This is a genomic window from Asticcacaulis sp. (genome assembly GCF_027484505.1).
Lineage (GTDB): Bacteria > Pseudomonadota > Alphaproteobacteria > Caulobacterales > Caulobacteraceae > Asticcacaulis.
Map to the genome: position 1 here is coordinate 1 of NZ_JAIXSV010000132.1, position 57011 is coordinate 57011.

The window sequence follows — 57011 nt, forward strand, 5'->3', positions numbered from 1 at the left end:
AACGCAGTTGTGTCAAAAAGCCTAAGAAGGGTTAACGATTTTTGACAGCGCTGACACAGATTGCCGTTGCGTAAATTTACTTACGCATTCACTATGGATTTCAGGTGCTTAATGGCTTCTGTGCGGGGCAATGTTAGCTGACCCGGACGCGCCTCACGCCATTCTTTGTTATCCGTGATTTGCGTGGCCAGAAGCCGCCCCTGATCCAGATCCTTGATCGTAACGGTATTATTTACCAGCTCGTCGCCACCCAGCATGACAACAGCCGGGGATAAACGGCGATCCGCGTACTTCATTTGCGCCTTCATGCCCGACCGGCCGAGGTAAACTTCGACCGCCAGACCCGCCGCGCGGATGTCCGCCGCCAGCCGGAAGTATTCGCCCATGTCCGATTCGGAGAAGGCGATGATGACGATGGGCCCGCGCACGGGCTGAATCGCGCCCTCTTCGGCCAGGGCCAGCGCCGCCGCTAGACGCGACACGCCGAACGAGAAGCCGGTCGCCGGCACGCGCTCACCCGTAAAGCGCGCCACAAGGTCATCATAGCGCCCGCCGCCACCGACGGAGCCAAAGCGCACGAGGTTGCCCTTCTCATCACGCGTTTCCATCAGCAGTTCGGCCTCGAACACCGGGCCGGTATAGTATTCCAGCCCGCGCACGATGGACGGGTCGAAAATGGCCTCAGCCTCCGACACACCCAGCCCAGCCAGCGCCGTCGAAATGCGCGACAGGTCCTCAAGACCGGCCTGCCCTTCCGGGGACTCACTTAACACCGCCGCCAGCTTTTCCAGCACCGCCCCGCGCTCGGCCTGACCGCCCGCGCTGTCGCGGCCTGCGGCCACAAAGCCCAGCACCGCCGCGATGGCCTTGTCGTTCAGCCCTGCGCCCTTGGTAAAGTCGCCCGATTCGTCCTTGCGCCCGCCGCCCAGCAGCAGCTCGACGCCTTCGAGACCCAACCGGTCCAGCTTGTCGATGGCGCGAAGCACGCCCATCTGCTGCACCGGCGAATCGGCACCAAGCGCGCTCAGCAGGCCATTGAGCAGCTTGCGGTTATTGATCTTGAGCACGGTCGGCAGGTTGTTGGCGCGGAAGCCGGCCACGGCCAGCGCGATGATTTCCGCATCTGCCTCCGGACGGTCGGTGCCCACCGTATCGGCGTCACACTGCATGAACTCACGCAGGCGGCCCGGCCCCGGCTTTTCATTGCGCCACACCGGCCCGAAGGCATAGCGGCGGAAGGGCTTGGGCAGGGTGTCCCAGTTCTGGGCCGCAAAACGGGCCAACGGGGCGGTGTGGTCGTAGCGCAGCGCCATCCACTGATCATCGTCGTCCTGCAACGAGAAAACGCCGACATTGGGACGGTCGGCGTCGGGCAGGAACTTGCCCAGCGCATCGGCATATTCAAAGGCCGAGGTTTGCAGGGCTTCGAAGCCAAACGACTCATAGACTTCCGAGACCCTGGCGATCAGGCGACGTTCCACCGCGATCTGCGAGGCGCGCTTGTCAGCAAAGCCGCGCGGCGCGCGCGCTTCAGGGCGAAATTCGGTAAATTCAGCGGGATTGGGGGCGTTTTCGGTCATGCTGCGCGATTAAAGCAAACAGGCGGCAGAGACAAGGGAGGAGTGCGTTACGAAAAAGCGCCCCGGAAGGTCCGGAGCGCTTTTTATCTTAAGGTTGGCGGGGTGTTTAAGCCTCGGCCTCTTCCGACTTCTTGCGGCGGGTGCGGCGCTTGGGCGCTTCGCCCTCTTCCGCTACCGCTTCCGATGTCTCGGCGGCGGCCACCGGCACCGGGGCGCGCAGGAAAGCCGGCAGGTGGCTGGTGTCATCAGCGGCTTCGCTTTCGACCGCACGACGACGGCCACGACCACGGGATTCCGGCTGAGCCTCAGCCGCTGGCGCTTCGGGCGCGGGGGTGATCGGCGCGGCTTGCGGGGTGACCACATCAAAACCCGCCACTTCGGCTGGCGCAGACCCGCCGTTGAGCGGCTCGGTCGAAGCGATCGGGCCGGAGGTGACGGAAACCTCCTGCTCGCTCAGACGCTGCTGACGGCGGCGCTCATAGCGTTCACGGCGGCTTTCGCGGCGTGGGCGGTCGTCGCCATTGTCGCTGCGCTCGGCGTAAGCCCGGTCCCGGTCGCCGCCATTGCGGTCACGATCACCGCGGTCATTGCGCTCGCCGCGATCTCTGTCGCGGTCGCGGTCTCTGTCACGATCCCGGTCGCGATTGCGGTCACGGTCCCTGTCGCGATCACGTCGATTGTCGTAGCGCGGCTGATCGCCTTCGCCACCTTCGGACTCAGCGGTTTCGCCCTCCGTTTCGGTCGTCTCGATTTCGGTATCGAGGTCCTCATCGAAGTCGAAGCCCGTGGAGAACGGATCGCGTTGCAGGAATTCCGAAACCGGACGCTGCGGCTGCATCTGACGGATCAGGCGGAAATAGTGCTCAGCGTGCTGAAGGTAGTTTTCGGCCAGCACGCGGTCGCCCGACGAATTGGCGTCGCGGGCCAGTTGCTGATACTTTTCGTAGATGGTCTGCGCGTTGCCGCGCACCTTCGCCCCGTCCGGCCCGTTCGACTCGTAGGCGCGATTAGGGTTGTTCTGATTACCAGAGGGCTTGCGATTACGGCTGCGTTGCCGTTTCATACCCCGAAAATCTTTCATGCGATGTAACCGTTTAGGGCAAGGCCCCGCTTGCATTGGGCGCGGGGCGAATCTGTTTATGTGCCGCAGGCCCTGTTTGCCATATGCCGCAGGGCCTTAGATGAAGTGCCGGGTTTGCGTGTTGGTGTGTGCCGTTTTCAGGGGTTCACGCTGTGGCCTGCACCGGGCTTTGCCCCCCTACGCAGGCGCTCAGGTTTCCGCCTATGGGCACAGCGTTTTCGACTGTGCATGATCTCGGAAGCGGCAAAAGCCGTCCGGTAATCTGTCCACAATGGCAGGAGACTTTGCAGTGTTAGCGCCAAAACCGCCCGTTTCCAAGAGAAATTTTCAGAAACGGACGGTTTTCAACGGTCTGTCTATTGCAGGGAGAGCTTTTGGCCGATCACGATACGCGGCAGGTCAGACAGGTCTTTAAAGGTCACCACGTTGAAAAAGCCCGCTTTTTTCATCAGGTCTTCGACGGCGGCCGACTGATCATAGCCGATTTCCATCCACGCCGTGCCGCCGGCCTTGAGGATACGGAAGGCTTCCGGGATCATCTCGATATAGGCATCGAGGCCCGATTCGCCGCCATCCAGCGCCAGATGCGGGTCGTGGTCACGCACTTCCGGATCGAGCGTCGGGATCACCTCGCTGCGTATATAGGGCGGATTGGAGGCGACGAAATCGAAGCTGGCATCGGCCAGCCCCGCTCCCCACGAGGTGCGCAGGAAGGCCGCGCGCCCGTCGAGGCCGAGATTGGCGGCATTGTCGCGCGCCACGGCCAAAGCCTCTTCGGAGACATCGGTGCCGAGGCCCTTGGCCGCCGGACGCTCGGACAGGACCGACAGGAGGATGGCCCCCGACCCGACACCGAGGTCAGCCAGCGTAAAAGCCTGCCCCTCCTCGGTCGTCTTGAGGATCATATCGACGATGCACTCGGTCTCCGGACGCGGCACCAGCACGGCGGGCGTCAGGTCGAGCAGCAGCTTCCAGAAGCCCTTGCGCCCCAGAATACGCGCCACCGGAACGCGCTTTTCACGGCGGGTCAGATAGTCGTCGAGCGTCGCCTTCTGCTCCGCCGTTAGCAGCTTGTACGGATCGGTCAGGATGTCGGTGCGCGTATAGCCGGTCGCCGCCTCCAGCAGCAGCCGGGCGTCGATGGCCGGCGAGTCGATATGGGCGGCCTTCAGACGGGTCTGAGCGCCCTTCCAGGCGGAAACAAGAGTCAGGTCAGTGTCGGTCATCTGTTTATTCCCCCTCTCCCCGTATACAGGGGAGAGGGCCGGGGAGAGGGGAAGGGAAAACCGGCGGCACTACAGCAAATCCCGCCGGGCGACGATCATATAGTTGACGGCCGTATCCTTTGAAAGGGCCCAGGTCGCCGTGAAGGGATTATAGCTCACCCCCACCGCCGGGTCTGGCGTCAGGCCGGTCCCCTCAAGAAAGCCTTCGATCTCTTCCGGCTTGAGGAACTTGTTCCAGTCGTGCGTGCCCTTCGGCACCCATTGCAACACGTATTCCGCCGCCACAATGCCCAGCGCGTGCGCCTTCAGCGTGCGGTTCAGCGTGGCGATGAACAACAGCCCGCCCGGCTTGACCAGCGATGCGCAGGTTTTGAGAAAACTTTCCGGGTCGTTGACGTGCTCGATGACCTCCATGGTCAGCACCACGTCAAAACCGGGCTCTTTGGAAGCCACCACCTGCTCGACCGTCTGGGCCAGATAGCGGATATCGAGCCCGACCTCAGCGGCATGGGCCCTCGCCGTGCCGATATTCTTTTCCGAGGCATCGATGCCGGTGACGTCGAAACCCATGCGCGTCATCGGCTCGGACAAAAGCCCGCCACCGCAGCCAATGTCGATGAGCCGCAGGTCGCCAAAAGGCGCCACCGCGCGCGGATCGCGCAGGAAGTGATCGACGCAGGTGTCGCGGATAAAGCGCACGCGGTTGGGGTTAAACTTGTGCAGCGGTGCGAACTCACCCTTGGGGTCCCACCATTTGGCCGCCAGAGCCGAAAAGCGCGCCACATCTTCGGCGTCAATGCTCGGCCCGGCGGGGGCAGCGGAGGTCAATTCCGTCTCATTTGCAACTGATTTTGCTTGATTTTTTGCCGCTCTGGCCATGTCACGCTCCGAAAACAGCCACTCTTGGCAGCGGAATAGCGCAAAAAGCCGCGTCCGTATGCGCTTTTTTCGCAAAAAAGCTTCACAGGGGCGCGCACGGGCAGTAAAGCGGGCGCGCATTTTTGCGTACATCCTTGTACTGCTTATACCAAGGGTCATTGAAAATGACTCTTGGTATTCGTTTCGCGAATGTCTTATGCCTTTGATACATATAAGACATTCGCGAGTTTTTTAACGCCCGGATGCGTCAGCATGTTCGGGCGTTGGTATTAAAGAGAAAGACGGATTAATGACTCGTCTCGTGATGAAGTTCGGCGGCACGTCGATGGCCGACCTCGAACGCATCCGCAGGGCGGCCCGGCTGGTGGCCGCTGAATACGATGCCGGTCACCGCGTCGCGGTCGTTGTGTCGGCCATGTCGGGCAAGACCAATGAGCTGGTCGCCTGGACCGACGGTGCGGGTAAGGCCACAGGTCGCGCCATCGAAGGCGACGACGAATATGATGTGGTCGTGGCCTCCGGTGAACAGGTGACCGCCGGTCTTCTGGCCATGACGCTGCGCAATATGGGCTATGATGCTATTTCGATGATGGGCTGGCAGGTGCCGATCCTCACCTCGGACGTGCATGGCAAGGCGCGTATCCTCGACATCCCGCCGGCTAAGCTGGAAACCGCGCTCGATGCCGGGCAGATCGTCGTCGTGCCGGGTTTTCAGGGCGTCACCGAGTCGGGCCGCATCACCACGCTGGGCCGTGGCGGTTCGGATACCTCAGCGGTCGCCGTGGCGGCGGCGGTCAAGGCCATCCGCTGCGACATCTATACGGACGTCGATGGCGTCTACACCACCGACCCGCGCGTCGAATCCAAGGCCCGTCGCCTGAAAAAGATTTCCTTTGAGGAAATGCTGGAAATGGCGTCGCTGGGGGCCAAGGTGCTGCAAACCCGCTCGGTCGAACTGGCCATGGGGCAGCGCGTGCCGGTGCGCGTCCTGTCTTCCTTCGTGGAGCCGGGCGAAAACATTGATCAGGGCACCATCGTGTGCGACGAGGACGAAATCGTGGAAAAGCATATTGTTTCCGGCGTGGCATTCAGCCGTGATGAAGCCAAGATCACCCTGCTGGGCCTGCCGAACAAGGTCGGCGTCTCCGCTGCGGTGTTCTCGAAACTGGCGGCGGCCAATATCAATGTCGATATGATCGTGCAGTCGGAAAAGCGCTCCGGCGAATACGCCAACCAGCTGTTCACCGTCGGCCGCCGCGACGCTCAGGCCGCAGCCGAAATCATGGAAGCCGCCAAGGCCGAAATCGGCTTCGACGCCATCAAGGTCGATGAAAACGTCGCCAAGGTGTCGATCGTCGGCGTTGGTATGCGCTCGCACACGGGTGTCGCCGAAACCATGTTCCGCGCCCTGTCGGAAAAAGGCATCAATATTCAGGTCATCTCGACCTCGGAAATCAAGATCTCGGTCCTGATTGACGAAGCCTATACCGAACTGGCCGTGCGCGCCCTTCATGCGGCCTATGAGCTGGACAAGATCGGACAGTAAGCGCTGTTCATTATAGGGTAAAAGGCCGCGTGCTTTGAGTGCGCGGCCTTTTTCTTTGTTCTCTATGGGTTTGTGCCGATTTGTTTCGGCGATGTGACCGCATAAAGTCTTCGTGACTTGTCTCAGGGGACAAGCCTCTGTAGACAGCCGCGAAAACGTTTCCCATTATGGAGAAAACGGCAAACGGTTGTATGGGGAGCCGAAGGTTGAGTCCAAGTCTGGTTCAGGGTGCACGCGGTCAGCGCGGTCTGCTGCGGCAGATTCGCGAAGTCATGGCCGATGGCTCTTCGGCTCAGGCGCGTCTCGACCGCGTGGTGGAAATCATCGCCCGGTCGATGATCGCCGAAGTCTGCTCCATCTATCTGCGCCGAACCTCCGAAGAACTGGAACTGTTCGCCACCGAAGGCCTCAACCGCGAAGCCGTGCACAATACGCGGCTGCGCCTCAGCGAAGGTCTGGTCGGTGAGGTCGCCCGGTCGGGGCAACCGCTGAACCTCAACGACGCGCCGTCGCACCCCAGCTTCGCCTACCGCCCGGAAACGGGCGAAGACCCCTATAATTCGTTCCTGGGCGTGCCGCTGCTGCGTGGCGGGCGTACCATCGGCGTGCTGGTCGTGCAGAACATGGCCATGCGGACCTATGGTGAGGATGAGGTCGAGGACCTTCAGATTATCGCCATGGTGCTGGCCGAAATGGTGGCCGGCGACCTAGTCAGCGACGATGAGCTGAAAGACATCGAAATCGCGCCGCAGCGGCCGGAGCGCCTGAAAGGGTCGAGCTTCGCTGACGGTATCGCCATCGGCACGGTGATCCTGCACGAGGTGCCGGTGACGCCGGATCACCTGCTGTCGGACGACGCCATCGCCGAAGAGGCGCGGCTTCTGACCGCTATCGGTGATCTGCGCGACCAGATTGATCAGATGTTCGAAGGTCAGCACGGGCTGGCCGGCCCAACCTTTGATGTGCTCGAAACCTATCGCATGTTTGCCCACGACCGAGGCTGGACTCGCAACTTGGTCGAGGCGGTGCGCTCCGGCCTGACCGCCGAGGCAGCGGTGGAGCGTGTGCGCAACGAACAGCGCGCCAAGCTCAACAACGCCCGCGACGCCTATATGCGTGAGCGTCTGCACGACCTCGAAGACCTTGGCAACCGGCTGTTGCGCGTGCTGGCCGGCCGTAACACCGTCGCCCGCGAAATCCCCGACAATGCCATTCTCGTGGCGCGTGATCTGGGGCCCGCGGACCTGCTGGAATACGACCGCAAGAAGCTGAAAGGCATTTTGCTCGAAGAAGGCTCGGCCGCCAACCACGCCGCCATCGTCGCGCGTGCCCTGCAAATCCCCTGCGTCGGGCGGCTGGAGCGTCTGCGTGACAAGGTCAATCAGGGCGATCAGGTGGTCGTCGATGGCGAAACCGGCGAAGCCTATCTACGTCCGCGCCCCGATATTCTGGGGGCCGCCGTGGCGCGCATGGATATGCGGGCCGCCCGCCGGGCCGAGTTTGAAAAGCTGAAAGACGTCGATGCGGTGACGCGCGACGGCCACCGCGTGGCGCTGCTGATGAATGCTGGTCTGGAGTTCGATCTCGAAATCATGCACGAGACGGGCGCCGAGGGCATCGGCCTGTTCCGCACCGAGTTTCAGTTCATGGTCTCCGAAGACCTGCCGCGCCTGAAGCGTCAGACCGAGCTTTATGAGCGCGTGATGGATGCGGCGGGCGACAAGCCGGTCATCTTCCGCACGCTCGACCTCGGCGGTGACAAGATCCTGCCCTATATGGAGACCGAGCGCGAGGAAAACCCGGCGCTGGGCTGGCGCGCCATCCGCATGGGGCTGGACCGTCCGGCCCTGCTGCGCATGCAGGTACGCGCGCTTCTCACCGCCGCCAAGGGGCGTGAGCTGCGCATCATGTTCCCCATGGTCGCTTCGGTCGATGAATTCCGTCAGGCGCGTGAGCTGGTGGATATCGAATGTCAGTGGGCCCGCCGCCGGGGTCGTCCGCTGCCGCAGGTGCTGCGCGTCGGCGTGATGATCGAATGTCCGTCGCTGCTGTTCCACCTCGACGCCCTGCTGCCGATGGTCGATTTCGCCAGCGTCGGGACCAATGACCTGACGCAGTACCTGTTTGCCGCCGACCGCACCAATCCACGCATGTCGGACCGCTATGACGTGCTGTCGCCGCCCATGCTGCGCGCCCTTTCGACCATCCAGAAGGCGGCCGAGGATTCGGGTACGCCGGTTTCCGTCTGCGGCGAAATCGCGGGTAAGCCGCTGGAGGCCTTTGTGCTGATCGCGCTGGGCTTCAACCGCCTGTCTATGCCGCCCGCCGGCATCGGTCAGGTCAAACGCATGATCCTGTCGCTGGACCGCGAACAGGCCTCAAAAGCCATCCGCAAGCTGATGGGCTCCTCCTACGGTTCGCTGCGTTCCGAAGTGCTGGCCCTGGCGCGCAAGCTGAATGTGAATCTGTAATTTCACCTCCGCATAAGCGCCGAAAAGGGATGAAATTTTCAAACAGGAAGTCATTTTCGGTCGTATAAAGGCGTGCTTCAACTGTTCGGGTGGCCGCGTGTTTCGATTTCTCGCCTTCGTTTTCGCTTTTATCGCGCTGGGTTCTGCCGTTCAGGCCGCACCGGTCAAGACGGCGCACCTGACCACAGAACTGATCGCCGAAACCACGGTGACGCCCAGCGGGCAGGTGTGGCTGGCCATCCGACATACACCGCTCAAGGGCTGGCATACCTATTGGCAAAACCCCGCCGATACAGGCCTTGCGCCCAAGGTCACATGGACGCTGCCCACCGGCGTTACCGTGTCGGAGCTTGTGTTCCCGACCCCGGAAGTGCAGCCCTATATGGGGCTGACCAATTTCGGCTATAGCGGCGAAACGGCGCTTCTGGCCAAGCTCACCAATGGTTCGGTGCTTAAGGATGGCGTGCTGCCGATCCGCGCGCAGGTGGATTTTCTGGTCTGTGAAAAGGTCTGCGTGCCGGAAACAGTCAATCTGACGCTCGACCTTCAGGTAACGCCGAAGCCTGAACCGCTCAGCGATTTCAGCGCCGCCCGCGCGGCCCTGCCTCAAAAAGTGCAGGCACAGGCGACCTATGCGGTGTCCGGCGATACCCTGACGCTCGGCCTGCTCTCACCGACGGATACCACCGCCGCCAACGATTTTACGCATCCCGGCGGGGCCTATCTGTTTCCGCTGAGCGGCGGCGTGATCGACCCGTCGGCCAAACAGGCCATCGAACTGGGGCCGCAGGGCTTTACGGTTTCGCTGAAAACCAAGGCCACCCCCGAAGCCCCGTTTGAAGCGGTGATCCGCTTCGCGTCGGGACGGTCCTATCAAATCAGCGCCACAGAAGGCACGCCGCCAGCCGCCGCCAGGGGCCTCGGTGCACCGCCGCAGGCGCGACCCGCGATCAACCTGATGGGGGTTGTCGCGGCGATGAGTCTGGCCTTTGTCGGCGGGCTGATCCTCAACCTGATGCCGTGTGTCTTCCCGGTGTTGTCGATGAAACTGCTGGCTCTGGCCAGAGCCGGGCACGAAGGTGCCACCGGTCGCCGTGAGTCGCTATTCTACGGCGTCGGCGTTCTGCTCACGTTTGCGGCTCTCGGCGGGCTGCTGAGCTGGCTTGGTTCGGCGCTGGGCTGGGGCTTCCAGTTGCAATCGCCGTGGGTGACGGCGGGCCTGTCGCTGTTGTTGCTGGCCGTGGCGCTCAATATGTCCGGCCTGTTTGAGGTCGGCTCCGGCCTGCAATCGCTGGCGGGCGGGCGGTTATTTGTAAATAACCCCGATGTGACGGCGCTGCTGACCGGCGTTCTGGCCGTTGTGGTCGCCGCCCCGTGCACGGCTCCGTTTATGGCCACCGCCATCGGTGTGGCTCTCGCGCAGGGGGGCGTGGTCAGCTTTGCCATCTTCCTCGCGCTTGGTCTGGGCTTTGCCCTGCCGGTCGTCGCCCTCACCTTCCTGATCACCTATGTCCCGGCGGTTGCCGCCCGTATGCCCCGCCCCGGCCCGTGGATGGACCGGCTTCGGCACATTCTCGCCATTCCCATGTACGCCGCTGCCCTGTGGATGGGCTGGGTCTTTGCGCAGCAGGTCTCTGGCCTTGGCCTGTTCGCGCTGGGGCTGGCCTGCGCACTGCTGACGGTCGGCCTGTGGTGGCCTAAGGGCCCGCGTATTTTACGGCCTGTTTTCATTGTCATGGCGCTGGCGGTCGCGGCCACCGCCGCCGTACAGAAACCCGATGCGCCGGTGCGGGTGGCCGTCGATCACGAAGCCTTCTCCACCGCCCGCATCGCCGAACTGCGCGCGCAGAACACCCCGGTTCTAGTCAATCTGACCGCCGCTTGGTGCGTGACGTGCAAGGTGAATGAGCGGCTGGTTTTCGAAACGCAGGCCTTCCGCGATGCCGTCAAAGCCAGCGGAACGGTCTATATGGTCGGCGACTGGACCAATCAGGACGCCGCCATTTCGCAGTACCTCAGCCAGAATGGCCGTTCCGGCGTGCCGCTTTACGTCTATTACGGCCGCAACACTGCCGATCCGGTGGTGCTGGGGCAGTTATTGAGCACTAAAGATGTGGTTGCAGTGTTGAAGAAGTAATGGGCCACGAAAAACACGAAAAGCGGGAAAAAATTACAGACTGAGCCTGCGGCGCGACGCGCAAAAAATCCGAGCGCACTTCAGATAAACAATCGCCCTTCGGGCACAGGGAAACCACCGTCTTTTCCAGCTTTTCGTGTTTTTCGTGGCAAAAATCCTAAGAATTGCCGAACTCAATCACGCAATCGAGCCCCGAATCCGCTGTTGCGGGCGTGACGATCACGTCTATATTGTCTTCCAGCAGATAGGCCATGTCATTCAGTGCGCCTTTGAGCGCGTCCGGCGTCTTGGCTGCCTCGATGGCGGCCAGCTTGCGCGGCAGATCGAGCGACACGCCTTTCAGCACGCATTTCAGGTCATTGTCCGTGCCGCGCGCCTTGAGGTCGAGATGACCTTTCAGATTGCGCTCGGACAAGGTGCTGATCTCCCGTGCATAGGATTTGAAACCCGCTGAGGTCAGAAGCGTCAGGGAGGGGCTTTGGGCCATACGCACGGTGCGCGCCTTCAGCGTGCCGGCGTCCCGGACGATGGCGGCGTAGAGGGGCTCTTTCGACAGCGGATTAACGGCCGGTGTCGCCGCCATAACGGGCGTCGTCAGCAGAATAGCGATCAGCGCAAGGTGTTTCATGGCGGCTCCTTCGCCGCTATCTATGCAAGAGCCCGGCCAAGAAAGCGTTAATTCCACACCCTTAATTGAGCGTCTTGGGCTTGGGCGCTTCATCGGCCGGGATCGGCAGAGGCGCGACCGGAATGCCTTCGTCGATCAGTTCACGCACCTCATCGCGGCTAGCCTCGCCATAGATAGGACGTTCGGGTGCCAAGCCTTCGTGCATGTCACGGGCTTCGCGGGCAAAGCTGTCGCCCACATAGTCGAAGTTCTGCTCGACATGGGTGCGCACACGGTGCATGGCCTCAGCCACAGCCTTGCGCATATCCGACTGACGGCTTTCGACGGCCTCAGAGGTGCGCACCATCGGGGCCATGATCGCCTTTTCGACCTGCACACTGCCGCAGTGCGGACACTCAATCAGCGCCCGCGCCTTCTGCTCGTCAAAGGCGGCTGAATTGGAAAACCACGCCTCGAACTCATGATCGTGTTCGCATTTCAGGGCATAGCGGATCATACGCGTACAAAGGTCCTGTCGTGTTCCAACTGAGGGATGGCCGTGCGGGCGCGCGCGACCTCCGACAGGTCTATCTCGGCCATCAGAACCGCCGGGTGGTCGTGGTCGAGTCGGGACATGACCTCGCCCCACGGATTGACGATCATCGAATGCCCCCAGGTTTTACGGCCATCTTCGTGTTGACCGCCCTGCGCCGGGGCAAAAACGAAACAGCCGGTTTCAATGGCACGGGCGCGCAGCAGCACCTCCCAGTGTGCCTGCCCGGTCGGTACCGTAAAGGCCGCCGGCACGGCAATCATCGACGCCCCGCCCTGCGCCAGAGCGCGGTGCAGATAGCCGAAACGCACATCGTAGCAGATGGTCAGGCCCAGTCCGCCCCACGGCGTCGGCGCAATCACCGCACGTTCGCCACCGCAGACACCCGCCGATTCGCGATAGACCTCGCCATTGGGCGTGGTGGCGTCAAACAGGTGGATCTTGTCATAGAAGGCGGCCTCTTCGCCGGCCTCATTGAAAAAGACGGTCCGGTTGACGGCCCGTTCTTCCCCCACGACCGGCGACCGGACAATGGCCGAGCCCAGCAGGGTTGGCACACGATATCGCGCCGCCAGCGCCTTGACCCCCGCCACACAGGCGTCGGCGTCGAGCGTGGTGACGACCTGCGCCTTCTTCTCCTTACGCTGCTCCATCAGGTTGGAACATTCGGGCGTCAGGATAAGCTGCGCCCCTGAGGCCACCGCCGTTTCGTACAGCGGTTTCAGGTGTTCAAACGCGCGCACCGGGTCGGCGGGCGTGTTCAGTTGCAGCAGGGCGACTTTGAGCGGAGCGGCCTTTGCCATTTACGACGCCAGCAAGGGGTCCAGACCGCCGCGCGAATCGAGCGACACCAGATCATCGCAGCCGCCGACGTGCAGGCCATCAATGAAGATTTGCGGATAGGTGGCGCGGCCCGACCGCTCATTCATCTCCTTACGCAGTTCCGAATCGTTGGAGGCAACGATTTCCTTGTACTCAGCGCCCTTGGAGTCCAGCAGCGCCTTGGCGCGCTCGCAATAGGGGCAGTAGGGCTTGGTATAGATTTCAATATTCGGCATGGGGGTCCACAGTCAAAACGCAACCTTGTCACAAACCATTATATAGGCAAGGGTTTGCAAGTTTTAAAGACGGACCTGTGGCCGACGCGCGACAGAAAGACTGCGCACTTTCAGACTTCGATGGCAGGCACCGCGCGGGCCAGCACCAGCACATTAACTTCGCGCACCCCCGCTTCCCGCAGGGCTTTGGCGCAGGCCGACAGCGTCGCGCCGGAGGTGAACACATCATCGACCAGCAGCACCCGCCGTCCGCGCAAACGCCGTGCGCCCGAGGCCGTTACCGCAAAAGCCCCCTTCACATTCTCAAAACGATCTTCGCGGCGGCCTTTGGCCGTGCGGGCGCGGCTGAACTGCGCCGTCGTGGCGCGCTGACGGATCAGCGCGTCGGGTACAAAGTCCTTCTGATACTGCCGCGCCAGAGGGCGGGCCAGCTCCGCCGCCTGATTGTAGCGGCGCTGAAACAGTCTGCGCCAGTGCAGGGGCACGGGCACGATCACATCGACCTCCTCCATCAGCTCAGCCCCGGCCCGCGACAGCCAGCCCGACAGGATGGGCCGCAAATCGAGCCGGTCAGCGTGTTTAAACGCCAGAATAAGGCCTTTGGAGGCCTCTGTATAAAGACAGGCGGCACGGCCATGGCGAAAGGGAAACGGCTTTTGCGTGCAGCCGTCGCAAAGGGCCCCGGCCCCCAGAAACAGCCCGCCTTCAAACGGGCGGGCGCACATGTCGCAGCCCTGCCCGGTCAGAAACCGAATGGCGCTCCAGTCATCCGCCGTCAGACCGCCGGCCTGCACCGCGTCTTTCACCCCGGCGGAGTTGCGCAGGTCCGGGTCGTGATTGAGCGCCTGACGCGGATAAAGGGCGTCGAGCAGCCGCGTCCCGCCTTCGCGCAGACGCGGGATGAGCGCCTGTTGCGTTACCCACTCTTTCAGACCGCCTATGGACAGCCGCATACTTCCCCCCATTTAAGCTGTCGCGCATCTTGGTCCGAAAACCGCTTCACACTTTTCGGGATGCGCTATATCTGCAAAGCATGACAACACCGCGCCTCTTCGATCGTCAACTGCTACGTCAGCGCCTCAACCGCACGGCGGGCGATTTTGCCACGGCCAACTTCCTGAAACGGCGGAGCGCCGAGGACATGATCGACACCCTGGCGGCCATCAACCGCCGCTTTGACGTGGCGCTGGAGATCGGCCGACGCGATGGTACTTTCGCCAAGCTATTGGCCGGGACGCCGGAGGTGGCAGCGAAGATCGGCTATCTGATCGAAAGTGACCTGTCGGCCCGCCACTGCCCCGCCGTAGTGCTGGACGAAGAAGCCCTGCCCTTTGGCGATGATACGCTTGATCTGGTGGTGTCGTCTCTGGCCTTTCACACCACCAACGACCTGCCCGGCGTACTGGTGCAGTTGCGCCGCGCCCTGCGGCCCGATGGCCTGCTGATTGCCTCGCAATTCGGCGGCGAGACCCTGCACGAGCTACGCCGTGTACTGATGGAGGCCGAACTGGAAATCCGCGGCGGCACGGGGGCGCGCGTCGCCCCCTTTGCCGAAGGGCCGGACTGCGTGGATCTGCTGCGCCGCGCCGGGTTCAACATGCCCGTCGTCGATACGGACAAGGTGGTGGTCAGCTATGCCCACCCGCTCAATCTGCTGCGCGATCTGCGGGCCATGGGAGAAACCAACATCCTGTTCGACCGCCCGCGCAAGGGGTTGAACCGGGCCATCCTCAGCCGGGCGTTTGAACTTTACGCCGAACGCTATCCCCATCCGGAAGGCGGCGTGCGCGCCACCTTCGAGATCATCACCCTGTCCGGCTGGACCCCGCACGAAAGCCAGCAAAAACCCCTTCGTCCGGGCTCAGCGAAAGTGCGACTGGCCGATGCGCTGGGGGTGAAGGAAGGGAAGCTATAGTCTCCGCCCTGTGCCAATAACATCGAGAGGCGGGAATTAAATAAAATCATTCAGATACGCCACCAGCGGCAGGTCTGCCGGGGGCATGGGATAGTCGCGCATATCTTTGGGGCGTACCCATTTCAGCGCTGTGTGCTCCTTCGGTTGCGGCGTGCCCTCCCAGCGGCGGATCAGGTACAGCGGCATCAGCAGGTGAAACGCCTCATAGGTATGCGAAGCAAAGACGAAGGGGGCCAGACAGGCGGCCTTCGTCGTAATACCCAGTTCTTCCTCAAGCTCACGGATCAGCGCCGCTTCGGGGGTTTCGCCGGGTTCGACCTTGCCGCCGGGAAACTCCCACTGCCCGGCCAGCGACTTGCCCTCCGGACGCTGAGCGATCAGCACCCGCCCGTCACTGTCGATCAGGGCCGCCGCAACGACAAGTACGGTTTTCATGCGATATCCTCAATGTAAGAAACCCCACCACCACATCTCGCCTGCGGCTCGTGCGGTCCCCCTCCCCACCAAAGGCAGGGAGGTATATAGTCGCTTAAGCGTCAGTCTTGAGTCGAGGGCTAGCCGGCTAGCGCCGGCTGTATATGAATACAGCCAAGCGACGACTGCGACGCCATAGACCAAGAATGGCGCTTATGACCGATAGTCACCATTAATGCTGATATACCCATGCGTCAGGTCACAGGTATAGACATGCGCTGAGGCGCGGCCAACGCCGACATCGACGCTGATTTCCAGCTCCTGTTTCTTCATATAGGCGCTCATCGCCGCCTCATCATAGGTCAGCGACACCGCGCCGTGTTCGGCGGCCACCAGCTCCCCGAAGCGGATGGCGAGGTGGTCGCGGTCCACCTCTTCCTCAGTCTTTCCCACGGCCATGACGATGCGGCCCCAGTTGGCGTCTTCGCCGGCCCAGGCGGTCTTGCACAGCGGGCTTTCGGCGATCGACTTGGCGATCTTGCGCGCTGACGCCGGTGAGGAGGCCCCCGTCACCGTGACCTTGACAAACTTGGTGGCCCCTTCGCCATCGCGGATGAGCTGGGTGGCGAGGCTGTGCATCACCTTTTCCAGCTTGTCGCGGAAATCGGCCAGACGCTTATCACCCGCGCGGCTGATCTTCGGGGCACCCGCCGCGCCGGTGGCAAACAGCAGCGCCGTGTCATTGGTCGAGGTGTCGCCATCGACCGTCACGCTGTTGAAAGTGGTGCGCGTATAGAGCCCCAGCAGCGATTGCAGCACGCCCGCTGAGAGGGTCGCGTCCGTGACGATAAAGGCCAGCATGGTCGCCATGTCCGGCGCGATCATGCCCGACCCTTTGGCGATACCGGCGATCTTCACCTCTACGCCGTCGATCAGCGCAGTTTCGTAAGCGCCCTTGGGGAAGGTGTCGGTGGTCATGATGGCCTGAGCCGCCGCGTGCCAGGCATCGGCCTTGAACGTGTCTTCGATCAGCGGCAATTGGGCGGCGATCTTGGCGTCGTCCAGCACCACGCCGATCACGCCGGTCGAAGCCAGCATAATATCGCGCTGACGGCAATCGAGCCGCCGGGCCACCGCCGCGGCCGTGCGCCGCGCCGCATCGGCCCCCAGCTTACCCGTAAAGGCGTTGGCGCAGCCGGCATTGCAGACCAGCGCGCGGATTTCATTGCCTTCATTGGCCGCCAGTTGCTTCTTGCACCAATCGACCGGGGCCGAACCGATACTGTGGCGCGTGAAGACACCCGCCGCCGTGGTGCCTTCGGCGAACTTCATTACCAGCAGATCAGGACGGACGTGCTTGTAATAACCCGCGCGGGCAATGGCGATATCAACCCCGCCCACCGGCGGCATGGGCGGCAGATCAACGGCCAGCGGCGACACGGCCAGACCGGGCTTGCCCGTCGCCGGTTTGGCGGGCTCAGCGGTTGCGGCCGTATGCACCCCCACCAGCTCAGCCCCGGTTTGCACGGCTTTTTTCAGCACATTGGCCAGTGGATCGAGCGCAGCCCCCAGCGGATTCACCTGACCGCGTTCCTGACCGGAAGCCGCGGCAGAGGTATCGGGCGTTTTGCCGGTCGGCGACGGCGGCTTGGTCATGGCGCGCAGCTCCAGTGAGTAGGACATCAAAAAGCGCGGCTTAGCCCCAAATCATGACGCTGTGAAGGCTTTTGTGCAGGGCGGTGCGGATTGCCTACTTCTTCGGTGCCGTGCGCGAAGACGAAGCCGAGACGGCGGCCTTTTCCGGGCTTTCGCCGACATCGTCAGCGGCCTCGCTGCCGCTGGCGCTGGAGGCCGCTGCCCCCGCCGGCGCCGAGGCTGGTTCGCGGTCTTCGCTGCTGCTCAGACCCTTGACCAGAAATTCGACGCGCGCCCCGTCGCGTAAGCCGCCCAGCAGGCCACGCACCTGCTCCAGCTTGAGCGCCGAGACAATACCCGGACGCGCTTCTTCAATCGTCATTGGCTGTTCCGGACGGCGCTCCTCGACCTTGAACACGGCCCAGCCGCCGTCGATCTGCACCGGTCCGGCGATCTGACCCGGCTTGGCCGTCATCAGGGCTGCGCGATAGCTTTCCGGGATAACGTCGGTGGTGAAATAGCCCATGTCACCGCCGTTAAAGCGCGTCGCCTGATCAATCGAGCGCTCCATGGCCATGGCTTCAAACAGGCTGCCGCCCTGAAGCTGACGCATCACATTGTCCGCTTCGGGCCGCGTCTTGACGAGGATCAGGCGAGCGCGAATTTCCTCGGACTTCTGCGCCAGCTTCACCTGTTCGTCGTAGAGGTCCTTGACCTTCTTGTCGTCAATAGAGGCATCGACGCTCTGTTCCAGCAGCATGTGCCCTAGAATATCCTCACGCGCCGCTGCGATGCGGCGCTGCGCCAGCTCGGTACGGTCAATGCCTTTTTTCAGCGCTGCCTGCGCCAGCAGCTTCTGGTCGATCACCTCTTCCAGCGTGCGGCGAAACAGGGGCGACGCCAGATCAAAGGGTTCGCCATCGCCGATCAGCCCCTGCTGAACCGCCTCATAACGCACGTCCGACGCCCAGATGGTATGGCCGTCGATGCGGGCCACGGCGACGTCGCCGGGCTCCGGCGGGCGCTCGTCCAGAGTCGGTTTGTCGCACCCGGCAATCGTCAGGGTCACAAGGGCCAGTACCGCCACCTGCCTGAGCTTTGTCCAACGCTGCATACTGAAAGCTTCCCCGCTGTCGTGCGCATCCAACTTACATTGACAGAACGCAAGCGCAAGCCTAAGTCAGTCCGCGCGCTTGAAAAGCGCCGGCTCACGCCTATTTGCCTATTACGCCATACACGTGACACCTTGATATTCTCCAAACGGGTGTGTCCGAATAAGGCGGACAGGTCAAAATACTGAAATCTAATCGTCGGGTATCTCATGCTGGCTTTCGCCAAATCTCTGTTCGGCTCCGCTAATGAGCGCAAGGTCAAGTCGATGGGCGGGCGTATTGCCCGCATCAATGCGCTGGAACCCCGGATGAAGGCGATGAGCAATGAGGAGCTGGCGCATCAGACCGTCCTGTTCCGCGAACGCATTGCCAACGGGGCATCGCTCGATTCGCTGCTCGAAGAGGCCTTTGCCACGGTGCGCGAAGCCGCCTGGCGCTCGATTGGTCAGCGTCACTACGATGTTCAGCTCACCGGCGGCCTGATCCTGCATCAGGGCGGCATCGCCGAAATGCGTACCGGCGAAGGCAAGACACTGGTCGGCACGGCGCCGGTTTACCTCAATGCGCTGTCGGGCAAGGGCGTGCACCTGATCACCGTCAACGACTATCTGGCCAAGCGCGACGCCGACTTTATGGGCCGCGTCTATCGCTTTCTGGGTCTTTCGACCGGCGTCATCGTATCCGGTATGTCGCCGGGCGCGCGCAAGGCGGCCTATGCCTCGGATGTCACCTACGGCACCAATAACGAATTCGGCTTCGACTATCTGCGCGACAACCTCGTCTATAACCGCGAGGAAATGGTGCAGCGTGGCCACCACTACGCCATCGTCGATGAAGTGGACTCAATCCTCATCGACGAAGCGCGCACCCCGCTGATTATCTCCGGCCCGACCGAAGACCGTTCGGAACTGTATAAGGTGCTGGACGCGCTGATCAAGGAACTGATTCAGGACCCGGAAACCTTTGAGTTGGACGAAAAGCAGCGTCAGGTCCTGCTGTCGGAAGCGGGCTCTGAGCGTCTCGAAGAAATGCTGACGGCGGGCGGGCATCTGGCCGAAGACACGACCGGGCTTTACGACGCCGCCAACGTCTCGCTGGTCCACCATGCCAATCAGGCCCTGCGCGCCAACACCCTCTACACGGTCAATAAGGACTATATCGTCAAGGACGGCGAAATCGTCCTAATCGACGAATTTACCGGCCGTATGATGCAGGGCCGCCGCCTGTCCGAAGGTCTGCACCAGGCCATCGAAGCCAAGGAAGCCGTGGCCATCCAGCCGGAAAACCAAACTCTGGCTTCGGTGACCATCCAGAACTATTTCCGCATGTACCAGAAGCTGTCGGGCATGACCGGCACGGCGGCAACCGAAGCGGCGGAATTTGGCGACATCTATAAGATGGACGTGCTCGAAGTGCCGACGCACCGCCCCATCAAGCGCATCGACTATGACGATGAGGTCTATCGCACCGAGCGCGAAAAGTTCAAGGCCATCGCCGATCAGGTCGCCGACTGCTATGTGCGCGGTCAGCCGATTCTCGTCGGTACGGCCTCGATCGAAAAGTCCGACGCCCTGTCGGAATTCCTCAAGACCTATGCCTACGACGTCGAAACCAAGGCCGTAAAACCGGAATACGCCAAGCTCGACAAAAAGGAGCTGACGAAGCTGGGTGATGCCGCCTTCGACATCGTGCGCGGGTCGGGCAAGGGCATTCCGCACAATGTGCTGAACGCGCGCCACCACGAAAACGAAGCCTATATCATCGCCGATGCGGGCGTGCCCGGCGCGGTGACCATCGCCACCAACATGGCCGGTCGCGGCACCGACATTCAGCTCGGCGGCAATGTCGATCTGCGGGTACAAAAGTGGCTCGAAGAGCAGGCTGAGGCCGGTGTGGAGGTGTCCAACGAGGCGCTTCTGGCCAAGAAGGCTGAGGTCGAAACCCAGATCGCCGACCTCAAGCTGAAATCGCTGGCTGCGGGTGGCCTGTTCGTGCTCGGCACCGAGCGTCACGAAAGCCGCCGTATCGACAACCAGCTACGCGGTCGTACCGGCCGTCAGGGCGACCCCGGCACCTCGAAATTCTACCTGTCGTGCGAAGATGACCTGATGCGCATCTTCGCCGGTGACCGCCTCAACGCCATGATGAAGACTCTGGGCGTCGAAGAGGGCGAAGCCATCACGCACAAGCTGCTCAACTCGGCCATCGCCACCGCCCAGAAGCGCGTCGAGCAACGCAACTATGAAATCCGTAAGAACCTGCTGAAATACGACGACGTGGTCAATGACCAGCGCAAGGCCGTCTTCGAGCAGCGTCAGGAGTTCATGGACACCGAAGACCTGTCGGAAATCGTCTCCGAAATGCGCGAAGAGACGATCCGCGACCTCGTGGACCGTCACCTGCCGCCCAAGGCCTATGCCGAGCAGTGGGATATTGCCGGGCTGAAAGAACAGTGCGAGCGCCTGCTGGGCCTCGACCTGCCGCTGGAAGAGTGGGCCGCCGAAGAAGGCATCGCCAACGAGGAAATCGAAGAGCGCATCCAGACCATTGCGGCGCAAAAGATGGAGGAACGCCTCCAGCTTCTGGGCCCGGATCAGATGAAGGCGCTGGAAAAGAACTTCCTGCTTCAGATGATCGACATGCAATGGCGTGAGCACCTGATGCACCTCGATCACCTGCGCGCGGTCATCGGTCTGCGCGGCTACGGTCAGCGCGACCCGCTGAACGAATACAAGACCGAGGCCTTCGCCCTGTTCGAGACGCTGCTGGTCAATCTGCGCCACAATGTGACGCGCTGGCTGATGACCGTCGAAATCCGCTTCCAGGGTCAGCCGGAGCCGGAGCCGGTGCGTTTTGAGGAGATCCACCTCAACCCCCTGACCGGTGAAAACGAACGCGCGCCGCAACTGAGCGACGACCTGACGCCTGAACAGCGCGCCGCCCTGCCCGTCTCGGCCCTTCCCGCGGGCTGGGAAAGCACCTCGCGCAACGGCCTGTGCCCCTGCGGTTCAGGCAAGAAGTTCAAGCATTGCCACGGCGCGTTGATCTAAGACCATCTTTTAAAGCGGCCGATAATCCCCCGGATGTCACATCCGGGGGATTGCTTTTTCGCGCCCCAAGATTCCCCCGTTGCCACCCCGTGAGGAATTGGTTAACGTCGCTTAAGGCCTGAGTGGTTTCGGGCACTTGGGGGTATAAAAATGTCGTGCATACGCGTTCTGACGTCGGGGTTGCTGATTGCCGGCACCGTTCTGAGCCTTGAGGCCCTTGGCCCTGCGGCGCAGGCGCAAACGATGGCCATCGCCAAAACACCGGCCCAGCCGGTCGTTCCCCCGTCCTTGCAAGGCTCATTCATTTCGCCCGAAGCGCCGCTGGCCCCGAAGATTGAGCTTGATCCGGCCCTGATCGGCATGGCTCCGCGCCTTGAGGGGACCGCCGCCGCCACCGTTTCACCCGAAGATAAGGCCGCCGCTGCACGCAAATCCCGCCGCATCGCGCTGTACAAGCAGTTGATGGAAACCAACGGCACGACCAAGAATGTGCGCCTGATCATGGGCAATACCAAGGCAGCGGTGCGTCTGGTCATTCTGGAACGCAAGGGGGCGCAGGCGCTCAGCGCCGCCGATGAGCTGAAGTTCAATCAGATCGCTGACCGCGTACTGAAAGAGGCCGAAGCCAGCATCATTGACCAGATCGCCACGGCCCAGTCGGCCAATTTCAGCGAAGAAGAAATCCTGACGCTCATAAGCGCCAATTCAGGCCCGGTCGCGGCCAAGTATAATGCCAGCAAGTTTGCTAATCCCGACGCCAATGCCCAGCAGATCCAGAGCTACATGGTCGAAGCGGTGATCAAAATTATCAAGACATTCAAGGAAGCCATTTCGGGCTGACCGGTAGCGCATTGTGAGATGGGGGTTTGAGTGGTGTATTTGAAACGCGTGATGACGGGTGCGTGCCTGCTGGGGCTGATGGGGGCCATAGGGGCGCAGGCGCGGGAACCGGAACGTGAACCCGGCGCGCGCATTGCCGTCATGCCGAAGCCGGAGCAAAAGCGGATGAATCCGCCGGTCACCGCGACGGCACCGCAGAGCGCGTCAGCCGCACCGGTGCAGGCGCCTATTCCGGCCCAGACTGTGGCCAAAATCAATCCGTCCCCTGTGGCGCAGCCCGCCGGTGAAATCGCGCCTTCGGTCGATATGATCGAAACCCCGGCTCCGGTGGTGACGGCAGCGGCGCAGGACGTTGGCCCTGTCGGTCCGGCCAAACCCACCGGTGATTTTGCCGAGCGCGTCGAACTGGCGCATCAGTTGCTGGAAGTGGACGGCACCGAGGCCATTATCCGCCACTTCGTCAGCGAAGTGCACATGCGCCTGATCATTGGCGAAGTGGGTAAGTACATAGATTTCAACAGCCTGAATGAAAGCGACCGCTATCGTCTGGCGACGATTGTGGCGACCGTTTCGACCGAACTGGGCGACAAGATCCTCACCCTGACGGCACGCGGACATGCACAGAACCTCAGCAAGGAAGAGCTTCTGTATCTGACCCGCATCAACGACAGCGACGCTCAGCGCAAGCTGACCCAGATGCGTATCGACGACACGGGTGAACTGGACAAGAACGCCACGCTGGTCATGCAGATTTCGGCGCTTAAAATCGTTCAGGAATTTGAAAAACCATGAGGTCTTCGGTCCTCAAGGCGCTGTTTCTGACTCTGGGCCTGCTGGTGCTGGCGGCGGCCCCCGCCTGCCTTCTGTTACCGCAAAACAAGCCAGCCGCACTGACGACGGGGCCCACCCTTCTGGCGGCCTATTGATCGGTACGTCGATACCGATGTTATTCTCCCTCTTGGCGAATCCTGAATTTGGGATACAGTATTAACCCATGGCCGAACCCCATAGTCGGTCAGGGCTAAAAAGTGCCGCCCGATACCGGGTTAAGGCACGTGAAAATTGGGAAAAATCGCCAAGGGAGGCGTCCAATGAAACACCTGGGTAAGATCGCGGTCGCCGCGATCACACTGTCAGCCTTGCTGGCCGGTACGGGCTATGCGCAAAGCGCCGATTGCCGCAAAAAATGCAATGACACCTATCAGGCCTGCCAGAAGGCCGGAACGTCTGAGGAAAAGTGCCGCGCCGCGTGGCTGGACTGCAAGAAGAAGTGCAAATAGGCGACCTATTGTTACAGGGCCGGAGCGCGCTCCGGCTCTATTCAACTTAGGCCTTGCGGTTTTCGGCAATAAGCGCATTGGACGCGCCTTCGATGCGCGTCTTGATTTCGCTCATGAATTCACCGCGCTTCAGCCCTGCCGGAACGGGCGGCAAGAATTCGAACACCACCGTGCCGGGTTTGCGGATAATGCCGTGCGCCGGCCAGCACTGACCGGAATTGGTGGCCAGCAGATGGCAAGGAAATTCAAGGTCACGATAAAGTGCGGCGACGCCCGGTTTGTATTCCGGGTCCTGCCCCACCTCTGAGCGCGTCCCTTCGGCAAAGATCAGGATCTGACGCGCGTTTTCCAGCCGGTCACGTGCATCGATAACCATGGCACGCAGGGCCTTGGAGGCATCCTTGCGGCGTATGGGGATCATGCGCGTGCGCCAGATATACCAGCCGAAAAACGGCAGGTAGGTCAGTTCCTTCTTCAGCACAAAGCAGGGGTCGTCCAGAATGACAAACGGCGCAATGGTATCGAGCATGCTGAGGTGCTTGCCCGCGATCAGGGCCGCGCCCTTAGGCCGGTGTTCCAACCCGCGGAACTCAACCTTGACACCACAGATATACCGCAGGCCAAACAGGACCAGATGCGCCCACAGCTTAACCGTCTGCATCCCCCAACGCCGCGACAGCAGCATGAAGGGCGTGCCCAACAGGCCGACGATGACGACCAGACCATAAAGCCAGACGACGAAAACAACCGAACGCAGGAAATTCAAGAGGCCGAACCTTCCGCCGCAGCCTCACCGGCCGCAGTCTCATCCTTTTTGCCCGAACTGGTCAGGCTGGAAAAAATATCACGCGCCAATATAGCCAGATACTTGCTGTATTCCACAATCAGCACGCGCGAACTGCGCCACGATTTCCACCACTCGCGCGCATCGAGCGTCGGGGTGGCCACCGGATAGGCGTGTAACTTGACCCCCGGCAAGGCCGCCTTGATCTCCAGCAGACTGCGCGGCATGTGATAGTCCGAGGTCACGACGATCAGGTCGTCAAACCCCTTGGCCTTAGCCCACTCAGCCACCTCGTAGGCGTTGCCAAGCGTGGTCTGCGCCTCGTACCCCAGATCGACGCAGCATTCATAGAGCTTTTTGGAGCCCTCGGTGACGGGCAGCAATTCTTCGCGCTTCACTTCGCGGTTGACGCCGGAAATCAGCATGCGCGCGCCCTTGCGTCGCTCCAGCAAGCGCATACCCTCCTTGATCCGCATGTCCGACGCGCCGGTCAGCACGACGATGGCGTCAGCGGCCTCTTCCGGTTCGGCGGCCGGAGTCGAATGGATCACGCGATCGGCGAAGGCGTAAAGCCCGGCCAACCACAGTCCAACCACCAAAACCACGGCCACAAGGCGGCGCATCAGCTTTTCCCCAGCATCTTCAGGGTCACGATACGCGCGGTTCCCGCCGCAATCAAGGCGGCGAGCAACGGACAGGGCAACAAAACCAGCAGGTCAAGCCACGAGAAAGGCAGTGCTAGCAACAGACTTTGTGACGAACCGGTCAGCTTGATCACCACCATGACCAGCCCCGCCGCTACCGCACCCAAGAGGCCGGAGATCGCGGCCATGCGCGCAAAGCGAAACTGAAAGCGACCCGCGATAAACGCGTCCGTCGCACCGCACAGGCTCAGGACCTCCACGATATTGGCACGCGCCATCAAACCCGCGCGCGTGGCAAAGCCCACCACCGCCGCCGCTGCGGAGGCAATCAGCAAAAATATACCCAGCGAAATCAGACGGATAATCAGCGCAGACGTCTCAATATCCTGAAGCCAGGTCGAATGATCATCGATGGTGGCGTCGATTTCCTTCTCGGACAACGCCTCCGACAGAGCCGCCGACTTGGCCGGTTTGGCCTCATCCAGCCGCACCTCTACCAGATTGGGCAGGGGCAGGTCCTCAAGCACGGCGTCGCCGAGCCACGGCTTGATCAGCGCCTTGGCGCGCTCCGGTTCGATGGCGGCGGCCTCCTTGACACCCGGCACTCCGGCCAGCACCTCGGCAGCGCGGGCGGCGGCGACCGAGCCACTTTCGAGGCCTGTCGGGCGCACCTGCACCGTCACTTCGGCGCGGATTTCGCGCGACCAGCCGGATGCCGCGCGATTCGAGGCCAGCGCAATCAGGGCTGACAGGGCCGCCAGAAAGAACAGGACGGCGATCACATAGTGCAGCGACACTTCGCGTGTGTCCTGCTCAGGCAACAGATCGCGGCGGCGCAGGCGTTTCCCGGCGGTCATAGCGCCCCCCCTACCGTCTGAGTGAGATCGCGACGCACCACCCGCCCCTCGCGCAGTTCCAGAACCGGCATACCGGAGGCGCGGATCAGCGCTTCGTCATGGGTGGCGATCAGCACGGTGGCCCCCAGGCGGTTCAGCTCGATAAACAGCCGCATGATGCGCAGACCCATGGCGTGGTCGATATTGCCGGTCGGTTCATCGGCTAGAATCAGGGTGGGCCGGTTAATCACGGCCCGCGCAATGGCCAGCCGCTGCTTTTCGCCGCCCGACAGCACATCCGGCATGGCGTGCAGGCGATTTTTCAGCCCCACCCAGCTCAGAAGCTCAATGACATCGGCCTCGAATCGCTTCGGGTCTTCCCCGCGCACAAACAACGGCAAGGCGGCATTGTCGAACACATCAAGGTGCTCCAGCAGGCGGAAATCCTGAAAGACGATGCCGATACGCCGGCGCATATCGGCGGTCTGCTTGCGGTCAGCCGGATTAAGAGGTTCGCCAAACAGGGTGATTTCGCCCACGGACGGCTTTTGCGCCTGATAGATCAGCCGCAAAAGCGAGGTCTTGCCCGCCCCCGACGGTCCGGTCAGAAAATGAAACGACCCGGCGGGCAGTGAAAAGTTCAAATCTTTCAGTATGTAGTGCTCAGGGTCATGTCCGGTATGCCCGGCCCCTTCATAGCCCAGCCCGACGTCGCGGAACACAACCACCTGGCTGTGATCCGGCTCAAAAAGATCGTCGTGTTCGTAGGCTGTTACCACAGGTTTCAGACTCGCGTTTTGAGGTCTTGTTAATGCTTTTCGGCCAAAAAGGTTAAGCACCCGTTTGGTTAACGGGCCTTATGTAGTGATTCGTCCGGATGCTTCTGACCTGTCCCAAATGCGCGCTCAGTTACGCGATTGATGAGGCCCAACTGGGGCCTCAGGGTCGCACTGTGCGCTGCGCCGCGTGCAAGACCACCTGGCACGCGGAAAAGCCCGAAGAACCGATCGAACTGCCGCTCGAAAAGGCCGTGGAAAAGCCTGCCACCGGGTTGAAGGAAGTCAAGGCGAAGAAGATTCCGTCGCTGTACCGCGACATGATCGAAAGCCAGAAGCGGCATAAGGCGCTGATGGCGCAGGGCATCATCTGGGGCGCGCTGGCGGCCACCTTTGTTGCCATGCTGGGCACCGCCTTCCTGCTGCGCGTCGATCTGGTGCGCGCCTTTCCGCGTCTGGGCGGGGCCTACGCGGCCGTGGGCGTTCCGGTGAATGCTGCCGGCCTCGAAGTGCTGGAGTCTAAGCTGGAAAACACCCTGCGCGGGGGCCGTTTTGTTGCCACGGTGACGCTGAAGGTCAAGAATATCCGCGATGAAGCCAATCCGGTGCCGCCGGTGCGTGTCGATCTGATGGACAAGGAGTCGAATCCGCTCGACACTACGCTGATCCCCCCGCTGGGTCTGACGCTGGAGGCCAACGAAACCCGCGTCCTGACCTTTGACATTCCCGACCCCTCCAACCGCGTCAAGAATATCAGGCTGGGCTTTGACCTGCAGGCGGCCAAGGACCTGTCGCGGGTGCGTCCGTCCCTGATGAACGGCACGGGTGGCGGGCACGGCGAAGAGGCGCACGGGGATGGCGGCCACGGGACACCACCGGCGACGGAAGACGCTCACGCGGCACCGGACCATGGGGCAGCCCCCGCTGCCGATGCCGGACACGCGCCGACGGCTGCGGAAAACGCGCATGGAGACGCGACAACCGCCGCCGACCATGCTACGGAAAAGCCAGCCGAGCTGCGGCCCGCCCCTGCTGCGCCCTCTGCCGAAGCTCATCACTAGATTTTACTGAGTTTACATGACCTACGACATTCTCCTGAGCGAGGCGGATATCGCCGCGCGCATCGACGCTATGGCCAGGGAGATGGCCCCGCGGCTGACCGAAGACACGGTGGGTGTCTGCCTGCTGACCGGCGGCATCTGGTTCGCTGCCGATCTGACGCGTGCGCTGGCCCGTCACGGCCTCGGTATCGGCTTTGATTCGATGTGGCTGTCCTCCTATGGCGATGGCCGTCAGAGCGGTGAGATGATCCTGCGTGCCGACCTGCAACGCCCGGTCAAGGGCAAGCAGGTGTTGATCATGGACGATGTGCTGGATACGGGCGCGTCGCTGAAATTCGCCCGCGACCACCTGCTGCGCGCCGGAGCCACCGAGGTGCTGACCGCCGTCATGGCGTCGAAGCCCGTCACGCGTCAGATTGAAGCCGATTATGTCGGCTGGGAAGCGCCCAAGCGTTATCTGGTCGGCTATGGCCTCGACGACGGCGGACGTCTGCGCGGCCTGCCGTTTATCGGCGCGCTGGACTGAGCGCGCAACGAAACCCATAACAAAAAGGCTACCCGGTTTCCGCTGGGTAGCCTTTTTGTTTTTCATGCACTACTTACGCTTGCTGAGATAGCCGTGCATGGTCATCCAGCGTACAAAGGCGTCGAACCAGCCGGTGCTGGTGGTTTCCTTTGGGTACATGCCAAAGCCGTGGCCGCCCTGTTCATAGTAGTGGAACTCAACCGGGCGCTTAGCCGCCTGCCAGCTCTGCACCAGACCGAAATCGCCGTGCGCGAACAGCGGGTCATCCGCTGCCAAAGCGATAAACAGAGGCGGCGCATCGGCGGGCACGGTGACTGCCGACAGCGGGCCATAGATGTCACCGATAAAGGCCGGCTTGGCGTCCCCCCCGGCCAGAGCGGTGGACAGGGTCAGCATGGCGCCTGCCGAGAAGCCCACCATGCCGATACGGTCAGAATCGATATGCCACTCTTTTGAGCGCGAGCGCACCAGCGCGAAGGCGGCGCGGGCGTCGGCGATCTGAGGGGCGATGCGGGTCATCGGGTCTTCACCCGGTGCCGGACGCGGGCGCGCCGCGCCGGCGAACATCTCCCGCATCGAGGCTTCGAAGCCGGCCATGTCGGCGGGGGTCGGGTTGAGGCGATACTTCAGCACGAAGGCCGCCACGCCGCGATCAGCCAGCGCCTTGGCGACGTCCCAGCCCTCGTTCTGCATGGACAGGGTACGGAACCCGCCACCCGGGGCGACGATCACGGCAGCTCCCGTGGCCTTTTCAGGCGACGGCAGGAAAGGGGTCAGGGTGGCGACGCTCACGTTACGGGCAAAGACGCTGCCGTACTGGCTATGCCAGGACTCAGGGGCCGTAGCCCCCGGCAGCGGGCCGGTATTCAGCACGATGGCATCGGGCTGCGCCGGTGTGGCAATCGGCACCATCTTGTCATTCTGGGCGAAGGCCGGGAGGGCCGTGCTGGCCACGGCTAGAAGCGCCATGGTCAGGGTTACAGACAGGCCGCGTGTCGCCTGCCGGAAAGAACCGGTTAAGGTCATGGTTTGATTTCCTCTCACTGTGCATTTGCGTTTCCCGCTCTGCGGCGGGGTTTCGGTCGGGTACGGCTTTGCCGTTTATGGTTGTGATAACGCTAACATGACGGATAAAACCTCGCCACCGTTTTTTTCATCCCACGCACGAACACCCCTGCCGCGTTACGGAAGGGGCGTCGGACAGAAGACAGAAGAGGCTTAAACCTCTTTGACTTCGTTACGGTATTTGCGGTTAAAAATCTTCTGCACCAGCACGAAGAACAGCGGGATATAGAAGATGGCCAGCAGGGTCGCCGACAGCACCCCGCCGATCAAACCGGTGCCGATGGCGTGCTGCGCCCCCGACCCGGCTCCATTGGCCAGAGCCAGAGGCAGGACGCCGAAGGTGAAGGCGAACGAGGTCATCAGAATGGGCCGCAGACGGATGCGCGACGCTTCCAGCGTGGCGTCGATCAGGCCCATGCCGCGTTCCTGAAGCGTGCGGGCGTATTCGACGATCAGGATAGCATTCTTGCACGACAGGCCGATGGTGGTGAGTAGCCCGACCTGAAAGAAGATGTCGTTGTCGAGCCCGCGTCCCCACGTCGCCACCAGCGCCCCCAGAACCGCCAGAGGCAGGACCAGAATGACCGAAAACGGAATGGTCCAGCTTTCGTAGAGAGCCGCCAGCAACAGGAAGACGACCAGCACCGACAGGGCGTACAGCGCCGGGGCCTGTGCGCCGGACTCACGTTCCTGCAACGACAGGCCGGTCCATTCAATCGCCGTGCCCTGCGGCAGGCCGGTGGCCAGATCTTCGACCGCGGCCATGGCATCGCCCGACGACACGCCGTCGGCCGCTGCGCCCTGCACACCCGTGGAAGGCGACCCATTATAGCGTTCCAGCGTCGGGGCCCCCGCCTGCCAGCGGGTCGAGCCGAAGGCCGGGAACGGCACCATGGCCCCGTCCTTGTTGCGCACATACCAGCGGTTCAGGTCCTCCGGGCGCATGCGATAGGGTGTATCGGCCTGCACATAGACGCGCTTGACGCGACCGCGATCAATAAAGTCATTGACGTAAGACCCACCCCAGGCGGCGGCCAGCATGGCATTGATGTCCGACACGCTGACGCCCATGGCGCCGGCTGCCGTCTTGTTGATGTCGATCTTGAGCTGCGGCGTGTAGTCCTGCCCGCCTGAGCGCACCGAGCCCAGTCGCGGGTCTTTTTCGGCGCGGCGGATGAAGTCGTTGCGCGCCGCCAGCAGCGCCTCAGGCCCGACCCCACCGACATCCTTGATGACAAACGAGAAGCCCGACGCGTCGCCCAGAGAACGCACCACCGGCGGCTGGGTGGGGATGATGCGGGCATTGCGGTATTCGGGCTTGGCAAATTCCTTGCGCGCGCGTTCGATCACCGCCGGCACGCGCAGATCGCTGCCCTTGCGCTCTTCAAACGGCTTCATGCGGATATTGACCTGCCCTTGATTCTGACCGTTAGAGCCGACGCGCGCAAAGACGTAGCGCGCCGTCGGGTCTTTTTGCAGATAGGCTTCGACCCTGGCCACCACCTCATCGGTCGTCTTGCGCGTCGTGCCGACGGGCAACTGAACGATGGTTTGCATGAAGCCCTGATCCTCGTCCGGCAGGAAGGAGGTCGGCAGGACGCGGAACATCATGCCGCAGGCCACCAGCACCACGCCATAGATGACCAGATAGCGCAGCGGCTTGCCAATAATCCCACCGACGGCCCCCATATAGCCGTGGCTGGCGCGGGTGAAGCTTTTGTTGAACCAGCCAAAAAAGCCTTTCTTTTCGGCGTGCTTCTGAGGATCAACCGGCTTGAGGATGGTGGCGCACAGTGGCGGCGTCAGGATCAGGGCCACCAGCACCGACAGGGCCATGGCCGAGACGATGGTGATGGAAAACTGACGATAGATAATGCCCTGCGTTCCACCAAAAAAGGCCATGGGCACAAACATTGCCGACAGGACCAGACCAATGCCGATGAGGGCGCCGGTAATCTCGTCCATGGATTTGCGCGTGGCTTCCTTGGGGTCGAGCCCCTCTTCGTGCATCACGCGCTCGACGTTTTCGACGACGACGATGGCGTCATCGACCAGCAGGCCGATGGCCAGCACCAGACCAAACATGGTCAGCAGGTTGATCGAATAGCCGAAGGCCGCCAGAATCCCCAGCGTCCCCAGAAGCACCACCGGCACGGCGATGGTCGGGATGATGGTGGCGCGCCAGTTTTGCAGGAACAGATACATGACGATGAAGACCAGCACGATGGCCTCGATCAGGGTCTTCACCACCTCTTTGATCGACAGCTTGATGAAGTCGGTCGAGTCATTGGGAATGGCGTAGGTGATGTTCTTGGGGAAACTTTTGGACAGCTTCTCCATCTCGGCCTTGACCAGCTCAGCGGTTTTCAGCGCATTGGCCCCGGTGGCGAGGCTGATGGCGATGCCGGTGGCGGGTTGGCCATTGATACGGCTGATGGAGTCGTAGCTCTGCTGCCCCAACTCGACGCGGGCCACGTCGCGCAGATAGACGGTCGCGCCCGACGTATCGCTCTTGACGATGATATTCTGGAACTCATCCGCCGTGGTCAGCCGCGATTGAGAGGTGATGGTGGCATTAAGGGCGATATCGTCTGTGGTCGGCTGCGCCGCCAGTTGCCCGGCGGAGACCTGAGCGTTCTGGGCGCGAACGGCCGTCACCACATCGGCCGGCGTCAGGTTAAAGGCCACCAGCTTTTCAGGATTGAGCCAGATCCGCATGGCATAGCCGGAGCCGAACACATTGCTTTCACCCACCCCGTCCACGCGGGCCAGCGTGTCCTGCACATTGGATACCAGATAGTCACCAAGGTCGGCATTGGTCAGCGATCCGTCCGTTGAATACAATGAAATGACCATCAGCATGTTGTTGGAGGCCTTATTGACCCGCACACCCTGCGCCTGCACGTCCTGCGGCAGACGGTTGATAACGGCCTGCACCTGATTTTGTACCTGCACCTGAGCCGTGTCGATATTGGTGCCGGCCTCAAACACAAGCGTGACATTGGCCGAGCCGCTGTCCGAGGACGAGGCCGTGATGTATTTCAGGCGATCGAGCCCGGTCATCCCCTGTTCGATGATCTGCGTCACCGAATCCTCGACCGTTTTAGCCGACGCTCCCGGGTAGGAGGCGTTGATGCGCACCTGCGGCAAGGCGATGTCCGGATACTGTTCAACCGGCAGGGTACGGATCGAAAGCAGACCGGCCAGCATGATGACAATGGCCACCACCCAGGCAAAGATGGGACGGTCGATAAAGAAACGGGACAGCATGAAAACCCTTGGTCAGGCGACGTCAGCGGTGAGGTGTCTTGGCCCACATTCGTCCCTGTGACAAGCCTTCATCGGCTCGTAAAAAAGAAGCCGCAAGCGTCTAGGTTAAGGCGCGCTTGCGGCCAGAACAGGATGTGCACCACGATCTGTTACGGTAGGCGCTTACAAATCCGTCGCCCGTCTCAACATTCGGTATCAGAATTTTATAGATCACGCCGTCAGGCGCGCCGGAGCGGTTTCATCGAGTACCTGCGCCGCCGGGCGGCCGAAATAATAGCCCTGCGCCTCATCACAGCCTTCGCTACGCAGCAGTTCAAGCTGCGCCACCGTTTCCACCCCTTCGGCCAGCACCGGCACCTCAAGGCTGCGCCCCAGCGCCAGAATGGCGCGGATGATGGCGCGGGCCTGCGGGCTCTGTTCCGCCTCCATCAGGAAGGAGCGGTCAATCTTGATCTTGTCGAAGGGGAAGGCGTTGAGCGTATCGAGCGACGAATAGCCCGTACCAAAGTCGTCAATGGCGATGGTCACGCCGAAGCCCTTGATCTGACGCAGGATATGCAGGGCACGCGCCTTATCGCCGATAATGGTCGATTCGGTGATTTCCAGCTCCAGACGGCGCGGCGACAGGCCGGTTTCAATCAGGATGGACTGCACCATACCGACCAGATCGGGGTGCGTCAGTTGCACGGGCGACAGGTTGACGGCCACCTTGGCCCCATTGGTCCAGGTGGCGGCCTCAGCGCAGGCCGTGCGTAACACCCACTCGCCGATGTCGAGGATAGCCCCGCATTCTTCGGCGACGGGGATAAAGTCGGCCGGACTAACAAAACCGCGCTGCGGATGCTGCCAGCGCAGCAGGGCCTCATAGCCGGTAATGGCCTGCGACGTAACAGACCGCTGCACCTGATAATGGACGCGCAGTTCGTCACGAGCGATGGCCTGCCACAGGTCCTTGGCGAGCGCGCGACGGTCGCGGGCGGCCTCATCCATGCGCGCTTCGTAGTAACAGACCGCCTCATGGCCATTGAGGCGCGGCTGCGCCTTGGCGCGATACAGCGCCAGATCGGCATTGTTCATCAAAGGCTCACGCCCGTCGGCATCATCGGGATAGACGGCCACGCCCATCGAACCGCCGGGGCTGACTTCAAATCCGTCGAGGTCGATAGGGTCGTGCAGGGCCGCGTCCAGACGGCTGACAAAGTCGCTGAGTTCGCGCGCTTCCGCAAATGTCTTGACGCAGGCAAACTCGTCGCCGCCGATACGTGCCACAAACTCGGTGTCACCACACAGACGTTGCAGACGCTCCGCGATGATTTTCAGCACCTGATCCCCCGCCGCATGGCCACGCACATCATTGATTTCCTTGAAGCGGTCAAGGTCGATGGCCACCGCCGCCACCTTGTGACCAGTGCGTGCGGCGCGTTCCAGTTCGCGGTCGGTGTGCTGATTGAAATGCTCACGGTTGGGCAGGCCCGTCAGGCCGTCGTGGCGCGCCATGTGCGCAATACGGTCCTCGTCGCGGCGGCGTGCCGTTATGTCATCGATCGTTGTCACCCAGCCGCCTTCAGGCAAGGGCCGGTACGTCACCGACAGCACGGTGCCATTGGCCGATTCTGAAATCAGCGTCCCGCCTTCCGGCTGGGCAATCAGGTCCATGTGCAGGCGATAGCGCGCCTCGATCTGCGCTTCCGTCGCCCCGGCGCGGCGCAGAATATTGCCCAGCACCTCGCGGAAAGGCGTGCCCGGACGCGCCATGTCGGGATCATTGCCAAACATGCTCAGCACACGCGGATTGGCAAAAACGAGCCGATGATCGGCGTCGTAGAGGCTGAGCCCCTGTGACATGTGGCGCAAAGCGGTGTCGAAATTGTGCGTGGTCCGCTTCAGTATTTCGCGATCCGCCCGGCGCTGCGTAATATCGCGCGTCACCTTGGCAAAGCCGATCAGCGTACCGTCGCTCTCATACATGGGGGTCAGGATGACGTGCGCCAGGAAGGTCGTGCCATCTTTGCGGACCCGTTCGCCCTCCTCTTCATAACGCCCCTGTGCCAGCGCGGCCTGCAATATGGCCTGCGGTCGGCCGGCCTCGCGGTCGGCTTCGGGGAAGAAGGTGGCAAAGGATTGGCCTACAATCTCGGACGCGTCATAGCCCTTGAAACGCTGCGCCCCGGCATTCCAGTTGCTGACCCGCCCCTGCGGATCGAGCATGTAGATGGCATAGTCGCGCACCGAGTCGATCAGGATGCGCATATGGCGCTCATTGGCGGCGACGGCGGCTTCGAACTTCTGGCGCTGCCTAAGGCTCATGATGCACAGGCCCATCACGGCGATGGCTACCACGGCCACCGTGATCGACATGCTGCCCGGATTGAGCATCAGGCCGCCCGTCGCAATACGAGGATCGGGCGTGACATCCACCGCCCCCATGCCGATGAAGTGGTGCGCCACAATCCCCAGCACCATCAGCGCCGTCGCGCCGCCGAGGGCATAACGATAGCGACTGGTCGCCAGCCACAGGGCAGCGGCTTCGAAAACCATGCCCAGCAGAACCGAGGCCGCGACCAGTTCTGTATGCCACCCAATGTGCGCAGGGGCCATGACGGCCGACATGCCCGTATAGTGCATCCCTGCCACACCCACACCCAGCAAGGCCCCACCAACGCCGCGCCAAAACGCTTTGGTTTCCGTGATAGCCAGCGCGATGCCGGAGCCGGTTAGCGTCACGGCGATCAGCAAGGACAGGAAAGTCTTGAACAGGTCATAGCCGGTGGCCACGCCGGCGCTATAGGCCAGCATGGCGATGAAGTGCGTCGCCCAGATACCGAAGCCGGCGGCCAGCCCTGCCATAGCGACCCAGCGCCAGCGTTCAGCCCCCTCGGTCTCGCGGGCGCGACGGGCCAGTCTGAGTGCTGTAAAAGAGGCCGAAACGCAGACCAGCGCCGCCAGCACGACCAGCGCCCAGTCGTGCTGATCCCGTAAGCACGCGATAACTCTCAGCATGTTCAAGCGTCCCACTCAGTGCTTTTTGCGCACCTTCTAAAAAGCCTTGCCATGGAAGGCTTTTCGATTGTGTTAACACCGGTACGTCTGACGAGCCCGACGGGTTCAGGTGCCCGGTAAGGTCTTGCTGAGGAGACGCTTGAGCTGAATCTGCTGAAGGCTGCGTTCGGCATTGGCGCGGGCGCAGCGCGCCGCCTGTTGCGGCGTTTCGCGCAGGGCCCCGATCATGGCCCCTTCATAGAGCAGCAGCCATTCATGCGACAGGCTATCGGCCATATCGGCATAACCCGCCTCCCCCAGCAGGGTTTCGAACCACTCGCGCAACTGATGCCGGGCGGCAGCCACCACATCGGCAATCGCCGGTTTGGCCGAGCCGAATTCCACCGTCGCCGTGATCAGCAGGTCCCCCCGCAGCGTCGTGTCCGACACCTGCGGCAAGGCCTCAAACAGGGACAGGGGCCGCGATTTGACCTCCCCCGCTTCGACAGCGATCTTGAGCGCGGCAAAATGCGAAATATGCCAGCGTTCAAGGCAGGCGAGGATCAGATCGTCCTTGGACGGGAAATGACGATAAAAACTGGCCTTGGCGACCGCGGAGTCCGCAATGATGCGGTCAATACCCGTGGCGCGAAACCCTTGCGTGGCAAATAACGGCAAGGCCGTCTGCACAATGCGATCCCTGACGCCCGTTTTCGTTCCAGCCATCTCCGTCCCTCCCTGTGAGTAGGGCCGATATTGACAGACAAGTCTGTCCTGTCAACGTTTACACATCGCTGCGCAGAGGCTTTATTAAGCATTTTCTGTTTAGGTGGCGGAGATATCATGGTGGGTATGCGCCCGCACAAGGACTTTTGGCTGCATGCCCGAACGCGACGACTACAAAAACCAGCGCGACCGCTACATTGCCTTTTCTCTCGCGGCGGCCGATCTGCTGGTTGAAGTCGATGAAGGCGGAAAGATCGCCCGCACCATCGGGGCCACCAACGCCCTTCTGGCCGAGGACGCGCAAAGCGTCAAAGGGCAGGCCATCGAAGCGCTGTTTCCATCCGCAGACCGCTATCTGGTCGCCCGCCTGCTGGCGCGGGCCCGCGACATCGGGCGTATCGACCCGGCCACTGTCCGCCTCAAACCCGATGGCCGCAAGCCGATCCATGTCAATCTGGGGGCCTGTTATCTGCCCGATCGGCAGCGGACCTTCGTGACCGTCACCGTGCTGTCGGAGCCGCTGGTCAAGGCCTTGCCTGAACGCGATGATATTTCGGGCCTGCTCGATCTGTGCGAATTCCAGCATATGGCCTCGCGGGCCATTAAACCGGGGGATGCCGGTTCGGGCGCCGCCATGTTGCAGGAAATGCAACTGATCCGCCTGAATGGCCTGAGCGACGCCATGGACAAGATGCCGCAGTCGCGCTCCGAACAGTTGATGGGTGAAATCGGCGCCCTGTTGCGCGCCTCCTCCGGCCCCACGGGCGCGGCCGCCCGTCTGGGCGACGATGAGTTCGGCCTGATGGCCGATCAGGGCGCCAATGCCATCAGCGAAGCGCAACTGATGGGGGACATTCAGCAGGTGCTAAGCAATGCCGGGGTCAAGGAAGACCGCGTGTCTTCCAGCATCGTTACCCTGTCGATGGACACCACGAACCTCAGCGAAGACAGCGTCGCCAAGGCCCTGTCCTACGTCGTGGACAAGTTTACCAAGACCGCCACGCTTGAAGCGCGTGATCTGCAAAACAGCCTGAACGCCGCCATCAACGCCGCCGTCGATCAGTATGCCCGCGTCAAGGCCGTCCTTGCTGCCGGTCAGTTCACCCTGCATTATCAGCCGGTTGTGGACATAGCATCGCGCGAGGTTCATCACTACGAAGCGCTATTGCGTTTCAACGGCGGGCTGGATTCCTACGACACGGTGCGCTTTTCCGAGCAGGTGGGGCTGGCGGTTGAGTTCGATCTGGCCGTCTGCGACAAGGCCATCAGCGCGCTGCATCAGTATCCCGGCGAATCCATCGCCATGAACCTTTCGGGCCTTTCGGTGCAGAACGCGCAGTTCCGCGACCGCCTCAGTGCCCGGCTCAAGGCGGAGCCTGCGCTTAAAAACCGGTTGATGTTCGAACTGACCGAGTCGCACATGATCGAGGATGTGGAGGAGGCCGCGCGCTTCCTCGCCGATCTGCGCCGCCGCGGTTACAAAATCTGTCTGGATGATTTTGGCTCAGGTGCCGCCGCCTATAATTATCTGCGCCGCTTCGATGTGGACTATATCAAGATCGACGGCCCGTTTTTAAAAACCGCCCTCACTCAGCCGCGTCAGCGCGCCCTCATCCACTCCCTCAGCATCCTGTGTGAGGAGTTGAAGTGCAAGTGCATCGGCGAAATGATCGAGTCAGAGGACATGGTGCGGCTGGCCAAAGATCTCGGCATCACCCACGGACAGGGCTGGCTGTTTGGTAAGCCCGCCGCCCAGATCCCGCCGCGCAGCAATGCGGTATCCCATGCCGTGGCGCGCCGCAAAGGAGCCAGGGAAACCTGGGGCTGACCCCTCCTCTTGTCAGGGTCATTTTGACGGTCTAATCTTCCCTTCAGGGGGAGAAAACAGCATGTTCTCAGCTATTTTCAATCGCGGCTTCGATCTGTTGGGCCGGCATTTTGTGCTGATTTTCGGCACGGCCTTTTTTATCATGGGCCTGCCGTCGGTGCTGGGGGCCGTCTTCCTCTACGACCTGACAGGAAACACAGACGACAAGCTGTTTGAGTCGCTGTTTACCCATGGCTGGCCTACCGTCGCCTATGCCGTACTATGCGTCGCGCTTTATCTGATCAACTACTCGGTCATTACCGAAATCGCCGTGACGGGACTGGCGCGTAGTGAGTTCCGATTAAGCGACGCTCTGGGACGCAGCTTGGCGAACATTATTCCTCTGCTGATTCTCTTTGTCCTTTGCGGGCTGTTGGTCGGGTTGGGCTTCCTTCTGCTGATTATTCCCGGCATTATTCTGATGCTGGCCTTATCCGTCGCCTGCACGGCCTATATTGCCGAGGGTAAGACCGGAATCACAGACGCCATGTCGCGTAGTTTTGAGCTGACGCGTGGCCATCGCTGGTCGTTGCTGGGCGTGTTTATCTGTGTGGGCTTGCTGGAAATGGTTATCGGGGCCATTGCCGAAGCCCCGATGCTGTTGGTCGGTCAGGACCTGCCGCAGCCCCTGATTATCGGCGCGTCCACTCTGATCAACACCCTGAGCGATGCCTTTTCTTTGGTGTTCAGCGTCGCGGCCTATGTGTGCCTGCGTCAGGCCAAAGAGGGCCAACCGACCGACAGCGCGGCGGATGTCTTTGGCTGACGGGTTTTATTCGTCGAACTTGTCCTTTCGGCGACGGCCCAGAAGCATCCGACCCTCAAGCTGCGCCCGCAGGGCGGCGTAATAGGCCCGCAGGAACGCCTCGTCAGAAGGGATATCACTGGCGATTTTAGGTTCGACCCAGCCGATGCGCGTCTTGATGCGGTCGGCGACGGCGCGCAGGGTCGGCGGACGCTTTTCGCGCAGGACCTCTTCCAGCACGCCCAGTTCCTTTTCGCCATACACGCTGATCTGCTCCGGCGTAAAGGTGAGGCCGGGCGACGTGACAGGGGCCTGTTCAGCCAGATCGAAGCTCAGGCGCTCACGCGGTACATGCACGACGCGCGTGCCGCCCAGAAAATCGCCCAGACGTGCCCGCGACGTATTGAACAGCGGCAACAGGGCGAGAGTCAGGGTCCAGATCAGAGCCACCAGAGACACCCAGCCGCCATTGACGCTGGCCTGAAGCGCCAATGTCAGCGGCAGGTACAGCTCCACCTCACGCAGGGCGTTGCGCGTAATCACCGCTGAGGGCGTCAGATGTCCGCCATCATGCGAAATGACGCGAATCTTCATCACCTGCTTGCCCGGCGTGGCGGCGCGCGGTCCCAGCTCAAACAGCATGAAATAGCCGGAACGCAGGAAAAAACCGACAAGCACAAACAGAATGATCAGCGCCTGAATGAACGGATGATCCATCTTCACATTATCGAGCTTCAGATGCTCGAACGGCAGGAGGATATACAGGATCACCAGCACGACGGGTGCCAGAATGATGATCAGAAAATCGATCACCAGCGCCGCCAGACGCGAGGCAAAGGAAGCCGTACGAAACGACAGCACCACGCCTTCGGGCGTCGTTACGGGCGTGACGGGTCCCTCTGTGGACGGCAGGGCGACAGCCCCGCCCTTCATCAGGTCAGGTCTGGCCATGACTAACCTCATGACGGACCTCATGACGGACCTCTGGCGGGCGCGGTTTGCGCGGGCGACCCACCGCGATGAAATAGGCCAGCCAAAAGACCAGCATCATACCGCCAAACGTAAAGCGTGCCCACATCTCGGTCACCGTCTGACGCGCCACGCCTTCGATAAAGCCGGCAATGATCAGCATTAACATGGCCCCCAGCATGGCCGTCCCGGCCAGTCGCCCGGCTTCGGCCAGCGCCGCCTTGCGCGTCAGGTGACCGGGGAACATGATGCGCCGCGCCAGATGAAAGCCCGCCGCCGCGCCGATGACGGCCGCCGTCAGCTCGGTCGTGCCGTGGATCGATAGCCAGGCTATGAAATCCGGTCCCAGACCGCGTGAGGCAAACAGCCACACCATAGCTCCGACCGACATGCCAAAGACAATCATCAGAAAGGCCGTCGGCAGGCCACCGATCACCCCCAAGGCAAAGGCCGACAGTGTGACCTGTGTGTTATGGCTCATCAGGAAGACGGAAAAGGCCGCGAGCGGTTCCCCGCTTTCGGTGCCGCCAATGGTCTTGCGCAGGTCGTCAACGCTGGCGTTCAGATCGCGGCCTTGCGACATGCCCCCGACCAGCGGATCGTACCAGCTGGGGTCAGCCATGCACATCAATATGCCCCCCACAATCCCCAGCACCAGACAGAGGGTGGACAGGGACAGCTCCCCCCACAGGGCGCGCACTGACCGTGGCAGGTCGCGCATGAAAAAGTCGCGGACGATCACACCGGGCCGGGCGTGCGGACCGTACATATAGACATAGGCGCGCGCGCACAGAGCCTGCAAGAAGGTGATCAGATTGCGATCCAGCGAGATCGACTGCGCCATCGACAGAGACGATACCGTCGAACAGTAAAGTACCGGCAGGTCCAGCAGTTCCTCGGTGGTGAATTTGCGCAGACCGCCGTTTTCGGCACGATCGATCTGTTTGGCCAGCGCCTTCCAGTCCTTTTCGCGCGCTTCGCGGAACTTCTGGCTCTTGAGTTGCAGAGGGGGCTTTTCGCTGGCGGCTTCGCTCACAACCGGTCCTCCCGTTTCATTTCCAGATATTTGAGCACCAGTTGCACCGCCATGGCCTCGGTCGTCGGTTCCAACACTTCGATACCATAGCGGCGCAGCGTCGCGTGGACGGTTTCGCGCTGCTGCAACAGGCGACGGGCGAAGATGGCGCGCGTCACGTCATCCGCCGCCTGCGGCTCGGACGCGGCCAGCCCCTCCAGCACTTCGTCGCGGAAGGCGACAAAGACGATCAGGTGCTTTTTCGACAGGCGCTGCAAGGCTTCAAGCATCAGGTCGGCGCTGATTTCGTCGATAAAGTCGGTGAACAGCACGATCAGCGAACGGCGCGCGATCTTCGACCCCAGATCGGCCAGGGCCAGCGTATGATTGGTTTCTTCGGGGCGGTCGTCGAGGCCCGACAATTGCGCCTTCAGCGTCTCATAGGCCTGCGTCCCGGCCAGCAGCGGCGCATTGTGATACGGCCGCGCCGCAAAGGCGAAGGAGCGCACATTGTCGCCAATCTTCAGCGCACAATAGCCCAGCAGCAGGCCGGCATAGAGGGCGCGGTCGAGCTTTTTGACCCGCAGCAACGGCTCACCCATCAGGCGGCCGGTGTCGAAGGCCAGCACGATATGGTGGTTGCGCTCGGTCTGAAACTCCCGCGACAGCAGTTTGAGGTGGCGCGCCGAGGAGCGCCAGTCGATGCGGCGATGGTCCTGCGACGAGTCGTATTCGCGCAGCGCGTGGTATTCGGAACCGTTGTGCAACTGGTTCTGCACGCGCACTCCATAGACGGAGTCGCGCGAAAACAGAGCGGCGGCGTCCTGCTGCACACCCTCAATGTCCGGCGTGACCACCATTTCGGCTTTGAGCGGCACGACCTTCTGCACATAGCCGAGCCCCAGAGCGCCGCTCCAGCGCAGATGCGCGGTTTCCACCGCCGCCTTGCCGCGCGCGGAGGCGCGCAGGTCCAGTTGGCCTTTGAACACGCCGTCTTCCGGGTTCAGGGTCAGACCGGCCTGCGGCGTTTGCAGGCGTGACGAGACGCCCCAGCGGATTTCGATCTTTTTGGGCGCGCGGGCTTTGAAGCGCACAGCGTAGTCAAAGCCATAATCGCGTCCGACACCGATGCGGCGCGGCAGAGGGATATCCAGCGTCAGATGCGACGGCAGCGGCGCAAAAACCCCTTCAAACACCGCCAGCGCCATCAACCCCAGCATGATCAGCGGCATCACCCACCAAAGGGCAGGCGCAATAAAGACCACCCCCGCCCCCAGAAGGACGCAGGCGATCAGAATGCGGATCAGGCGCGGGGTGGGATGGATCATCTGGGGATCTCGATACGCTCCAAAAGCCCTTGCAGGACGCCGTCCACCGACTGCCCCTCGATTTCGGCCGAGGGCGACAGCAGCACGCGGTGGCGCATGGACGGCAGATAGAGCGCCTTGATGTCGTCCGGCAGCACGTAGTCGCGTCCGTCCAGCGTGGCGCGCGCCCGTGCCGCCCGCGCCAGCAGCGCGCCAGAGCGCGGCGAAGCCCCGACCGCCAGTGACGGGCTTTCGCGCGTGGCGCGGATCAGGCTGACGATATAGTCCAGATTGGCGTCGTTGAGGCGCACCGTGGTCACCACGCGGATCGCTTCGGCCAAAGTCGCGGCATCCAGCACCGCCTCGATACCCGCCTGTTCCGGATCAAGCGTCACCGCCGAATTGCCCGCTTCGTCGATGATGCGGCGTTCTTCGCTGGCCGACGGATAGCCCAGCACGTGCTTGAACAGGAAGCGGTCCAGTTGCGCCTCCGGCAGCGGATAGGTGCCCTGCTGCTCGATCGGGTTCTGGGTGGCGATGACCATGAAGCGGTCGCCCAGATCATAGCGCGTCCCGTCCAGCGTCACCTTGCGCTCCTGCATGGCCTCCAGCAGGGCGGCCTGCGTCTTGGGCGGCGTGCGGTTGATTTCGTCGGCCAGCAACAGATCGCAGAAGATCGGCCCCTTGGTCAGGGAGAAGGTCGAGGTCTGAAAATTGAACAGGTTGGAGCCCAGAATATCGGCCGGCAGCATGTCCGGTGTGAACTGGATACGTCCGAAACGCAGGGACAGCGAACGGCAGAAGGCCCGCGCCAGCAGGGTCTTGGCCGTACCCGGAGGCCCTTCGAGCAGCACATGGCCGCCGGAAAACAGGGCGGTCAGCATCAGCTCGACCGTATCGGCCTGACCGATAATGACCTTGCCGATTTCGCCCTTAAGGCGCGCCGCTAGGCTGTGAACGTCGGAAATCTGCATCTAGCGCTCCGTTATCTGGTGCTTCCAGGCGTGCAGACGGCGCGCCCAGCTCAGCAGTTGCATGGGGTTGGAAAGGCGGTCCGCCTCGGCCCTGAGGGCACTGTAGCGTTCCGGGGTATTATGTTTTTCGCTCAGGCGCTCGGCCAGCTCGTCCGGCCCGGCACTATGGCGGCCGAGGCCCAGCGCTTTCAGCGCCTGATCGCGCACGAGCTGCGCATAGGCCGGGGCCAGTTTCGGCTCACGCCCAGCCTTGGCGATCAGGCGCGCCGCATTGTCAGCCAGCACGGTGACGCCGCGCCCATGCGGCGTGTCGGTAGACGGATCATGCGCGGGACCAAAGCGCGAATAGGCCGACCACAGCATGGCCAGAGCCAGCACCAGCAGGCACAGCGGCACGCCAATAAAGGGCGCGCGCGCCACATGGTGCATCAGGTTCTGTTCATAGGCCAGATTGTTGAAGGTTACATCGAACGCCACGGTCCGGGCGCCCGGCGCGATGGCCTCAATGATGGACAGAGCCCCGGCCACCCGCTCCGGGTCCGCCAGCATCTGATTGTCCATCAGGTCCGGTTCGCTGAGCAGATAGACCGGGCTTTTGAACGGCTTTTCGCCCGGCATGGGGTTGACGCGCGACAGCAAGACCTCACCGTCCGGCCCCAGCAACAGCGGCGTCAGGTTGGGTCCGTTAAGCGATTGCAGGCCGCGGATGCGCCCGCTGGTATAGGCTTTGGTCAGGGTGGTCTGACCGGCGGCGGGCGTCAGGGCGTAGGACTTATAGCGGCCCAGCGGCGCACGCCCAAGGGCATAGTTCAACCGTTGATAGGTGATCTTATAACGGGTTTCGCCGTCTTCCTGCACGGTCTTCTTGTGCACGGGCGACAGCAGGGTCAGTTGCGAAAAGACGCGATTGGGGGCCTGAAAATGCGGGTTGATGTCCCAGCGCGGATGCGACGGCATGGGACTGGCGGACCATTTAGGGGCCACGACCAGCACCACCTTGCCAATCGGCTTATACACCAGCCGCTCGGCCTTTTCGGCGCTGGGCGTCGGCCAGTAATCATCGGCCTTTTTCGCCTCCGCCTTCGCCTCATACGAGGTCGAAGAGGCTTCCTGCGCGGCCTGCGACGCCGAGGCTTCGGCCTGCGCCTGCTTCAGCTTTTCCTGCATTTGCGCGCTGGTCTGGGATGAGGCGGAGGCGCTGGAGGTCGAAGACGCACTGCGTTCCTCCGGCACCGGCTGGGGCTCGTAATATTCCGGGTCGTCGTTGAACAGGGCGCTGTCGCCGTCCAACGTCACGATAACCAGATCGCTGACCTTTTGCGGTCCTGTCTCCTGCCGTGACAGGGTCGTCTTGTAATTCGATGCCTCAAGAACGTCGCGCAAGCCCTTGAAACCCTGCGCCGAATAGCCGGTGATATTGGCCGCCTGTCCGCGCCCGGCAGGTTCCAGATGCGGCGTAATCAGCACCAGCCCGACCATCAGGAACAAACCGGCGATCAGTACGCCGACAATGACGGGCAAAAGACGACTGGCCGGTGGCAAGCCTTTTTTGACAAAGGGCAGACGCATCATTTCGCTCCCTTCGGCAGGTGCTCAGAGGCAACGAAATCGACATAGGCCTTGCGGCAGGCTTCAAAGCCTTCACGCCCGACGGGGATGCCAGCAAAGAAGCTCTTTTCGGCCCAGCGGGTGATTTCGGCATAGGCCGGGCGCGCGTCTTCCGGCAGCAGCGGATGTTTGCCGATATCGCGCGCCGAATAGTGTTTGCGCACCAGATCGGGACGATAAGCGTTGAGATCGGCCACCGAGCGCTTGAGCAAAAGATGCACAGCCTCATCATACTGGCCCTTTTCGGCCAGGGCGTCGATTTCCTCGATCAGGGCGGCGGCGGCTTCGGCGGTCGGCCGCCACGGGGCGTCGGCCTTCAGGCCGTCACGCTGAAACAGACGCTCGACCTTGCCCGCAATGAAGGCGCGCACCAGCGGCGACAGCAGCAGAATAACCAGTGCAAACAGCAGGAGATACAAAAGCCAAGGCAGGATAGGCGCGATGGGCTCCAGCAGGTCGCCAAAAAACTTGCTGACCTTGCCCAGCCATTCCAGAAAAGCCTTCAGCCAGCCAATATCGGCTTCCTTGGGCGGCGGGGTGTTGGTGAAGCGCGTTTGCAGCAGGCCGTTTTCGTTGACCTTGCGGATCAGGGCTTCGGCGGATGAGACATCTGCCGCCGTCACGCTGTCTGGCGCGGCCTGCGCCATGGGGGATGGCGCGCTGGCCGCTGCCGACGCAGAGGCTTCGGTCGTGATGGCCGTCGCACGCATAAGACCCCGTCTTCCCCCATACTTTACCCCGACCATAAGGGGTAAAACCGCACGGGGTCAACCCGCTTCACCTCCCGCATTCCGGGGAGCCGAGCAGAGAAAAGGCGATGGCCCGCGCCACCGCCTGAAAAGAATCAGAAACCGCCACCGAGATTGACATTGCCACCCCCACCGCCGCCCCAGTTGCCGCCGCCCTGACCCCCACCTTGACCGCCACCGGGCCCGCGGCCGCCCATACCGCGGCCTGTAATGCCAAAGGGGTTAAAGCGCAGGCCCACCATGAAGGTGGTCCCGCCATTATCGCGTTCCGTAAAGCTGCGGACCGTTTCATTGCTGGTAAAGGTGCGGGCCTTGCCCTGCCCCTGCGCCGTAAAGGTCAGGGTGAGTTTGGCATTCAACGGACGGCTGTAGGAGCCCTGCCACGTCATCGGGCGTTCGGTGTAGCCTTGCCCATTCAGGGTTCTGACGGGTGCGTTCAGCGTCAGTTGCAACGTATCGCGCGGAGTCACGCTGTAACGCGCCCGAATGCGACCGGTCACAGAGTCCTGCTCGGTGACGGTGGCCACCGTGCTGGAGCGCGGCGGCTGCGTCTCGTGCTTAGCGGTCGATTGGATATTAATGCTGAACTTGCTGCCCCAACGCTTGTCGATCTGGAAGTCCATGCCGGTTTCGACACCTTCACCGCCGTTTTCAACGCTGGTCAGCAAAACATCGTCGCTGGTGTCCGTCGGCGTATTGTTCGGATCGATATAGACCGTGCGATTGACGATAATGCCTTCGGTCACCCGATGGAAATAGACGGCACTGAAAAGGAAGTTTTTGGCCCGATCATTATATTCGTAGCGCAGTTCGTTGGAATGGGTTTCAGCTGGCTTGAGGCGCGGATTACCCTGACGCGCGCTGCGCTCGCTGTTGTAGATGATCGCTGGATTGAGGTTGTCGATGTTCGGCCGGCTGACACGGTGGCTGTAGTTATAGCGGATTTTTGACTTGGGGCTCAGCAGGTACTGCGCGGCAAAGCTGGGGTGGTAGTTGATATAGCTGGTCTCGAAAAAGGCCTGATCATTGCCTGACGGATTGGGATTGTACCAAACCTTGCGATTCAGGCTGACATGGGTTTCTTCGACCCGCAGCCCCCCCTGCACGTTCCACTTTTCGCTCAATTCCTTTTGATAATTAACATAGAATTCCCTCTGGTCCTGATCGCGGACGACAGAGTTGGTACGGCGCGCATTCAGCGTGCGGATACCTGTCAAACGATTGGTGTCATACTGACTGGCATCACGTGACCCGCTACGTGAGTTCAGGTCGAAGCCCGTCGAAAAAATGCCGTTCCACAGAGGGCGCGTGTAGTCTGCGCTTAAGGACAGGCTCGAATCCTCACCCAGCTCGACATTTTCCTGTACGACGCTGCGGCTGGTTGTGACCTGATAGGTGAGGTCCGCAAGGTTGTTCTGCGTTGTCTCGCCTTTGGTGACCCGCAAGTCGGCCCGGAAGGTTTCCCCTTCCTGATCGCCCTTGTGGTTGAACCCCAGACGCGCGGAGGCCTGACGGGCTTCGTTGGTATTGTTACGTACACCGTCATACCGCTCGCTCAGCAGGCCCGCCGCATTCAGGTCTTCGGTATAGTCCCTGCTGTTGGTGCGGCCTTCACTCTGGTTGTAAGTGCCTTCGAGCGTGAACGTATCTTTCTGATTGGGGGCGTATTCGACATTGCCCCTCAGCCCGTAATTATCGTTTTCTGACCGCGTGTTGCCACCTGAAGTGGTCGTGGTGTTGCCGCTGCTGCGGATATATTCGCGGGAACTGCTGGTCGAACCCCGGTTGGCCCCATGCTGGATGTTGAGCCCTCCTGAGAAAGACAGAGTCCCCTTCGCCCCCAGATCCTTGCCCGCGCCACCTTGCAGCGCAAGCATGTAGCGTCCGAAACTTCCGGCATTGGCCAGAACAAAGAGGTTTGGCCGCAAACCGCGCCCCGGCCTCAGATTGATGTTGATAATACCGGCCCCGCCTTCAGCCCCATACTGAGCCCCGGGATTGGTCATGACCTCAACTGTATCAATATCCTCGGCGGGCATGGATTGCAGGGTCATGCCACGAAAATTACCTTCGGTGCGCGCTGACGGCTTGCCGTTAATATAGACCTGAACGTTGGAATTGCCGCGCAAGGTCACATTGCCCTCGGCGTCCACCTGTACGCCCGGTGCCTTGTTCAGCGCATCTGCCGCAGACGATACCGGTGTATCCGGATCGGTCTTGGGGTCATACACATCGCGGTCGATCTTGGTGAGCGGGCGAGCGGCCGTGACGGTCACGGTTTCGACCGCCTCACCTGTACCGGTGGCGGGCGCGGCTTCACCCGGTTTGGCGGCGGGTTTGGCCGGCGTTGGCTGCGCCTGAGCGGGAGGCGGGTTTGGCGTCGGCGCGGAAGCCGTCTGGGCAAAGGCCGGCGCGCTCATCATCAGACCGAGGGCGCTCGTGGCCAGCCAATAGCGCGTGTCGTGCGGGGGCATTTTCATTTGTGGAATTTCTTTGTCTTTTATTTACACAAAAAGGAGCAACCCCTGAGGGTTGCGCTGCTGACTGATACGCGCGCCCCTGCCTGAGCCGTCGCCGTTGCGGCTTTTTGTCTGTGAACACAAACCACTGTAGCAAAAATACTACAATTCAGGTTGCGCGCCCTTTATACGATCATACCCGTTTCACAGCCAGCGCAAGCCCTCTCTACAGTCAAAATGAAAAGTATAGATAACGTCTTTATCTCGAGCGAGGGGCTAAAATTATAGTTAATCAAAGGTCAACATATACAGCCGATGTAAATTTTCACGCAGTTTGCAAAATAATAACACATTGACGTCATTGTGGCGGTGCCGAGGTATTGCATCATGACGTCACCCAAGACCCCGACTTCGTTTAAGGATCGCATCCGCAAATCAGTCGCGCTGATCGTGCTGCTGGTCGTGTCGGCTGTGCTGACCCTTATCGAGCTTGGCCATCCGCTGGAGCTGTTCCTACGCGCGGCTCGCAACTCCTTTCAGAAAATGCCGGTCAGCGGTGAAATGGTCGTCGTCGGTGTCGATGACGAAGCCTTGTCTTCGCTGGGCCCCTGGCCGTGGAAGCACGCCCACATGGCCGGCCTGACCGAGCGCCTGTTTGCCGATGGCGCCAATCGCGTCTTCTTTCTTACCCCTCTGACCGATCAGGGCGAAAGCCGCAACCGGCTGCTGGCCGATACCTTCGCGCGCCACCCCGGCCGTGTCTTCGTCAGTGCCAAGGCTGATTACCGTTCAGGGCCGAAGGAGATGACCTACATCCTCCCCCCTGACATCGTGCGCGATGAGGCACAGACCGTATCATTAGCGCGATACGTGGCCTTCTGGGGAGGGCTGTCCAAAGTCCCTTACAAGACCGAGATTAGCGGCCAGGCACTCGACTCGATCGAGTCTGTACTGTCAGGGGTTTACGGCAACACGCAGGAAAGCTTCTCCATAAATTATGCTTTCGACAGCAGCACCGTGCCGTATGCGAGCGCCGCTGACGTTCTGACTGGCAAAACAAAGACCAATGCCTTTCGGGGCAAGGACGTGCTCGTAGGCTTCAATGACCCCAGCCTTGGTGATCAACTGCGCGTTCTGGGTCAGGGCAACAAGTCTTCTACCTCAACCGTCGTCGTACTGGCGGCAGAGACGCTCAAGCGTGGCCGCCCATTGCAAATGGGCTGGTTACCGGGTTGGCTGTTTGCTGCGGGTATCGCCGCCTGCCTGCTCAGCCCGCGCATGAAACGTGGCAAGCGGCTTCTTATGCTGGGAGCCGTCGTTACGCTACTGGTCGTGCCGGGCGTTCTTGAGCGCTTCAATATCTTCATGGATATTATGGGTGGCATGACCCTGCTGTTCCTGACAGGCATCTGTGTCCTGTGGCGGCGCTTTGGCGCGCAGGAGAAGAAGGGAGGCACCATCAATCCCGTATCCGGCCTTTTCACACCCAATGCCATCCGTCACGAAGACCGCCTCGATGGCCGGCAACTGGTTGCCGCCCGTATCCGCCGTTACGCCGAAATGGTCAGCGCCCTGCCGCCGGAGGCTGAGCGCCTGCTGGTGAAGGAGATCGTGGCGCGCCTCGAACTGGGGGCCGGTGGGGCTCAGCTCTATCACGGCGACGACGGCAACTTCTTCTGGCTGTCCAACCTGTATGATCACGACCTGCTGATCGAACAGTTCACCGCCCTGCACGTTATCTTCCGCAGCCCCATTCGCTTTGCGCGCAATTCCTTCGACGTCGATATCTCCTTCGGCGTGGATCGTGAATTCGACCTACCCGTCTCGCACCGTCTGACCAGCGCTCTGGCCGCCGCCCACTCGGCGGAACAGGATGGCACGCGCTGGCGTCTGCATGATCCGTCGCAGATCAGCGAAAAGGAATGGAACCTGTCGCTGCTGGGCGAACTGGACGACGCGCTGGACGCCGGCAAGATCTGGGTGGCCTATCAGCCGAAGATGGACCTTTACAGCAAGGAATTGCTGGGCGCCGAAGCGCTGGTGCGCTGGACGCATGAAACGCGCGGCCCGGTCAGTCCGCTGGAATTTGTCGAAATGGCCGAACGCCACGGCCGTATCGACCGCCTGACAGATTTTGTGCTTAACGACGCGCTGAAAGTCGCCAAGACGGTCCTGCTGACCAAGCCGGAGTTCCGCATCTCGGTCAATATTTCGCCCAGTCTTCTGACGTCGCGCGACATCATGGACATGGTAAAGGCTGCGCTTGACCGGCATCAGGTGCCGCCGTCGTGCCTGATCCTCGAAGTGACCGAGACGCACGCCATTGCGCAGAACGAGACCCCCAGCCTGCTGATGGCCGAATTCCGCGACATGGGGATCGGTCTGTCGATCGACGACTATGGCACGGGCCTGTCTACCCTGGAATATCTGCGCAAGATTCCCGCGACCGAACTGAAGATCGACCGCCGCTTTACGCAGGACATTTGCGAGAATAAAGCCGATCGCGCCGTGATGAAGTCCACTATCCAGCTGGCGCACGCGCTCGGCATGAAGGCCGTCGCCGAAGGCATCGAAACGCTGGAAGTCCTGTCGCTGCTGGCCCGCATGGGCTGTGATACGGGCCAGGGCTACTATATTGCCCGCCCAATGGACGCCAAGGCGTTTCTGGCGCGCATGGCGGCCGAGGCTGAACAACTGCGCCACGGCTAAAACACATCTTCAGCAAAACGTTAAGACCCGCTGTCTTCTGACAGCGGGTCTTTTTTACTTACGCTAAGCCGCTTTGGCATAGCTTTTGCAGTGAAACATCGCCTGTTAACCTTGTTGCGCAGGTATCGCGGCGAAACGTCACGCGTTCGACTCTTCCCTTATCTTGATTTCCTTGCACAATTCGTCCGTTGCGAGAAAAAACGGGTTAATATGGCGTAAAAATTCTTGGTTAATGCTTGTCAAAGCGTTTAGAAAGTGTTAACCATGCACGCACAGCGATAGGGCTGTTTAGCGTGATCAAGTGAGGCATATCATGTGGGATTGGCTGTTCGGATACTGGCTCTAATACCAGTCTAAATACTTTCGGAAGGCCCCCTTTGTGGGGCCTTTCTTGACTCTGTGCGCCGGATCTCACGTTGAATTCCGTATTTACGAGGGCACAGAACCTGTTAAAAACAGACAGACCAACCCCTCAACAGGATTGCCATGACCCGTATTTTGAAGCGCCTGACGCCACTGACTGGCGCTTTGCTGTTGATCGTGTCCATCACCCCGGCGCAGGCGCAGGACGCCGCTGCCGGTAAAAAGGCTTTCGGGGCCTGCATGTCCTGCCATTCGGTGAAGCCGGGGGCGACGGGCATCGGTCCGTCACTGGCCGGTATTGTCGGCAAGAAGGCCGGGACCAACGATCCGAAGTTCAGCTACTCAGCGGCGATGAAGAAAGCGCCGGTGTGGACCGAGGCGCAACTGGACCGCTTTCTGGCTGACCCCAGCGGCACCATCCCCGGCAATACCATGGCCATGGCCCCGACAAAGGACGCCAAAAAACGCGCCGATATTATCGCCTACCTGAAGGCGAACTGAGCCCCAAACCCGGAGCCCTCTGTCTGGGCCAGGATATTCAACTTTTCTCAAACTCGTAATTTCTTTCGTAGCGTCATCCGGCTATAGGGGGCGCGTCATGTTGAAGCTCCCCCCCAAGGACATCCCGCCGTTCCCCGAATTTGTCGCCATTATCGCCGCCTGTATGGCCGCGACGGCGCTGAGCGTGGACACCATGCTGCCCGCCCTGCCGCACATGGCAGCGGATTTTGGCATCGGTAACGCCAACCGCATGCAACTGATCATCTCGGTCTTCTTTATGGGCATGGGCATAGGTCAGTTTCTGTGTGGCACGCTATCAGACTGGCTGGGACGACGCCGCGTGCTGCTGGGCGGGCTGATCGTCTATGTTCTGCTGTCGCTGACCGTGTCGCTGGTCACCGATATTGAGCACATGATCCTGCTGCGCTTTTTTCAGGGCGTAGCGGCGGCTTCGGCCAATGTCATCCCGCGCTCAGCCATCCGCGACCTCTACTCCGGTGCGCGCATGGCAAAAGTGCTTTCGACCTCGCACGTCATCTTCATGGCTGTACCGATCATGGCCCCCAGCCTGGGTCAACTGATCATGCTTGCGTTCCCATGGCGCGGGATATTCCTAGCGCTAACGATCGCCGGATTACTGGTTTTTATCTGGGTGTGGTTGCGTCTGCCGGAAACCCTGCCGGTCGAACAGCGCTTTGCCCCGTCTCCGGGCAAGTTCCTGCGGGTGGCTGGTTATATCGCCTCTGAGCCGACGTCTCTGGGTTATGGGCTGGCGGTGATGGTGATGACAGCCATGATCCTCTGCTATCTGTCGATGATGCCGCAGATTTTCGAGGAGGTGTTTCACCAGCCGGGCTATCTGGGGCTGGTCTTCGCCCTGTGCGCCGGCGCCATGGCGATCGGGGCCTTTACCAATATCCGACTGGTCGAGCGATTGGGAACGCGCGTCATGTCACACCGCTCGCTGACCGCGCTGATTGCCCTGTCCGCTGTCCATATTGTCTGGGCGCTTCTGGGCTATGAAACCTTGATCAGCTTTACCATTTTGCAAGGCCTGACCATGATGTGCATGGCCATGTGTACGTCCAACTTCACAGCCATTGCCATGGAAAAGGTCGGTCACGTCGCTGGCACAGCCGCCTCGCTTCAGGGGATTTTGCAAATGGTCGGCGGCGGCCTGATCGGGGCGTGGATCGGGCAGTTCTGGACCGGCAAGGTATGGTTACTGCCACTGGCGGCCATGGGTCTGGGCCTGACGGCCATCGCTATCATTCTGGTGGTCGAAAAGGGCCGCCTGTACCGCAACCCGGTCTGATTATTCGGCATCCGGCTGCACGTCTGGCCGCGTGGCCTCAAAGGCCGGATGGCTCAGACAGGCAGCTTCGGCATCCTTCAGACGCGGCCAACGCAGTTCGACTCCAAAGCGGCGGGCATTGGCCATCTGCGGCACCAGAAAAATGTCGGCCAGCGTCACCTGCGCGCCGAAACAATAGGGGCCAACCTGCCCTTCCAGCAGGGCCTCACAGGCGTCAAAGCCGGTGGCAATCGTCTCCTGTGCCCACGTCCTGACGCCGGCCTCGTCCTGCCCCAGCGCCTTTATGCGGTTGAGGACGCGCAGGTTCTGCACCGGGTGGATTTCGCAGGCGATGGCGTAGGCAAAGGCCCGAACCCGTGCCCGCTCCAGAGCCGTACCGGGCAGAAGCGGCGCCTGCGGATAGACCTCCTCAAGATATTCGCAGATGGCCAGAGACTGAGTCAGTACCTCCCCCTCTTCGACCTCCAAGGCCGGGACCAGCCCCTGCGGATTGACCTTCAGATAGGCGGGCGCGCGCTGATCGCCGTGGCGCAGGTGCACAAAGACCTGATCATAGTCGAGGCCTTTCAGCGCCAGCGCGATCCGCACGCGCCAAGCGGCCGAGGAGCGGAAATAGCCGTGCAGTTTCATTTCGCCGTCATCTCATCCTCTTCCGGCGCGGGATAGACCCCGGCCAGCACTTCATCAAAATGGGCGCGCACCTGACTGGCACAGCCGCAGGCGCGCTGCCTGAGACCGGCCGGATCGCGGATTTCGACCCGCCCGCGCACGGTGGCCAGCAGGCCGTCCCGCTGCAACACGCCCATGACACGACTGACATAGGCCCGCCCAACGCCCAGCATAGACGACAACTGATCCTGCGTCAGCGGGATTGTCGCCGTCTCCGTGCGATCCAGCGCCAGGGTCAGCCAGCGCGCCGCGCGCTGTTCGATGGTGTGGGTGGCGTTACAGGCCACCGACTGAAACACCTGCGCCAGCAGGCAATCCGAATAACGCGCAAAGAAGTAGCGCAGCGTCAGGGACTCGGCCTTCAACGCCTCCAGCGTCTTCAGATCAATGCGCAACAGCTTGCCCGGAAACTGCACCTCAGCGCAGGAGTAGGCGGGCAGACGGCCCTGACTGACGATACCGCCGACGGCGCCTTCGCGCCCGACCAGCGCGGTTTCGACCCCGCGCCCGTCATCCAGCAGCACACGGAAACCCACCAAGGTGGGTCCCAGCGGGAACCAGGCGTGGCGCACCACGTCCCCGGCATTGAACAGCACCATGCCGCGCGGGGCTTCGATCACCTCCATGCGCGCTTGCAGACGCATGCGGTCGGCGGGGCGCAGGGCCATCAGCAGATTGCTGCGCAACAGTTCGGGGTGGAGTGTGTCCATCGGGGGCCTCATCACGTTTGCCCTCTATGTGTACGAGTGCACATACAATGCCGCCATGTCGGGTTAGGCACGCGGTCGCAAGGTTTCTATAAAGCCCGCTTCCTCGAAAGGTCCGCACATTCATGGCGTCTGACGCCCCCCTTATCCTGCTGGCCGAGCCCCACCCCCTAAGCGCCGATCTTATCGTCACCTTGCTGGAGGATCTGGGGCTGAAGGCCGTGGTTGTTACCCGCGGTGACGCCCTGCTGGAGGCTCTGTTGTCGCGTGAGGGCCACGTCGTTCTGCTCAGCAGCGACCTGCCGGACATGGACGGGTTTCGCGCGACACGCCAAATCCGCGATCTGGAACGCCGCCGGCTGATCCCGCCGGTCGTTGTCATCGGCCTAACGCCACAGGGCCTGCTCGATGAGCGCCAGCTGTGCCTCGATGCCGGCATGGACGGCCAGGTGTCGAAACCCGTGACGCTGGGTCGCCTCAGCGCCGCCCTGTCGCCCTACCCGTTGCCGAATTAATCCCGTCGCGTCTGCGCCTGAAAACCTGTCCCGAAAAATTTGTAGCGATACGCTGGAAACCGGTGTCATTACCGTATAAGGTAGCGTCAACCATAAGAACAAACGCTCAGTTTCGGGAAAGACGCCTTATCCATGCGCCCCTTTGTAAAATCGATTGCAGGCCTGACGGCGGGCCTGTGTCTGGCTCTGTGCAGCCCGCTCGCCGTCGCCGCCCCTCAGCCGTCGGACAGCGCGGTCAAAAAAACCATGCGCAAGGCCACGGAATTCATGGTCGAGACGGTTTCGACCAATGGCGGCTATGTGTGGTCCTATCTGCCGGACATGTCGCGCCGCTGGGGTGAGCTGGAAGCCAAACCCAGCATGATCTGGGTGCAGCCGCCGGGCACGGCGACCATGGGGCACCTGTTCCTCGACGCCTACCACGCCACGGGTGATGAGTATTACTACACCGCCGCCGAAAAAGCCGCCGCTGCCCTGATCTTCGGTCAGCAGGACAATGGCGGCTGGCACTATTTCATCGACTTCGGGGGCGAGGCCTCAACGAAGCAGTGGTACGACACCATCGGCAAGAACGCCTGGCGCATGGAAGAGTTCCAGCACTACTGGGGCAATGCCACCTATGACGATGACGGCACGGTGGAGGCGATGACCTTCATCCTGCGTCTCTATCTCGAAAAGCACGATCCGAAGTACAAACCCTCGCTCGACAAGGCGATCGACTTCGTTCTCAAGAGCCAGTACCCGAATGGCGGCTGGCCGCAGCGGTATCCGCTGAAGTACGAGTTTTCGCACCACGGTCAGCCGGACTACACCTCCTACATCACCTTCAATGACGATGTGGCCGCCGGCAATGTCCACTTCCTGATCCTCTGCTATCAGGCGCTGGGCGAAACGCGCGTTCTCGATGCCATAAACCGCGGCATGAACATCTATATTCTGGCGCAAAACGGCGCGCCGCAGGCCGGATGGGCCCTGCAATATACGCCCGATCTCAAGCCCGCCGGGGCCCGCACCTATGAGCCGAAATCCCTGTCGGCGCACACCACCGCCAGTGCCATCCGACAACTGATGGACTTCTATAAGCTCACCGGCGACAGCAAATATCTGGCGCCCATTCCGGCGGCGCTCGACTGGCTCGACTCGGTACGGTTGCCCGGCGAAAAGCCCCTCTATCCGTCGTTTGTCGAACTGGGCACCAACAAGGCGCTCTATACGCACCGCGAAGGCTCGAACGTCGTCAATGGCCACTACTATGCCGACTATAATCCGGAGCATACGCTGCGCCACTACAGCTCGACGCGGTCGATCAATGTCGCCAAGCTGCGTCAGGACTATGAAAAGCTGAAAGCCACCCCGCCGGAAGAGGCCTCTAAGGACTCACCGCTGAAATACGGCGTGGCCAAGCCGCTGCCGCGTTATTTCCTGATCGAGGAACATAGCGATTCCGACCTCAACCACAGCCGTGTCGCCGAAACCGCCGATCAACTGGTCAAGTCGCTGAACAAGGACGGCTGGTGGCCGACCGAGCTGAAATCGACCTCCAACCCCTACATCGGCGACGGTTCGCCGACGCCGGCCGAAGGAGATTACCGCTCAACCCACGTCGGCGACAAGACCGACACCTCGCCCTACCTCGCCGATAAACCCGTCATCGGCATTTCGACCAGCGCCTATATCGACAATATGAAGGCGCTGATCGGGGCACTGAACGCCAAAGACACTAACGAAAACAAAAAGAAATAAAGGAAACCGCCATGCAGGCACCTTCGGGCTCCAACGCCCCCGCTGGCGCGACGCGCTACCGCTGGCTGGTCGTGACATTGCTGTTCACGGCCATGGTCATCAACTATGTGGACCGTCAGACGGTCAGTCTGCTCAAGCCGACCCTGCAAGCGGAGTTTGGCTGGAGCGAGTTGGATTACGCCGATCTGGTCTTCTGGTTCCAGTTCGCCTACGCCCTCTCCTACCTCGCCTTTGGCAAGATCGTGGACCGCTTCGGGGCCCGCATCGGCTTTTCTCTGGCCTTTGTCATCTGGCAGGCGGCGCATATCGGCCACGCGGCCATGTCATCGCTGAAAGACGCCATCATCGCCCGCGTCTTTCTCGGCATCGGCGAAGGCGGGGCCTTTCCCGGCGGCGTCAAGGCGGTGTCGGAATGGTTCCCCAAGTCCGAACGCGCCTTTGCGGTCGGCCTGTTCAATGCCGGGACCAATATCGGTGCCATTGTCACGCCGCTGGTCATCCCGGCCATTACCCTGACCTTTGGCTGGCAGGCGGCCTTTATCTTTACGGGAGCTGTTGGTCTTCTGTGGCTGCCCGTCTGGTGGCTGGTCTATCGCCGCCCGCGCGAACATAAAAAGGTCAATGCGCTGGAGCTGAGCCATATCGAACAGGACCCGGTGGTCGTGGTCGAAAAGGTGTCTTGGCTCAAGGTCATCCGCGCCAGGGAAACCTGGGGCTATGCGCTGGGCAAGTTCCTGATCGACCC

General features: G+C 61.6%; 48 protein-coding genes. 19 read left to right on the forward strand and 29 right to left on the reverse strand.

The features are described 5' to 3' along the window. Positions 1 to 80: 80 nt before the first annotated feature. The 4 genes from hisS to ubiG all read right to left on the reverse strand — a co-directional run bounded on the left by hisS (position 81) and on the right by ubiG (position 4715). Complete coding sequence (gene hisS / locus Q0072_RS08275) at positions 81 to 1580, reverse strand: histidine--tRNA ligase (protein ID WP_298328344.1); 1500 nt, start codon at positions 1578 to 1580, stop codon at positions 81 to 83. A 106-nt stretch (positions 1581 to 1686) separates the two neighbouring features. Then, a complete protein-coding gene (locus Q0072_RS08280; protein WP_298328347.1) occupies positions 1687 to 2643 on the reverse strand; it encodes a DUF4167 domain-containing protein in 957 nt (318 codons plus the stop codon). Between the two features lie 374 nt (positions 2644 to 3017). Continuing rightward, positions 3018 to 3887, reverse strand: a complete 870-nt coding sequence (gene prmC / locus Q0072_RS08285; protein ID WP_013480696.1) for a peptide chain release factor N(5)-glutamine methyltransferase — start codon at positions 3885 to 3887, stop codon at positions 3018 to 3020. 69 nt (positions 3888 to 3956) lie between these two features. Continuing rightward, on the reverse strand, positions 3957 to 4715 hold the full coding sequence (gene ubiG / locus Q0072_RS08290; RefSeq protein ID WP_298328355.1) for a bifunctional 2-polyprenyl-6-hydroxyphenol methylase/3-demethylubiquinol 3-O-methyltransferase UbiG: 759 nt from the start codon (positions 4713 to 4715) through the stop codon (positions 3957 to 3959). A 340-nt stretch (positions 4716 to 5055) separates the two neighbouring features. Here ubiG and Q0072_RS08295 point away from each other — a divergent pair, with 340 nt between their 5' ends. The 3 genes from Q0072_RS08295 to Q0072_RS08305 all read left to right on the forward strand — a co-directional run bounded on the left by Q0072_RS08295 (position 5056) and on the right by Q0072_RS08305 (position 10920). Next, positions 5056 to 6312: an aspartate kinase gene (locus tag Q0072_RS08295; RefSeq protein WP_298328358.1), complete on the forward strand. Its 1257-nt coding sequence runs from the start codon at positions 5056 to 5058 to the stop codon at positions 6310 to 6312. 272 nt (positions 6313 to 6584) lie between these two features. Beyond that, the gene (ptsP, locus tag Q0072_RS08300; RefSeq protein ID WP_232037191.1) at positions 6585 to 8783 is read left to right on the forward strand and encodes a phosphoenolpyruvate--protein phosphotransferase; all 2199 of its coding nucleotides are present in this window, start codon (positions 6585 to 6587) and stop codon (positions 8781 to 8783) included. A gap of 97 nt (positions 8784 to 8880) precedes the next feature. Beyond that, positions 8881 to 10920: a protein-disulfide reductase DsbD domain-containing protein gene (locus Q0072_RS08305; RefSeq protein WP_298328361.1), complete on the forward strand. Its 2040-nt coding sequence runs from the start codon at positions 8881 to 8883 to the stop codon at positions 10918 to 10920. Between the two features lie 157 nt (positions 10921 to 11077). Here Q0072_RS08305 and Q0072_RS08310 read toward each other — a convergent pair whose 3' ends face one another. From Q0072_RS08310 to Q0072_RS08330, 5 genes are all read right to left on the reverse strand, one after another. After that, a complete protein-coding gene (locus Q0072_RS08310; RefSeq protein ID WP_298328365.1) occupies positions 11078 to 11548 on the reverse strand; it encodes a hypothetical protein in 471 nt (156 codons plus the stop codon). Positions 11549 to 11609: 61 nt separating this feature from the next. Beyond that, positions 11610 to 12044: a DUF1178 family protein gene (locus Q0072_RS08315; protein WP_298328368.1), complete on the reverse strand. Its 435-nt coding sequence runs from the start codon at positions 12042 to 12044 to the stop codon at positions 11610 to 11612. Next, a complete protein-coding gene (locus Q0072_RS08320) occupies positions 12041 to 12883 on the reverse strand; it encodes a carbon-nitrogen hydrolase family protein (protein WP_298328371.1) in 843 nt (280 codons plus the stop codon). The genes Q0072_RS08315 and Q0072_RS08320 overlap by 4 nt, the downstream gene beginning before the upstream one ends. Further along, entirely contained in the window at positions 12884 to 13138 is a 255-nt protein-coding gene (gene grxC / locus Q0072_RS08325) for a glutaredoxin 3 (RefSeq protein ID WP_298328374.1), read from the reverse strand. It abuts the gene before it with no gap. Between the two features lie 110 nt (positions 13139 to 13248). Then, positions 13249 to 14091, reverse strand: coding sequence for a ComF family protein (locus Q0072_RS08330; protein ID WP_298328377.1), 843 nt, complete (start codon positions 14089 to 14091; stop codon positions 13249 to 13251). Positions 14092 to 14171: 80 nt separating this feature from the next. On the opposite strand from Q0072_RS08330, the gene Q0072_RS08335 reads away from it, so the two are divergent. Further along, entirely contained in the window at positions 14172 to 15053 is an 882-nt protein-coding gene (locus Q0072_RS08335) for a methyltransferase domain-containing protein (protein WP_298328380.1), read from the forward strand. A gap of 36 nt (positions 15054 to 15089) precedes the next feature. Here the strand turns inward: Q0072_RS08335 and mutT are convergent, their stop codons facing one another. From mutT to Q0072_RS08350, 3 genes are all read right to left on the reverse strand, one after another. Then, positions 15090 to 15488: an 8-oxo-dGTP diphosphatase MutT gene (gene mutT, locus Q0072_RS08340; protein WP_298328383.1), complete on the reverse strand. Its 399-nt coding sequence runs from the start codon at positions 15486 to 15488 to the stop codon at positions 15090 to 15092. 192 nt (positions 15489 to 15680) lie between these two features. Beyond that, positions 15681 to 17123: a bifunctional glutamate N-acetyltransferase/amino-acid acetyltransferase ArgJ gene (gene argJ, locus Q0072_RS08345; RefSeq protein WP_298328489.1), complete on the reverse strand. Its 1443-nt coding sequence runs from the start codon at positions 17121 to 17123 to the stop codon at positions 15681 to 15683. A 94-nt stretch (positions 17124 to 17217) separates the two neighbouring features. Beyond that, complete coding sequence (locus tag Q0072_RS08350; RefSeq protein WP_298328385.1) at positions 17218 to 18216, reverse strand: peptidylprolyl isomerase; 999 nt, start codon at positions 18214 to 18216, stop codon at positions 17218 to 17220. 207 nt (positions 18217 to 18423) lie between these two features. On the opposite strand from Q0072_RS08350, the gene secA reads away from it, so the two are divergent. From secA to Q0072_RS08375, 5 genes are all read left to right on the forward strand, one after another. Next, the gene (secA, locus tag Q0072_RS08355) at positions 18424 to 21264 is read left to right on the forward strand and encodes a preprotein translocase subunit SecA (protein ID WP_298328388.1); all 2841 of its coding nucleotides are present in this window, start codon (positions 18424 to 18426) and stop codon (positions 21262 to 21264) included. Positions 21265 to 21414: 150 nt separating this feature from the next. Beyond that, the gene (locus tag Q0072_RS08360; protein WP_298328391.1) at positions 21415 to 22104 is read left to right on the forward strand and encodes a hypothetical protein; all 690 of its coding nucleotides are present in this window, start codon (positions 21415 to 21417) and stop codon (positions 22102 to 22104) included. 33 nt (positions 22105 to 22137) lie between these two features. Then, entirely contained in the window at positions 22138 to 22896 is a 759-nt protein-coding gene (locus tag Q0072_RS08365) for a hypothetical protein (protein WP_298328394.1), read from the forward strand. After that, entirely contained in the window at positions 22893 to 23030 is a 138-nt protein-coding gene (locus Q0072_RS08370; protein ID WP_298328397.1) for a hypothetical protein, read from the forward strand. Before Q0072_RS08365 ends, Q0072_RS08370 begins: the two co-directional genes overlap by 4 nt. Before the next feature lie 165 nt (positions 23031 to 23195). Beyond that, positions 23196 to 23384, forward strand: coding sequence for a hypothetical protein (locus Q0072_RS08375; protein ID WP_290797795.1), 189 nt, complete (start codon positions 23196 to 23198; stop codon positions 23382 to 23384). Between the two features lie 46 nt (positions 23385 to 23430). On the opposite strand, the gene Q0072_RS08380 is transcribed toward Q0072_RS08375, so the two are convergent. The 4 genes from Q0072_RS08380 to Q0072_RS08395 are packed head-to-tail and all read right to left on the reverse strand — an operon-like array spanning position 23431 to position 26427. Continuing rightward, entirely contained in the window at positions 23431 to 24150 is a 720-nt protein-coding gene (locus tag Q0072_RS08380) for a 1-acyl-sn-glycerol-3-phosphate acyltransferase (RefSeq protein ID WP_298328402.1), read from the reverse strand. Beyond that, entirely contained in the window at positions 24147 to 24791 is a 645-nt protein-coding gene (locus tag Q0072_RS08385) for a YdcF family protein (protein WP_298328405.1), read from the reverse strand. The genes Q0072_RS08380 and Q0072_RS08385 overlap by 4 nt, the downstream gene beginning before the upstream one ends. Beyond that, a complete protein-coding gene (locus Q0072_RS08390; RefSeq protein ID WP_298328408.1) occupies positions 24791 to 25669 on the reverse strand; it encodes an ABC transporter permease in 879 nt (292 codons plus the stop codon). Before Q0072_RS08390 ends, Q0072_RS08385 begins: the two co-directional genes overlap by 1 nt. Then, positions 25666 to 26427, reverse strand: a complete 762-nt coding sequence (locus Q0072_RS08395) for an ATP-binding cassette domain-containing protein (RefSeq protein ID WP_298328411.1) — start codon at positions 26425 to 26427, stop codon at positions 25666 to 25668. The genes Q0072_RS08390 and Q0072_RS08395 overlap by 4 nt, the downstream gene beginning before the upstream one ends. Positions 26428 to 26525: 98 nt before the next feature. Here Q0072_RS08395 and Q0072_RS08400 point away from each other — a divergent pair, with 98 nt between their 5' ends. Then, entirely contained in the window at positions 26526 to 27485 is a 960-nt protein-coding gene (locus tag Q0072_RS08400; protein WP_298328415.1) for an MJ0042-type zinc finger domain-containing protein, read from the forward strand. A gap of 16 nt (positions 27486 to 27501) precedes the next feature. Then, complete coding sequence (locus tag Q0072_RS08405; RefSeq protein WP_013480719.1) at positions 27502 to 28011, forward strand: phosphoribosyltransferase; 510 nt, start codon at positions 27502 to 27504, stop codon at positions 28009 to 28011. 69 nt (positions 28012 to 28080) lie between these two features. Here the strand turns inward: Q0072_RS08405 and Q0072_RS08410 are convergent, their stop codons facing one another. From Q0072_RS08410 to Q0072_RS08425, 4 genes are all read right to left on the reverse strand, one after another. Next, positions 28081 to 29037: an alpha/beta hydrolase gene (locus tag Q0072_RS08410; RefSeq protein ID WP_298328422.1), complete on the reverse strand. Its 957-nt coding sequence runs from the start codon at positions 29035 to 29037 to the stop codon at positions 28081 to 28083. A gap of 192 nt (positions 29038 to 29229) precedes the next feature. Beyond that, the gene (locus tag Q0072_RS08415; RefSeq protein ID WP_298328425.1) at positions 29230 to 32346 is read right to left on the reverse strand and encodes an efflux RND transporter permease subunit; all 3117 of its coding nucleotides are present in this window, start codon (positions 32344 to 32346) and stop codon (positions 29230 to 29232) included. A gap of 210 nt (positions 32347 to 32556) precedes the next feature. Then, a complete protein-coding gene (locus Q0072_RS08420) occupies positions 32557 to 35346 on the reverse strand; it encodes an EAL domain-containing protein (protein ID WP_298328428.1) in 2790 nt (929 codons plus the stop codon). A gap of 105 nt (positions 35347 to 35451) precedes the next feature. Next, positions 35452 to 36051 (reverse strand): TetR/AcrR family transcriptional regulator, encoded by a 600-nt coding sequence (locus Q0072_RS08425; protein ID WP_298328431.1) that lies wholly within the window; start codon positions 36049 to 36051, stop codon positions 35452 to 35454. A 154-nt stretch (positions 36052 to 36205) separates the two neighbouring features. Here Q0072_RS08425 and Q0072_RS08430 point away from each other — a divergent pair, with 154 nt between their 5' ends. After that, complete coding sequence (locus tag Q0072_RS08430) at positions 36206 to 37879, forward strand: EAL domain-containing protein (RefSeq protein ID WP_298328434.1); 1674 nt, start codon at positions 36206 to 36208, stop codon at positions 37877 to 37879. A 61-nt stretch (positions 37880 to 37940) separates the two neighbouring features. Further along, entirely contained in the window at positions 37941 to 38684 is a 744-nt protein-coding gene (locus Q0072_RS08435; RefSeq protein WP_298328437.1) for a YciC family protein, read from the forward strand. Between the two features lie 6 nt (positions 38685 to 38690). Here the strand turns inward: Q0072_RS08435 and Q0072_RS08440 are convergent, their stop codons facing one another. The 7 genes from Q0072_RS08440 to Q0072_RS08470 all read right to left on the reverse strand — a co-directional run bounded on the left by Q0072_RS08440 (position 38691) and on the right by Q0072_RS08470 (position 47765). Continuing rightward, positions 38691 to 39614, reverse strand: coding sequence for an RDD family protein (locus Q0072_RS08440; RefSeq protein ID WP_298328439.1), 924 nt, complete (start codon positions 39612 to 39614; stop codon positions 38691 to 38693). After that, positions 39601 to 40668, reverse strand: a complete 1068-nt coding sequence (locus Q0072_RS08445) for a stage II sporulation protein M (RefSeq protein WP_298328441.1) — start codon at positions 40666 to 40668, stop codon at positions 39601 to 39603. The genes Q0072_RS08440 and Q0072_RS08445 overlap by 14 nt, the downstream gene beginning before the upstream one ends. Beyond that, entirely contained in the window at positions 40665 to 41975 is a 1311-nt protein-coding gene (locus Q0072_RS08450) for a DUF58 domain-containing protein (RefSeq protein ID WP_298328443.1), read from the reverse strand. Before Q0072_RS08450 ends, Q0072_RS08445 begins: the two co-directional genes overlap by 4 nt. After that, positions 41972 to 42928 (reverse strand): MoxR family ATPase, encoded by a 957-nt coding sequence (locus tag Q0072_RS08455; protein ID WP_013480729.1) that lies wholly within the window; start codon positions 42926 to 42928, stop codon positions 41972 to 41974. Before Q0072_RS08455 ends, Q0072_RS08450 begins: the two co-directional genes overlap by 4 nt. Beyond that, positions 42929 to 44500: a hypothetical protein gene (locus Q0072_RS08460; RefSeq protein WP_298328449.1), complete on the reverse strand. Its 1572-nt coding sequence runs from the start codon at positions 44498 to 44500 to the stop codon at positions 42929 to 42931. Next, complete coding sequence (locus Q0072_RS08465) at positions 44497 to 45246, reverse strand: hypothetical protein (RefSeq protein WP_298328452.1); 750 nt, start codon at positions 45244 to 45246, stop codon at positions 44497 to 44499. Before Q0072_RS08465 ends, Q0072_RS08460 begins: the two co-directional genes overlap by 4 nt. Before the next feature lie 134 nt (positions 45247 to 45380). After that, the gene (locus Q0072_RS08470) at positions 45381 to 47765 is read right to left on the reverse strand and encodes an outer membrane beta-barrel family protein (RefSeq protein ID WP_298328454.1); all 2385 of its coding nucleotides are present in this window, start codon (positions 47763 to 47765) and stop codon (positions 45381 to 45383) included. 366 nt (positions 47766 to 48131) lie between these two features. Here Q0072_RS08470 and Q0072_RS08475 point away from each other — a divergent pair, with 366 nt between their 5' ends. The 3 genes from Q0072_RS08475 to Q0072_RS08485 all read left to right on the forward strand — a co-directional run bounded on the left by Q0072_RS08475 (position 48132) and on the right by Q0072_RS08485 (position 52632). Then, complete coding sequence (locus Q0072_RS08475; protein ID WP_298328457.1) at positions 48132 to 50453, forward strand: EAL domain-containing protein; 2322 nt, start codon at positions 48132 to 48134, stop codon at positions 50451 to 50453. Between the two features lie 486 nt (positions 50454 to 50939). Continuing rightward, entirely contained in the window at positions 50940 to 51317 is a 378-nt protein-coding gene (locus tag Q0072_RS08480) for a c-type cytochrome (RefSeq protein ID WP_298328462.1), read from the forward strand. A gap of 97 nt (positions 51318 to 51414) precedes the next feature. Continuing rightward, on the forward strand, positions 51415 to 52632 hold the full coding sequence (locus tag Q0072_RS08485; protein ID WP_298328464.1) for a multidrug effflux MFS transporter: 1218 nt from the start codon (positions 51415 to 51417) through the stop codon (positions 52630 to 52632). On the opposite strand, the gene maiA is transcribed toward Q0072_RS08485, so the two are convergent. Both maiA and Q0072_RS08495 read right to left on the reverse strand, forming a co-directional pair. Then, positions 52633 to 53262, reverse strand: a complete 630-nt coding sequence (gene maiA, locus Q0072_RS08490; protein ID WP_298328467.1) for a maleylacetoacetate isomerase — start codon at positions 53260 to 53262, stop codon at positions 52633 to 52635. Then, positions 53259 to 54011 (reverse strand): Crp/Fnr family transcriptional regulator, encoded by a 753-nt coding sequence (locus Q0072_RS08495; RefSeq protein WP_298328470.1) that lies wholly within the window; start codon positions 54009 to 54011, stop codon positions 53259 to 53261. Before Q0072_RS08495 ends, maiA begins: the two co-directional genes overlap by 4 nt. Positions 54012 to 54133: 122 nt before the next feature. On the opposite strand from Q0072_RS08495, the gene Q0072_RS08500 reads away from it, so the two are divergent. The 3 genes from Q0072_RS08500 to Q0072_RS08510 form a co-directional block, all read left to right on the forward strand. After that, positions 54134 to 54523, forward strand: coding sequence for a response regulator (locus Q0072_RS08500; protein WP_298328474.1), 390 nt, complete (start codon positions 54134 to 54136; stop codon positions 54521 to 54523). Positions 54524 to 54655: 132 nt separating this feature from the next. Then, on the forward strand, positions 54656 to 56266 hold the full coding sequence (locus tag Q0072_RS08505) for a pectate lyase (protein ID WP_298328477.1): 1611 nt from the start codon (positions 54656 to 54658) through the stop codon (positions 56264 to 56266). Between the two features lie 11 nt (positions 56267 to 56277). Next, positions 56278 to 57011: MFS transporter (locus Q0072_RS08510; RefSeq protein WP_298328482.1), on the forward strand; the 734-nt coding region annotated here is incomplete at its 3' end.

Bases quoted from the DNA above. Each gene is read 5' to 3' on its own strand.
- Q0072_RS08430 (WP_298328434.1), top strand. From the start codon at position 36,206: ATGCCCGAACGCGACGACTACAAAAACCAGCGCGACCGCTACATTGCC.
- Q0072_RS08440 (WP_298328439.1), bottom strand. From the start codon at position 39,614: ATGGCCAGACCTGACCTGATGAAGGGCGGGGCTGTCGCCCTGCCGTCC.
- Q0072_RS08460 (WP_298328449.1), bottom strand. From the start codon at position 44,500: ATGATGCGTCTGCCCTTTGTCAAAAAAGGCTTGCCACCGGCCAGTCGT.
- Q0072_RS08455 (WP_013480729.1), bottom strand. From the start codon at position 42,928: ATGCAGATTTCCGACGTTCACAGCCTAGCGGCGCGCCTTAAGGGCGAA.
- Q0072_RS08405 (WP_013480719.1), top strand. From the start codon at position 27,502: ATGACCTACGACATTCTCCTGAGCGAGGCGGATATCGCCGCGCGCATC.
- Q0072_RS08320 (WP_298328371.1), bottom strand. From the start codon at position 12,883: ATGGCAAAGGCCGCTCCGCTCAAAGTCGCCCTGCTGCAACTGAACACG.
- Q0072_RS08335 (WP_298328380.1), top strand. From the start codon at position 14,172: ATGACAACACCGCGCCTCTTCGATCGTCAACTGCTACGTCAGCGCCTC.
- Q0072_RS08350 (WP_298328385.1), bottom strand. From the start codon at position 18,216: ATGCAGCGTTGGACAAAGCTCAGGCAGGTGGCGGTACTGGCCCTTGTG.
- Q0072_RS08475 (WP_298328457.1), top strand. From the start codon at position 48,132: ATGACGTCACCCAAGACCCCGACTTCGTTTAAGGATCGCATCCGCAAA.
- Q0072_RS08370 (WP_298328397.1), top strand. From the start codon at position 22,893: ATGAGGTCTTCGGTCCTCAAGGCGCTGTTTCTGACTCTGGGCCTGCTG.
- Q0072_RS08435 (WP_298328437.1), top strand. From the start codon at position 37,941: ATGTTCTCAGCTATTTTCAATCGCGGCTTCGATCTGTTGGGCCGGCAT.
- Q0072_RS08480 (WP_298328462.1), top strand. From the start codon at position 50,940: ATGACCCGTATTTTGAAGCGCCTGACGCCACTGACTGGCGCTTTGCTG.
- argJ (WP_298328489.1), bottom strand. From the start codon at position 17,123: ATGACCAAGCCGCCGTCGCCGACCGGCAAAACGCCCGATACCTCTGCC.
- Q0072_RS08450 (WP_298328443.1), bottom strand. From the start codon at position 41,975: ATGATCCATCCCACCCCGCGCCTGATCCGCATTCTGATCGCCTGCGTC.
- hisS (WP_298328344.1), bottom strand. From the start codon at position 1,580: ATGACCGAAAACGCCCCCAATCCCGCTGAATTTACCGAATTTCGCCCT.
- Q0072_RS08500 (WP_298328474.1), top strand. From the start codon at position 54,134: ATGGCGTCTGACGCCCCCCTTATCCTGCTGGCCGAGCCCCACCCCCTA.
- ptsP (WP_232037191.1), top strand. From the start codon at position 6,585: ATGGCCGATGGCTCTTCGGCTCAGGCGCGTCTCGACCGCGTGGTGGAA.
- mutT (WP_298328383.1), bottom strand. From the start codon at position 15,488: ATGAAAACCGTACTTGTCGTTGCGGCGGCCCTGATCGACAGTGACGGG.
- Q0072_RS08375 (WP_290797795.1), top strand. From the start codon at position 23,196: ATGAAACACCTGGGTAAGATCGCGGTCGCCGCGATCACACTGTCAGCC.
- Q0072_RS08390 (WP_298328408.1), bottom strand. From the start codon at position 25,669: ATGACCGCCGGGAAACGCCTGCGCCGCCGCGATCTGTTGCCTGAGCAG.
- Q0072_RS08425 (WP_298328431.1), bottom strand. From the start codon at position 36,051: ATGGCTGGAACGAAAACGGGCGTCAGGGATCGCATTGTGCAGACGGCC.
- Q0072_RS08310 (WP_298328365.1), bottom strand. From the start codon at position 11,548: ATGAAACACCTTGCGCTGATCGCTATTCTGCTGACGACGCCCGTTATG.
- Q0072_RS08420 (WP_298328428.1), bottom strand. From the start codon at position 35,346: ATGCTGAGAGTTATCGCGTGCTTACGGGATCAGCACGACTGGGCGCTG.
- Q0072_RS08485 (WP_298328464.1), top strand. From the start codon at position 51,415: ATGTTGAAGCTCCCCCCCAAGGACATCCCGCCGTTCCCCGAATTTGTC.
- Q0072_RS08330 (WP_298328377.1), bottom strand. From the start codon at position 14,091: ATGCGGCTGTCCATAGGCGGTCTGAAAGAGTGGGTAACGCAACAGGCG.
- Q0072_RS08385 (WP_298328405.1), bottom strand. From the start codon at position 24,791: ATGCGCCGCCTTGTGGCCGTGGTTTTGGTGGTTGGACTGTGGTTGGCC.
- Q0072_RS08400 (WP_298328415.1), top strand. From the start codon at position 26,526: ATGCTTCTGACCTGTCCCAAATGCGCGCTCAGTTACGCGATTGATGAG.
- Q0072_RS08410 (WP_298328422.1), bottom strand. From the start codon at position 29,037: ATGACCTTAACCGGTTCTTTCCGGCAGGCGACACGCGGCCTGTCTGTA.
- Q0072_RS08295 (WP_298328358.1), top strand. From the start codon at position 5,056: ATGACTCGTCTCGTGATGAAGTTCGGCGGCACGTCGATGGCCGACCTC.
- Q0072_RS08495 (WP_298328470.1), bottom strand. From the start codon at position 54,011: ATGGACACACTCCACCCCGAACTGTTGCGCAGCAATCTGCTGATGGCC.
- Q0072_RS08315 (WP_298328368.1), bottom strand. From the start codon at position 12,044: ATGATCCGCTATGCCCTGAAATGCGAACACGATCATGAGTTCGAGGCG.
- prmC (WP_013480696.1), bottom strand. From the start codon at position 3,887: ATGACCGACACTGACCTGACTCTTGTTTCCGCCTGGAAGGGCGCTCAG.
- Q0072_RS08280 (WP_298328347.1), bottom strand. From the start codon at position 2,643: ATGAAACGGCAACGCAGCCGTAATCGCAAGCCCTCTGGTAATCAGAAC.
- Q0072_RS08360 (WP_298328391.1), top strand. From the start codon at position 21,415: ATGTCGTGCATACGCGTTCTGACGTCGGGGTTGCTGATTGCCGGCACC.
- maiA (WP_298328467.1), bottom strand. From the start codon at position 53,262: ATGAAACTGCACGGCTATTTCCGCTCCTCGGCCGCTTGGCGCGTGCGG.
- grxC (WP_298328374.1), bottom strand. From the start codon at position 13,138: ATGCCGAATATTGAAATCTATACCAAGCCCTACTGCCCCTATTGCGAG.
- Q0072_RS08470 (WP_298328454.1), bottom strand. From the start codon at position 47,765: ATGAAAATGCCCCCGCACGACACGCGCTATTGGCTGGCCACGAGCGCC.
- secA (WP_298328388.1), top strand. From the start codon at position 18,424: ATGCTGGCTTTCGCCAAATCTCTGTTCGGCTCCGCTAATGAGCGCAAG.
- Q0072_RS08505 (WP_298328477.1), top strand. From the start codon at position 54,656: ATGCGCCCCTTTGTAAAATCGATTGCAGGCCTGACGGCGGGCCTGTGT.
- Q0072_RS08465 (WP_298328452.1), bottom strand. From the start codon at position 45,246: ATGCGTGCGACGGCCATCACGACCGAAGCCTCTGCGTCGGCAGCGGCC.
- Q0072_RS08415 (WP_298328425.1), bottom strand. From the start codon at position 32,346: ATGCTGTCCCGTTTCTTTATCGACCGTCCCATCTTTGCCTGGGTGGTG.